We start from the raw sequence: 57,671 nt of genomic DNA, 5'->3' as shown, positions 1-57,671 counted from the left end.
TCAACAATATTTCTTGATTGATGTCTTTGCCTTCATCACACCAGCCCTTAAGTAAGGTCAGTGCTTCTAAGCCATCACAACACTCAATAATGTTCAAACCCAACTGCGACAAGGTGCCTTTGATCTGGTTACGCGCTGTTGAAGAGTCATCAACGATAAGCACATTGCGTCCTATCATCTCCTGAGCTAATTGTTCATCTAAAACGCCTTCAGAGATCGAGACATCGTAATCAATGATCTCAGCCAACACTTTCTCAACATCGATGATCTCGACGATCTTGTGCTGCTCTTCTTCTTGAATATGCGTAATAGCGGTTAGGTAGTTTGCACGGCCTGTTGTCTTTGGCGGCGGCTGGATTTCTGTCCATGTCGTGTTCACGATATTACGAACTTGCCCAACCAAGAAACCTTGTACGGTTCGGTTGTATTCCGTAATAATCAGGTTGCTCTCTTGAGACTCCGCACGAGATGGCGGAAAGCCAATGGCACTGCGTAAATCGATAACAGGCACCGATTCACCACGTAAAGACGCAACACCCGTAATATGATGATGAGAGCCCGGTAAGCGAGTGAGTACTGGCACTTTGAGGACTTCTTTCACTTTAAATACGTTAATCGCAAATAGTTGACGACTATTTAAGCTGAATAACAAGAGTTCCAGACGGTTTTCACCGACCAGTTTGGTTCTCTGATCAACCGAATTTAAAACGCCAGACATACAACACCTTAGTGACAAATAATAACTGTGGCTACAATAGCCTACTTCAATAGGTTAAAGCAAAGCGCCAATGCACAGAATGCTTAAACTAAGTACAACAAATGATGTTATACAAAGCTTAAGTACATGGAAAGGTTCAAGGTAAGGCTACAAGACGAGAAAAAGGGGTTAACCTTCAATAACTTTCATTAACAGTTGGCCATCGTATAAGGCCTGCTTGATGAGCGCAGCACCTGGCATGGTTGCCTGCTTATAAAAACGAGATTCCACCAGCTCTAAGTCTTTATGGTAAACCGATAGACTCTGCTCTTCGATACACTTTTGAATCGCCGGGTATAACACGCTCTTCGCCTGATTGATAACACCACCCACCAAGATTTTCTCTGGGTTGAACAGGTTAATCACAATCGCAATCGCAGAACCTAGATAACGGCCTAACTGTTCAATCACTTCGACAGCCAGCGGATCCCCATTAGCAGCGGCAGCACAGATCTGTTCAATAGTGACGTCTTCAAACACCGTTAGCGTTGATTCTTCACCATTTACCAATCGCTCTTTGACTTGCTCACGGATTGCCTGAGAACTCGCCACCGTTTCTAAACAGCCTCGATTACCACAGTGGCAAAGCTTGCCTTCCTTGTCGATCTGGATATGCCCCAACTCACCGATGTTACCGTGACGTCCTTGCAGAACGCGACCATCAAGAATGATCCCGGCACCTAAACCGTGGTGAATCGAGATAAGAACAGAGTTGTCGTTGTCTTGTGAGTTACCAAACAGCTTTTCTGCTAATGCCCACGCTCGGGTATCATTGGCAATAAAAACTGGCAAACCGGTTTCTTTGTAGATCTCCGGCCCCAACGCTAAGTTTTCAACGTTATAGTGCGGCATCTGCAACACAATACCTTGCTCTGAATTCACCAGACCTGGCAGTGTGATAGCGATACTCGTCACCCTGTCGAGTTGCTCGGCATAGGTTTGGAAGAACTCATCGATTTCATGGAGAAGACGCGCAAGCACATCGTCTTGATCACGTTCATGGATATCAATCTTGGTATCGATAAGCACGTCGCCGCCCAATTCATGGAGCGCGATCGTCAAGTATCCGCGACCAAGACGCATCGACAAAAATTGCCAACCTTCGTTATTGGTTTGCAGACCGACAGCAGGACGCCCACGAGTCGTGGCTTCTTGAACCGTCGTTTCGTGAATAAGGTGAGCTTCAATGAGTTCACGGGTAATTTTAGTAATACTCGCCGGAGCCAACTCACTTTGCTTGGACAGATCGATACGAGAAATAGGACCTTTAAGGTCAATTAGTTTATATACACGACCAGCATTGACCTGTTTGATATGATCAATATGGCCCGGTTGAGCCATGTACATTTTACGCTCCAGAAATCATCAACGAGGTAATTTTTTTACTTTGCGAAGTAATTGTGAAGTCACTTGGTATATCGCCGTGACCAGTATCACGTATATACATGAATCTTTGTGTATCGAGTCAAATAGTTCGAGGAAAATTAACACCCACATCGATAATTTGCGACTTAATTTTCAGAATAAAACATCGCATTTGAGCCCTGAATTCAATAATTAAAGGCAAATCAAGAAATATCCTCCTAGCTCCCAATAAATTATCAATTAATGCATATACTTAATTCAGTCTTTTAAAAGATTACTTGGCCTCACTCTAGGAGTATTCATGACAGCCGAATTAAGAAAAACGAAAATCGTCACAACGCTAGGCCCTTCTACTGATAAAGGTAACGTGCTTGAAGAGATCATCAAAGCCGGTGCCAATATAGTCCGTATGAACTTCTCTCACGGCACCAGCGACGACCATATACAACGCGCAGAAAAAGTCAGAGCAATAGCAAAAAGACACGGTACTCAAATCGCCATTCTCGGAGACTTACAAGGTCCCAAGATTCGTGTGTCGACATTCAAAGATGGCAAAATCCAACTTGCCGTAGGCGACCTGTTCACTCTCGATAGCAGCCTAGGTTTAGGTGAAGGCAATCAAGAAGCCGTTGGCCTTGATTACAAAGAACTGCCTAACGACGTATCCGCCGGCGATATACTGTTGCTTGACGATGGTCGTGTTCAACTCAAAGTAACCAAAGTGGAAGGCTGTCGCGTTCATACCGAAGTCATCATTGGCGGCCCACTCTCAAATAACAAAGGCATCAACAAAAAAGGGGGTGGCCTTTCCGCAGAAGCGCTAACAGAAAAAGACAAGCGCGACATCGTCACCGCCGCACAAATCAAAGTGGATTACCTAGCGGTGTCTTTCCCTCGTAATGGTGAAGACATGCACTATGCTCGTCAGCTTGCACGAGAAGCCGGCTTAGAAGCTCACCTCGTCGCAAAAGTGGAGCGAGCAGAGACAGTAGCTACAGTTGAGAACATGGATGACATCATAATGGCCTCAGATGTGGTCATGGTGGCTCGTGGTGACCTCGGAGTGGAAATTGGCGACCCTGAGTTAGTCGGAGTACAAAAACAGCTTATACGCCGTGCCAGAGCGCTTAACCGAACTGTCATCACCGCAACTCAGATGATGGAATCAATGATTTCTGCGCCAATGCCAACCCGTGCCGAAGTTATGGATGTTGCCAACGCCGTACTCGATGGCACCGATGCTGTGATGCTGTCTGGTGAAACTGCAGCTGGTGACTACCCAGTCGAGACCGTAAAATCGATGGCTGAAGTCTGTATTGGTGCGGAAAAAATGGCAGGCATTAATAACCAATCCAATTACCGTATTGACCGCACCTTTGTTACTGCCGAAGAAACCGTTTCGATGGCGACCATCTACTCTGCAAACCATATGGAAGGCATTAAAGGCGTTGTCACTCTCACCGAGTCAGGCCGCACCGCATTGATGATGTCTCGCCTGAGTGCCGACATGCCGATCTACGCGCTGTCTCGTAACGAAGGAACGCTTAATCGCTGTACCTTATACCGAGGTGTGACACCAATCTACTTCGAGACAGAAGCCGAAGACAGCTTTGACATTGCACTATCTACACTCACTTGCTTGAAAGAGAAAGGACACCTTAAGTTTGGTGACCTAGTGATCGTCACTCAAGGCGACATTATGGATGTAGCAGGGTCAACCAACTGTATGAGAATCTTGCCTGTCACCTAATATTTGACCTTAAGGCGAAACGATTCGCCTAATCTCAAAAACTTAAAAGGGTTATCGAACCAAGTTCAATAACCCTTTTTCATTTCAGAACACGACTCACTAAAATCTGCTTAAACAGCATAACGAGCTCACAGCATGCTAGCTCATCAACTTCGGGAATTAGTTACCCGCAGCAATGGTGGCTAACTGTGGCATATGCGAGTTGCGAGCGTTTTCCGTTGAGGTATAGGTCTCCACAAATCGGTAACCGGCTTCTAAACCCAATTCGTAATCATGCAGTAAATCATCTTTATGACTCATTAATGAGCTCGATTTAAGCGTTTGACTAGGTGCTATCTGAACCACAAACGCGTCGTCTGGTGGCGAATTCAAAAAATCCTGAGTCAATGAGTAGGTCTGATAATGCACCATCAGCATGTCAGCCAACCCTGAATCAAACTTATCTCCGATTAAATGACTTAAGCGATAAATATCATCTGCACCAAATAGCCAGCGACCACCGTTCAGCAGGTCTAAATGCCCACGGTCACGCTTCTGCTCTTTTGAGCGCATAATTTGTTGTTGGAAGAAAGAGGTCCAGTCGGTTTTCCACTGTTCCACTTTCTGTTGCCAATGGCCTTGAACACTGTCGAAAGATTCGCGGAACCACTCCAGTTCTTCTGCAGATATAGGTTTAGGCGCTTTGACTGAAGATCCCTTAACTGGTGCTTCAACCAAATGGGTATTACCTTCCTCCACCACTGGCTCAGTACGAATCACCACAATGGAACGAGCTTGTCTTCGCCACGCTTCCTGAACTGGGATACACGCCGATACACCACCGTCCACATAAGCACTGTCACCAATAAAGACTTCGTCATTGTACAAGCGAGGAATAGCACAGGTCGCAATCATCACCTTGTACCAATCTTCGCCCAATAATGGGAAGTAGTGGTCTCGTAAGTCTTTGGAATCCGTTACAGCCGCATAGAAGTGGCGATCGCCTAGCGTTTGTCGCCCTAAATCCAGATCGAGCTTATATGGGTAAGCCATGATTTGTTCTAGCGCCCATTCTAATCCTAGGTTCTTTCTGTGTCGTATATAGGAAAAGAGATTGAAGAACTCTGGTGAGGTTGTGAGGTCGAGAACAAAAGAACGTCCAAGGCCTTTATCACGGCACAGATAAGCACATAAGTTGAGAGCACCTGCTGAGGTACCAAAAAATTCGTCGAAGGGGTCAAAATTTGAGAGAAGAAAGGCATCCAGCACTCCAGAAGTAAAAATACTTCTCTGTCCGCCACCTTGAGCGACCAGTGCTGTTTTTCCAGCAATAAACTTAGCGTAATAATCCAAGTCTATTGCTGTATCAATATTGGTTATAATCCCACTATTCATTATTCATTATTCATTATTCCCTGAGTATCAAAACTCAGCCTCGCAATAGATGGTATTAACTACCAATCGCAATAAAGCCAAATGAAAGAATGATCATGTAGATAAACACGGTAATTTGTAGGGCATTTTTCAGATTATGGTCCATAGACACCTCTGGCTTATTATTAATTTGTCGAGTCTCTATTTAAGTACTATCAGGTGTGTGAAGTATCTTCAAGAATCGTCGAAATTAGTCGCACAATATTGATGTAACCATCACAATTAGTAAGTGTATGGATAAGGATATACTCATGAATAACAAAGCAAATATGATGGCACTGATTACGCTTCTCTCCGTTTCAAGCGCGTATGCTTCGCCGGAGATCATCATTACACCTATGGTAGGTTATACCGGCGGTGGCAGTGTCGAAGACCAGGACGGTAAAACCTATGACATGAAAGGCTCTGAAAATTACACCTTTGCCATTGAAACGCCACTTGAAAAAGGACGCATCGGCTTCTTCTACTCCAATCAGAGCTCGGAATTAGAAACGCTTAACCTAAGCTCCTCCATCCAATACCTGCACCTTCAAAGCAGCATCTACTACCCTGCTTCGCCTGTGTTGTCGGGTTATCTAGGGCTAGGCCTGGGTGCTTCTTACGTCGATGTAGACTGGGCAAAAGATAAGTATGGATTCTCAACTTCTATCTTTGGTGGCTTAGAGTACAAATTTAGTGACCGACTAGCGTTGAACACACAAGTACGTTGGTTAGGCACGGTTGTCGACAACGATACCTCCGGTGTTTGTAATATCCCAAATAACGGGCAAGAGTGCATCATTCGCTTTGATACCGACTGGATGAACCAATTCCAAGCCAATGTCGGACTGAGTTTTACTTTCTAAGCGGCTCAATGAAGCAAAAATATAAGATCGGCCCAAACTAAAAAACCAGCTAAATGCTGGTTTTTTCATTATTAAAACGGTTTTAGTTCAGGTTAGAACTTATAGGTAACACCTAAAGCGCCGCCCACTTGCAACTCAACACCTTTATACATATCGAGTTCAGGGTGAACTTGAGCGTAAGCATTCCAACCTTCGTAGAAATTCACTTTCACGCCTAACGGCAAGCGTAAGCCAAAGTCGTCATTCCATTCAGCCCAAGCACCAGCACCGACGTACCAGCTCAACGGAGCTTCAGTCTCGAACTGACCACGCTTCAAAATGTAATCAAAGGCAGCGCCGTCATTGCCAATCGTAGCACGGTATTTCTGATCAAATTCCACAACGACACTCAGGTCTTGGTCAATGGCGAGTCCAACTTCCAAAGCTGGAGCTTCAGAAGCTTGAGCAAACGAGGCTCCGCTGCAGCACATAAGGCCGATCAAGTAACGATGTTTCATAATATTCTCAGACTGTACTTAAAAAACGGAAGTCTACTGGAATCTCAGCAAAAGGTGTCATCGCTGGGTAAAAGATAAAAGACACGAAAAATTTGGGAACGACCATCAAATGATCGAGTTGAATGATAAGTACCTGAGTTAATGGAGATTAAGCACAATAGATCTTTCATAGAGCAGAAAACAAAAAAGGAGGCCTTTCGGCCTCCTTTCAATTTATTGAATCAGAGAATTAACCGTTGTTACGGATCCACTCATCCATGTCTGTCTTAAGGTTGTCAGACTTAGTACCGAAGATAGCTTGTACGCCACCCGCTACTACTACAACACCTGCAGCGCCTAGTTTCTTCAGCTTGTCTTGGTCAACAAGAGCTGTATCAGCTACTGCAACACGTAGACGAGTAATACAAGCGTCAAGACCAGTGATGTTCGCTTTGCCACCGAATGCAGCAACTAGCTCACCAGCAAGTTCAGAACCAGTCGCAACTGACTCTTCTTCAGTCTCGTCTTCACGGCCTGGAGTTTTAAGGTCTAGAGCTTTAATCACAGTGCGGAATACGATGTAGTAAATTGCAGCGTAAGCAATACCACATACAACCATTAGGCCCATCTTAGACGCGTGGCCAGATAGAACTAGGAAGTCGATTAGACCGTGTGAGAAAGATGTACCGTGTACAAAACCTAGAGTGTTCGCAAGAACGTATGCAGAACCAGCTAGTAGAGCGTGGATTGCGTACAGTACTGGAGCAACGAATAGGAAAGAGAATTCGATTGGTTCAGTGATACCCGTTAGGAATGAAGTCAACGCAGCAGAAGCCATGATGCCCATTACTTTAGCGCGGTTTTCAGGCTTAGCTGAGTGTGCAATCGCGATTGCAGCAGCAGGTAGACCGAACATCTTGAACATGTAACCACCAGCTAGCTGACCGAAGCCATTGCCCGCTGCACGAGATGCGTCATCAGCAACTAAGTAACAAGTAAGAACACCGTTTTGAGTTTCGCCAGCAGCGTTTACACAAGTACCAGCTTCAAAGAAGAAAGGTACGTTCCAAACGTGGTGAAGACCAAATGGAATTAGAGAACGCTCAACGATACCGTAGATACCAAACGCCACTTGTGGGTTTTGGTGAGCAGCCCAATCAGAGAACGCAGAGATAGCGCCGCCAACTGGTGGCCATACTACAGATAGTAGGATTGCTAGACCAATCGCAGAGAAACCTGTGATGATTGGCACAGCACGCTTACCAGCGAAGAAGCCAAGGTACTCTGGTAGTTGAATACGGAAGAAACGGTTGAATGCCCAAGCAGCAACACCACCGACTAGGATACCACCTAGTACACCAGTATCGATTTTATCAACGCCCATTACACCAGCCATTACGCCAAGTGTAGCAGTCATGATGCCATAACCAACGATAGCAGCTAGACCCGCTACACCATCGTTGTTAGTAAAGCCAAGTGCAACACCTACTGCGAACAGTAGTGCCATTTGACCGAATACTGAACCACCAGCTTGTTCCATTAAGTTTGAAACGATTTCTGGAATGAAAGGAAGATCTGCTGCACCGACACCTAGCAAAATACCCGCAACTGGTAAAACTGATACTGGAAGCATCAGAGACTTACCAACTTTCTGCAGGCTAGCAAAAAGGTTCTTAAACATGTTTATGCTCCTGATAAAGATAAAATAATTATATTGGGTTCTAACGGCACACCCCCGTAGCCTATATGTTAGCACCCTGCGAAAATGTAACCATGTATTGCATTATATTTTCTGCCGCTAAATATATATTGATGGGGAACTAACTTTCTAGTCACTTACGAAATTTAGTTTCAAAACACGTCTTGGATCACATGTCAAATCTAGAAATGCAATGCTTTACAAGTGTTTAATGCATTGAAATATATAAGTATTTTTCAAGAGCCCTATTATTTTACTGGGTAAATAAAATAGGAGCGAATGTTATTTTTAGTAACAAAATTACAAATGTTATAATTAGCGCTCTCAAGTTCAACATAATTCGTAAACATTAAAAAAAAACGTATTTTTGGTGATCAAAAACACAAAAAGGGAGCTTTTGCTCCCTTTTATTTGTTTACTTAGATTTTTATCGCAAAAAAAGTTTTTGGTAATTTTTGGTCGTTTGTTCGGCAACCTCTTTCATCGACACACCTTTTAATTGCCCAATGTAGGCCGCCACTTCGACGACATATGCAGGCTGATTCTGCTTCCCACGATATGGAATGGGCGCCAAATATGGAGAATCTGTCTCGATCAGCAACCTGTCTAGCGGTAGGTTCTTAACAACTTCTTTAAGTTCTGTAGCCTGCTTAAAGGTCACAATGCCTGAAATTGAGATATAGAAACCTAGTTCCATTGCTGCTTCAGCGAATGCTTGATCTTCGGTAAAGCAGTGAATCACACCGCCACACTTCTCAGCTCCGCCATCACGTAAAATAGCTAATGTGTCTTCACGTGCGTTACGAGTGTGAATGATCAAAGGTTTATTCAGCTCAACGGCTAACTCAACATGCTGCTTAAATCGTAGCTGTTGCAGCTCCGCCGTCTCTGGTTGGTAGTGATAATCTAAACCTGTCTCTCCAATCGCCACAACCTTAGGGTTGCTCGCGTATTCACGCATTGTCTCTAGGCTGAAATCACTTTCAACATCGAGAGGGTGAACGCCACAAGAGGCTTTAACGTTATCAAACGGCGAGATCATCTCGAGCATATTTTCAAACGAATCGAGTGTCACACCGACAGAAAGCAATTGGTCTACATTAGCAGCCTTCGCCTTGTTAACCACATCTTCTACGCTGGTGTGTAAATCTTGGTAATCCAGTTTGTCTAAATGACAGTGGGAATCTACGAACATGTTTCCTCGCAAGTGGCTATCAGCCAATTCATTATGAGTAGCTCCGTATTGAGCCCAGGGTGTTGCTTTAACTGCTCAATCAATGTCAGCAGTTTATTCGATGCTGCATAAGCACTTTGATAAGACATCGCCTCACACAGTGCTTTCGCACTCGGAGTGAAAGCCTGATTCGCCAAACCAAAATGCAGCTTCTGTACATCTGACAATAGATGCCAAAGCCAGCCAAGTTGAATCAAAGGGTCTTTGCTAAGCTCTGTAGAGAACTTTAGCATGTCAGGTTGAGTGCCTTTTATCACATTCACAAAGCCATCGAGCGCTTTTGTTGAAGCTTCAACGCCACCTTGCTCAAACATCGCTTTTGCTTTTAAAGGCGCGTTGTCATTGAGTGCTAAAATATACTGCGGTACCGCTTTGCCCACTTCACCATCTAACCACGCTGATGCTGTCTCTAACTGCGGACTAACCACATTGAATTGCTGACAACGGCTAATAATAGTCGGCATTAAGCGATTACTGTTACGAGTAGACAGAATGAAGATGCACTTGCTTGATGGCTCTTCCAGAGTTTTCAATAGTGCGTTGGAAGCCGATTCGTTCATTGCTTCAGCAGGGTTAAGCAAAATAACGCGCAAACCACCTAACTGAGAAGACTCTTGAGCCCAGCGGTTACTGGCACGCACTTGATCAACCGTGATCGACTTACCTTCTTTCTCGGGTGAGATCACATGAAAATCAGGATGACTGCCCGACTTCATTAACTCACAGCTGTGGCAAAACCCGCACGACTCGCTTTCATAGTTCGTGCACATCAATGCGTCGGTAAGTTGGCTAATCAAAGCATCAACGCCGAGCCCTTCCGGTGCATTAACAATCACAGAGTTAGGAAAACGCTCCGCATCGAGACTTTTTTTCCACTCACTCCATACCGGTGTGAGCCAAGAATACACTTCAGCCATGACTACCTACTGTTTGTCGAGCCAAGCAGTTAGCGCGACTTTAATATCAGCGGCTACTTGCTCAATTTCTTGCTGCGCGTTAATCACAAGTACAGAATCATCTTGTTCTGCAATTTCTAGATAGCGCTCACGCGTTCGGTCAAAAAATGAGATGTCCATCTTTTCAATTCTATCAAGCTCACCACGGCCTCTAGCACGCTCTAGCCCTACTCTAGGGTCTAGGTCCAAATATAGCGTTAGATCGGGTTTAAAGCCGCCTAGCGTGGTTGCTTTCAGTGATTCCATAGTCGTGCGCGCGATCTGGCGACCACCACCTTGGTATGCCTGTGAAGACATATCATGACGATCACCCAATACCCATTGACCATTGGCGAGTGCCGGCTTGATGACGTTCTCGACTAATTGAACACGTGCTGCATACATCAACAGCAATTCAGTCATGTCTTGAAGCTTCTCGCCTTCGTGCTCTTCTTTAACCAATGAACGCATCTTTTCAGCTAAGACAGTACCACCCGGCTCGCGAGTATTAACAATATCTTCAACACCCGATGCTTTTAATGTCTCAACGATGGCATTGATTGCTGTGCTTTTGCCAGCGCCTTCAAGGCCTTCAACCACGATAAATTTCGACTGATTCATAATTATTTCTTTATCTGTTTTTTCTTAATTGCTTTAAGTAAGCTCGCACTGCACGGTTATGCTCAGTCAAACTCTTTGAAAATACGTGCCCACCTGTTCCACTCGCAACGAAATACAAGTAGTTGCTCTTCTCTGGATTCAACGCCGCGTTGATAGACGCTTTGCCTGCCATAGCGATAGGTGTCGGTGGCAAGCCACTCATTGTATAGGTGTTGTAAGGCGTTGGCGTGCGTAAGTCTTTCTTACGGATGTTGCCATCGTAGCTGTCACCCATGCCATAGATAACCGTTGGGTCAGTTTGCAAACGCATACGCTTGTTTAGACGGTTAACAAACACAGAAGAAACACGCTCACGTTCTGACGCAACAGCGGTCTCTTTCTCAATGATAGATGCAAGAATTAACGCTTCGTATGGCGATTTAAGAGGCAGCTTATCCGCTCGATTTTCCCACTCTTCATTCACCACGCTCATTAGGTCTCGATGCGCGCGCTTCAACAAATCTAAATCAGTGGTGCCATAGGTGTAGTGATACGTTTCTGCTAAGAAGAGACCTTCTAGCTTTTCGTTTTCAATACCCAACTTTTCAGCGATCTCTTTTTCAGAAACGCCATCCAATGTCTGTTGAATGAATTCGTTGTCTTTTAGCTGAACAAGCCATTCGTCAAAACGACTGCCTTCAACAAAGGTAATAGTAAACTGGTGTTCTTTCCCTTCTACAAGCACCTGTAGCGCTTGCTCTAAGGTTAAACCCGGTTCAAGCAGGAAAGTACCCGCTTTTACGTCTACAAGCTCAGGATGTAACTTACGGATTAATTTCTCGTAAGGAGAAGCCTCAAACAGCCCCTCGTTAATCAACTGGGCTAGAACGCGGTTAAAGCTGCTACCTGAAGCAACAGTCACGACTTGTGGTTTTTCTAATTGAATAACTTGTTTCAGGTTATCTTGCGCTTGGTTGTAAACATAAAAACCAGCAGCACCGGCTGCAATTAAGCACAAGATAATAAAAATAAATAACTTTTTGATCACGAGTTTAGTTGTCCTTGAAGGCTACGAGTAATGGTTCCAATGTTAAATTGGGTATCACTAATACGGGTAACTGGGGCAACCCCTAAAATGGAGTTTGTCATGAAAACCTCATCAGCTTGCATGAGTTGAGATAAGCAGTAGTCACTAATTGTAACGGAAAGTTCAGCCTGATTCAGCGCGGTTAACACTTGCTTACGCATAACCCCCGCGACACCACTTTGAGTGAGTTGAGGTGTGTATATCGACTGACCTTTGCGCCAGAACAGATTGGCCATGGTGGTTTCAATCACATTGCCCGATATATCAAGAACCACGCCATCCACTTCATTAGCTTGATCCATTTCATCTTTCATCAAAATCTGCTCAAGGCGATTATTGTGCTTATGGCCAGCCAGTAGTGGGCTCAAACCTAGCGCTTGATGGCAGATACCGAGTTCAACACCGGAGTCTTGCCACGCTGAATAATGGCTTGGGTAATCAAAGGTACTGATGGTGATTGTCGGCTTGGCGATATTCTTGGTACTGTAGCCACGCCCACCCGCTCCACGACTAACGTGCAGCTTGATCCCTGCTTTTTGATTATGAGGCTTGTTGGCGTTATGGAGCTTCTTTGAACCATCAAGGCTCTTTGTGCCATGAAGAGCGTTATGTTGGATGTGTTGAAGCGCAGTATCGAGCCAAAGACTAACAACATCCCAATCAAGAGCAGAAATGCGTAGCGCTTTAAGGCACTCGTCGACACGGTGCTGATGATCGTGAAGATGTTGTATCTCACCATCACTCACGAGCATTGTCGTAAAACAGCCGTCTCCGTACTGAAACGAGCGATCCAAAATATCGATAGTTTGCTGGCTTTCTCCATCAACCCAAAACATGTTTTTCCCCATAAAAAGAAACGGCTCAATGCTAAAGCATCAAGCCGTTTAAAAACAAGTCTAATTGTGACTATCTACGAGTGTTTACGTCTTTAATAAGATGATTAAATCTTTTTGAAGATCAAACAGCCGTTTGTACCACCGAAACCGAATGAGTTACATGCAGCATATTCCATGTTGCTAACTTCACGCGCAGTGTGAGGTACTAAGTCAATATCTAAGCCTTCTTCAGGATCATCTAGGTTGATTGTTGGTGGAACAATTTGGTCAACCAGAGACATAGCCGTGATGATAGCTTCAGCAGAACCAGCAGCACCTAGAAGGTGGCCTGTCATTGATTTCGTAGAAGAAACCAATACTTGCTTGCTGCCTGCTTCGCCAAGAGCACGCTTGATGCCCTTAACTTCCGCTACGTCACCTGCAGGAGTCGAAGTACCGTGTGCGTTTACATAACCGATTTGTTCACCAGTAATGCCAGCATCACGCATAGCCGCTTCCATTGCTAGTGCGCCACCTGAGCCATCTTCACTTGGAGATGTCATGTGGTAAGCGTCACCCGACATACCGAAGCCAACTAGCTCACAGTAAATCTTAGCGCCACGAGCTTTCGCATGTTCGTACTCTTCAAGAACCATCATGCCTGCACCGTCGCCAAGAACGAAGCCATCACGGCCTTTGTCCCATGGACGAGAAGCTTTTTGAGGCTCATCGTTACGAGTAGAAAGTGCTTTAGCCGCACCAAAACCGCCCATACCTAGTGGAGTTGATGCTTTTTCAGCACCACCCGCTAGCATTGCGTCTGCATCGCCGTATGCAATCATACGAGCCGCGTGACCAATGTTATGTAGGCCAGTCGTACATGCAGTAGAAATCGCGATGTTTGGACCGCGTAGGCCACGCATGATAGACATGTGACCAGCAATCATATTCACGATCGTCGACGGTACGAAGAACGGGCTGATCTTACGAGGGCCTTTTTCAGTTAGAGCTTGGTGACCGGCTTCGATCAAACCAAGACCACCAATACCAGAACCGATAGCAACACCCACACGTGGAGCGTTTTCTTCAGTAATAGTTAGGGCTGAATCATCTAAAGCTTGAATACCTGCTGCGACGCCGTACTGGATGAACAAGTCCATCTTACGAGCATCTTTTTTAGTCATATACTCTTCGCAGTTAAAGTCTTTAACTAGACCTGCAAAACGAGTTGAGAAATTGGTTGCATCAAAATGATCGATATTAACGATACCACTTTGACCAGCTAGCAGGGCTTTCCAAGAAGATTCTACAGTGTTGCCTACCGGTGACAACATACCCATGCCAGTGACAACTACACGACGCTTGGACACGATTTTACACTCCGGGGATTGAGGTGATTTAAGATGAGGATAGATGAGTTAGATAAAACACAGGCGGTCGAGGTGACCGCCTGGGAGAGATTATTACTGAGCGCTAGTTACGTAATCGATAGCTGCTTGAACAGTAGTAATTTTCTCAGCTTCTTCATCTGGGATTTCAGTGTCAAATTCTTCTTCTAGAGCCATTACTAGCTCTACTGTGTCTAGAGAATCTGCACCTAGGTCATCAACGAAAGAAGCTTCGTTTTTAACTTCAGCTTCGTCTACACCTAGCTGTTCAACAATGATTTTCTTTACGCGTTCTTCGAGGTTGCTCATTTTTTCTTTTCCTTTACAGAGTTCGCTTTATGCGATGTTTTCCGTAGTTTATTCAATCTATTGAAAGTTGCAAGGTCAACTTTTCTGGTCAAACCACAATTTTCACGATTTTAACCGAAATTACGTATGATCTTGACTTAAATCATGCACAAATGTTGCACATAATTTACACCATGTACATACCGCCATTGACGTGAAGTGTTTCACCTGTGATATAAGCTGCCGCAGGTGACGCCAAAAATACCACAGCTTCAGCGATTTCGCGAGGGTCACCTAGTCGACCTGCTGGTACATTCGCCAAAGTTGCTGCACGTTGGTCATCATTTAGCGCTTTAGTCATGTCAGTTTCGATGAAACCAGGAGCTACAGTGTTCACTGTAACGCCACGAGACGCAACTTCACGAGCCATTGATTTAGTAAAACCAATTACGCCTGCTTTTGCAGCTGCGTAGTTAGCTTGACCAGCGTTACCCATAGTACCTACTACAGAACCAACGTTTACGATACGGCCTTGACGCTTCTTCATCATGCCACGCAATACGGCTTTAGACATGCGGAAGATAGGCGTTAGGTTAGTATCGATGATGTCATTCCATTCGTCGTCTTTCATACGCATCAGTAGGTTATCACGAGTGATACCTGCGTTGTTAACTAGAATGTCAATCGCACCGAATTCATCGTTGATGGTTTTCAGTGTAGCAGCAATTGAGTCAGTATCCGTTACATTAAGAGCAAGACCTTTACCGTTCTCACCAAGGTACTCGCTGATTGCAGCTGCGCCGCCTTCAGATGTCGCAGTACCGATAACTTTAGCACCACGCTCAACTAAAAGTTCAGCGATTGCACGACCGATGCCACGGCTTGCGCCTGTAACTAGTGCAACTTTGCCTTCTAAATTCATCATAACTTCTCTATTAAGTGGTTATTTACTTAGCAGCTTCTAGTGATGCAGTGTCATTAACTGCAGCAGCTGTCATAGTTTTTACGATTCGTTTTGTTAGACCAGTAAGAACTTTACCAGGGCCTAATTCAAGTAGCTTCTCAACGCCTTGCTCATTCATCGCTTGTACGCCTTCAGTCCAACGAACTGGGCTGTACAGCTGACGAACAAGTGCGTCTTTAATTTTTGCAGGATCTGTTTCAGCGATAACATCAACGTTATTGATAACAGGCAATGCTGGCGTGTTGAACTCTAGAGCTTCTAGAGCCACCGCTAGCTTGTCTGCTGCTGGCTTCATCAGTGCACAGTGAGACGGCACAGAAACAGGTAGCGGAAGTGCACGCTTAGCGCCCGCTTCTTTACAAAGTGCACCAGCACGCTCTACTGCCGCTTTGTTACCCGCGATAACAACTTGGCCAGGAGAGTTAAAGTTAACTGGAGACACAACTTCGTCTTGCGCAGCTTCTTCACACGCTTTAGCAATCGCTTCATCGTCTAGACCGATGATTGCGTACATTGCACCAACACCTGCAGGAACCGCTTCTTGCATCAGTTGACCACGTAGTTCAACCAGCTTGATCGCTTCTTTAAAGTCGATAACGCCGGCACATACAAGAGCAGAATATTCACCTAGGCTGTGACCTGCTAGATTTACAGGTTGCTCTAGGCCAAGCTCTTGCCATACACGCCAAATTGCAACAGACGCTGTTAATAGAGCCGGTTGAGTGCGAAAAGTTTCATTTAGATTTTCTACAGGACCATCTTGAACCAATGCCCATAGATCGTAACCAAGTGCTTCTGAAGCTTCAGCAAATGTCTTTTTAACAACATCATACTGTTCGCCTAGGTCAGCAAGCATACCGATAGCTTGAGAGCCCTGGCCTGGGAATACGATAGCAAATTTGCTCATTGTAATTTTCCTTTAAGCAAAGCAAAAAATTGAATAAGGCACATAAGTTATGTGCCTTGTTTGTTGATTATCGCTTAGGGTTAGAATTTAACTAACGCAGAACCCCAAGTGAAGCCGCCGCCAAATGCTTCAAGTAGAAGCGTTTGACCACGTTTAATTCGCCCGTCGCGAACAGCCTCATCTAGGGCCGTTGGTACGGTAGCTGCCGACGTATTGCCGTGCTTATCAAGAGTAATCACTACTTGATCAAGCGACATCGTCAGCTTTTTAGCGGTTGCCGAGATAATACGGTAGTTCGCTTGGTGTGGAACTAACCAATCAAGCTCTGACTTATCCATATTGTTCGCCGCTAAGGTGTCTTTAACTAGCTTAGAAAGCTGAGTTACCGCCACTTTAAATACTTCGTTGCCCGCCATGTGCAGCCATTTGTCTGCATCACCGCCGCGCTCTGGTACTTCTAGGCTTAGAAGCTCACCGTATTTACCATCAGAGTAAATATGAGTAGACAAAATACCTGGCTCTTCGCTTGCGCCTACAACCACCGCGCCTGCTGCATCACCAAATAGGATGATAGTAGAGCGGTCAGTCGGATCACAGGTTTTTGACAGTGCATCAGCACCAATTACCAAAACGTTCTTACACATGCCAGTCTTGATGTGTTGATCAGCAACAGACAGTGCGTAGACAAAACCAGAACACGCTGCAGCCAAATCAAACGCAGGGCAGCCTTTGATACCAAGCTTGCCTTGTACCTGACATGCCGAAGACGGGAATGTGTGGCTACTGCTGGTTGTCGCAACGATGATTAAATCAATCTCTTCTTTGTCGATACCTGCCATTTCAATGGCATTTTCAGCAGCGTAAAACGCCATATCAGCAACGGTTTCGTTTTCCGCTGAAATACGACGCTCTTTAATACCCGTTCTAGCAACGATCCACTCATCGCTAGTCTCTACCATTTTCTCTAAGTCTGCGTTAGTACGCACCTGAGATGGCAAGTAGCTGCCAGTACCTAAAATTTTGCTATACATGAAGACTAATAATGCCTCTCGAGTAAAACCGCTTCCAAACGATCGCTAATGCGGCTGGGGACTTGTCGTTTGACCTCGTGTACTGCTTCACCAATCGCGTTGACGACTGCAGACACATCAGCACTTCCATGACTTTTAATGACAATGCCGCGCAATCCTAACAAACTTGCGCCGTTATACTGGTCGGGGTTCAAGGTTTTTAATTCAGTAAATAGCTCAGAAAACAGCATTCTGGCTATCCAACCCTTTATTGTTGAAGCCATCATGCGCGTTTTTAGCTTATCAATAAAGAGCTGAGCCGTACCTTCGCACGTTTTTAAGCAGACATTGCCCACAAAACCATCACATACGACGACATCAGCAGCATCTTGAAGTAATTGATTACCTTCAATATAGCCTATGAAGTTCACAGACTGAGTATTAGACAACATTTCAGCGCATCGTTTTACAAGGTCATTGCCTTTAATTTCTTCTGCACCGATATTCAAGATAGCGACACGTGGTGCGCGACCTAAATGTTGTTCCGCTAATGCACTGCCCATTACAGCAAATTGGAAAAGCGAATCTGCATCACTAGACACATTTGCCCCTAAATCAAGCATCCATGTGCGATTTCCTGAGGCAGTAGGCAAAGCTGAAACCAATGCAGGCCTATCAATACCAGGAAGGAGCTTAAGTCGGAAACGGGACAAAGCCATCAATGCGCCAGTGTTGCCACCACTCACACAAGCATCCGCTTGAGAGTCGGCGACCAGATCAATCGCAGCACGCATGGAGCTACCCTGACTGTTACGCAAGGCTAGTGAAGGTTTTTCAGAATTGGAAATGACTCGATCACAATGCTGGATACTCAAACGAGAATCAGGCATTCGACCTAATGAAGATAATTGAGATGTGATCGCGTTTCGATCACCTATTAGAATGACTTTTAGCTCTGGGAAATACGACAGTGCCTGCACGGCGGCAGGCACTGTTACACGAGGACCGAAGTCCCCGCCCATTGCATCAAGCGCAACGGTTAGATTTTGCAAAGGTCAACCTTACTTGTTGATAACCTTTTTGCCGCGGTAGAAACCTTCGGCAGTCACGTTGTGACGTAGGTGAGTTTCACCTGAAGTTGCGTCTACAGAAAGTGCAGCTGTAGTTAGCGCATCGTGTGAACGACGCATGCCACGCATTGAACGTGATTTCTTGCTCTTTTGTACGGCCATTGACCCTACTCCTATGTAAATTCTTAAAGAAGCAATTACTTCTTTAAGCTTTTTAAAACATCAAATGGATTCGGCTTTTTGTCTTCCTCAATTTCTTCAGGAAGTTCACCAAACACCAAGTTATTTGAGTTAACGCTACATTTCGCATCGTCGTGCATTGCTATTTGTGGCAATCCAAGGATGAACTCGTCTTCAACTAATTGAATCAGGTCTAACTCACCGTACTCGTTCAGATCTACCAAATCGTACTCTTCCGGTGCTTCCTCTTCACTTTTCTCACTGTAAACAGGAGTATAAGTAAATTGGACATCGCACTCATGTGCGAAAACCTCATTACAACGTTGACACTCTAAATCGACTTCGACGTTAGCTTTACCAGAGATAACGACTAATCGTTGTTCATCAAGCCCAAATGACATTGAGACTTGCGCGTCACGTTTTACGCCTTCAGTTGCTTCAGTTAAACGCTTCAAAAGACTGACCTGGATGATACCATCCATATCGAGTCGTTTTTGAGCCGTTCTTGCCGGATCAACTGTACGCGGTATTTTTTCCTTTTGCATAGGGCGCGAATCTTATCTTCCAAATCGTGTTTAGTCAAAGGAAATGGCAAAAAAAATGTACTTTCCTGCCTTTCCTATTCAGAGCATTATGAATAGCAGGACAAGTTACGTTATCCTGAGATAAATGCTTCCTTGAATTGTAAATTAAAATGAGAAATTACCAACTAGTTTTAGCCTCTACATCACCATTTAGGCAAGAGATCCTCAAAAAACTACAGTTAAGCTTCATTACAGCCAAGCCAGACTGCGATGAAACGCCGCTTCCAGAAGAGACACCACAACAGTTGGTGATGCGCCTTGCTGAGACCAAAGCTAAGTCTTGTGTTGTGGAGCAACCTAGCTTAGTCATTGGTTCTGATCAGGTTTGCGTAATTGATGGAGAGATCATTGGTAAGCCTCACACTCGAGAAAAAGCGATCGAGCAGTTATCTCGTCAAAGCGGCAAGAGCATTACTTTTTATACTGGGCTTTCGGTTTGGAACAACGAAACCAATGAAGCTGACACGCGTCTCGACACCTTTGTAGTGCATTTCCGCGATTTAACTAAGCAACAGATCATTAGTTATGTTGAGAAAGAGCAGCCTTATTACTGCGCAGGTAGCTTTATGTGTGAAGGGTTAGGCATCGCGTTGTTTAAACAGATGGAAGGGAAAGACCCAAATACTTTGATCGGCTTACCGCTGATCGATCTAGTCGATATGTTAGAAGCGCAAGGAATGGGTGTACTATAACGGATACGCTCTCTTTGTTAGAGATCCCTACTCCTTCCTTCGTCAGTCTAGGGAATGGCGGAACACGCAATTTTATCTAACCAACTAATGATATAGAGCGTGATTTTAAAAAGTCGTCATCCTCAAGAGCGAGGAACGAGCGACTTGGGGATCTTCTACAACAGATGAAAACAAAAAAGGTTGACGATATTCGTCAACCTTTCTCATTTATGGATACTGAAGAACAAATTTAGAGGCACTCTATACCTTCGTATCTCGTATCTCGTATCTCGTATCTCGTATCTCGTATCTCGTATCTCGTATCTTCTTAAAGCTTACGTAAACCAGTTAGGGCTTTCTCTAGCCTTCTTTCCATTGGCGCCGAGATATCCATCTTCTCTTCACTACCTGGGTGTGTGAACTTGATGTTTGCTGCATGTAGGAACAGACGATCAAGACCAACCTTACCCGTGTAAGCGTCAAAACGACGATCACCGTAGCGATCATCCCAAGCAATTGGGTGACCAGTATACTGAGCGTGCACACGAATTTGGTGTGTTCGGCCTGTAATTGGGCTTGCTTGAATCAACGTCGCCTCTTGGAATTTTTCTAAAACCTTAAAACGGGTTTCAGAAGCTTTACCATTCGGGTTAACTCGAACAATGCTGTTCACTTCATTTTTCAACAAAGGTGCGTTGACGACTTTGCAGCTGTTCTTCCATTCGCCCATAACTAAAGCGAAGTAGTATTTTTGAACCGTTTTTTCACGGAACTGTGCTTGAAGGTGTCTTAGCGCCGAGCGCTTCTTAGCAACAAGCAAAATGCCAGACGTATCTCTATCGATACGGTGCACTAATTCAAGAAAACGAGCATCAGGGCGAAGAGCACGTAATGCTTCAATCGCGCCAAATTTTAATCCGCTACCACCATGAACAGCAGTGCCAGACGGTTTGTTAAGAATTAGCATGTGATCATCTTCATAAATGATGCACTGTTCTAATTCTGAAACCTTGTTGAGTTTCGTGCTCGGCACGTTCTCTTCTGTTTTCTCTTCAATAGTAACCGGAGGGATACGAACTAAATCGCCAACTTTTAGTTTGTACTCAGCCTTAATGCGTTTTTTATTTACGCGGACTTCGCCTTTACGCACGATTCGGTAAATCATGCTTTTCGGGATGTTTTTTAATTGGTTGCGTAAGAAGTTATCAATACGCTGACCAGCCATATCTTCGTCAATGTCGACGAATTGGACTTGGGTTCTAATTTCGCTCATTGCGCTATTGTATCACTGTCACTTTTGATAATTGATATTTTCTTAGCCCTATTCCGAACTTATTTATCCCTAATCCTTACCGATCTATCCCAAAATGGTCATTGAAGTTCTATATTTCTTTGATTCTTCGAACAAAAAAGCATCAAGATTCCTGCAAATTAAAATATCAATTGATAAATTATTTATAGACAGTGAGTTAGAGCTATCAAAACCCAAACAAAAACTGTTTTTTTTACAGCATTCCGACAAAGCAGATTGCTGTGTTTACCGACCGCTGCTATAGTTCACAGCTGCTATCAGTGGTTTGACTATTATTTAAACAGTTAACCATTCATAAGCAAGTAAATGAGTAGATAACTCAGATTAGACAGTGCTGCAATCGGCGTAAGACACGGTCAACTGAGTTCCTTATCGCTCTACTCACGTACACTCATGTTGAGTATTCACCGCCACATCGCGGATCATAGGCTAACTCCCTATGATGACTGACGTGCCCCAGAGCATCCCTCTCCAGCCGGGAGGCTGCACCGATAAAGCCATGGGATCTGGCACCATGAGAAACGAAATAAAGCGATAAGAACAATGATGAAAATAAGAAAAGACAATGAGAATTTCTAAATGAAAAGAATGTTAATTAACGCAACTCAAAAAGAAGAGTTGCGTGTCGCTTTGGTTGATGGCCAACGACTGTTCGATCTAGATATCGAAAGTCCAGGTCACGAGTCAAAGAAAGCGAATATCTACAAAGGACGTATTACCCGTATTGAACCAAGCCTAGAAGCGGCATTCGTTGATTACGGCGCAGAACGTCACGGTTTCCTCCCTCTTAAAGAAATTGCCCGCGAATACTTCCCTGAAGGTTATACATACCAAGGCCGTCCTAGCATTAAAGAAGTGCTAAAAGAAGGCCAAGAAGTAATCGTACAAGTAGAGAAAGAAGAACGTGGTAGCAAAGGTGCTGCACTGACAACTTTCATCTCTTTGGCTGGTAGTTACTTAGTTCTTATGCCTAATAACCCTCGTGCTGGCGGTATTTCTCGTCGTATCGAAGGTGATGAACGCACTCAACTGAAAGCAGCATTAAGCACTCTTGAGCTTCCTCAAGGTATGGGCTTAATCGTGCGTACAGCGGGTGTTGGCAAAAGCGCAGAAGAGCTAGAGTGGGACCTGAATGTTCTATTGAACCATTGGGGCGCTATCAAGCAAGCTTCTGATTCAAATGCAGCTCCTTTCCTAATTCACCAAGAGAGTAACGTTATTGTTCGCGCAATTCGTGACTACCTACGTCGTGATATTGGCGAGATTCTAATCGACAGCAATACTATTTTTGAACGTGCACAAGCGCACATTCAATTAATACGCCCAGATTTCATGAATCGCGTTAAGAAATACGATGGTGAAGTGCCACTATTCAGCCATTACCAGATTGAAAGCCAGATCGAATCTGCTTTCCAACGTGAAGTTCGTCTTCCATCTGGTGGTTCTATCGTAATCGACCCAACAGAAGCACTGACTTCTATCGATATCAACTCTGCTCGTGCAACAAAGGGCGGCGATATTGAAGAAACAGCACTTAACACTAACCTAGAAGCTGCCGATGAAATTGCACGTCAATTACGTCTACGTGACCTAGGTGGTCTTGTTGTAATCGACTTTATCGATATGACCCCGGTTCGCCACCAACGCGAAGTAGAAAGCCGTCTACGTGATGCCGTTCGTTTAGATCGCGCACGTGTTCAGATTGGTCGTATTTCTCGCTTTGGTCTTCTAGAGATGTCTCGTCAACGTTTGAGCCCATCACTAGCAGAAGCAAGCCACCACATTTGTCCTCGTTGTACAGGTACTGGTGTTGTTCGTGATAACGAATCTCTAGCACTTTCTGTTCTACGTTTGATTGAAGAAGAAGCTCTAAAAGACAACACAGCACAAGTACTTGCTGTTGTGCCTGTTCCAATCGCTTCTTACCTTCTGAACGAAAAACGTCGCTCAGTAAACCACATCGAGAAGAACCAAGAAGTTAAGATCACTGTTGTTCCTAACTCAGACATGGAAACGCCGCATTTTGAGGTTATCCGTGTTCGTGAAGGTGAAGAGTTCGATCTACTATCTTACTTGCTGCCTAACAAGCTAGAAGCTCTAAAAGAAGCGGAAAGCAAAGAGCCTGCTGAACAGACTATTCGTCCTAAGAAGATCGAAGAACCTGCTCTGAAAGGCTTCGCAGCTCCTGCTCAATCAGCACCAACTCCTGCTCCAGCACCTAAAGCTGTAGAAGAGAAGAAAGCTGAACCAGCAGCGACTCAAGAACCAGGCCTAATTGGTCGTTTCTTCAAAGCTATCGGTAGCTTCTTATTTGGCTCTTCAACTCAAGAAGAGAAAAAAGAAGAAGAGAAGAAAGAAGAAAAACCTAAAAACAATCGTAACAACGGCAACCGTCAACGCCGTGATCGTAACGATAACCGTCGTCGTAACCAACGTGGTGAGCGTGGCGAACAGCGTAACGACCGTGGTGAACGTGGTGACAATCGTAACGAAAACCGTGACAACAAACGCCGCCGTAAGCCAGCTCGTGATGAGAAGCCTGAAGAGCAAAAAGAAGCAGCTCCACAGCAAACTCGTCAGCCTCGCAAGCCTAAGCAAGACCGTCGCAACAAGCCACGTGATGAGCAGAAGCAACGCGAAGAGCAAGCACCATCTAAATTAGCAGAAGAAGGTCTACAGCTAGCAGCAGAAGCACAAGCTGGTAAACCGGAAGCGCCTAAGGCTAAACCTGAAGCGAAAGCAGCTAAGATTAAAGAGCGTCGTCAGCGTCGTAAACTGAACAAGCAAGTTCGTGTTAAAGACCAACAAGCTCAAGCTGAAGATAACGCTTCAAAAGAGCAGGTTGCTGCTAAAGAACTATCTGTTTCAAAAGAACAGTCAGTAGCTCAAGAGCAAAAAGTTGCGGAACAAGTAGAAGCAACTCAAGCGAATGCAGAGCAAACTGAACAGGAAGAGCCGAAACAACGTCGTAACCGTCGTTCTCCACGTCACCTACGTGCAAGTGGTCAACGTCGTCGTCGCGGTCGTGATCGTCGCCCTAACCCATTCCGCCTACGTAAAGGTGGTGTAGCTTCTCCAGAGATGGCTATGGGTAAAGTGATGCCTCGCTTCATTCCAAAACCTCACCACAAGCAGGCAAAGCCTGAAGTGGCTGAAGTTCAAGTAGCAGCTGAAGCTCAAACATCTGTTCAAGAGCAGAATGTTGCTCTAGAGACGGCACCACAAAGCAACGTAGCAATGACTGGCGGCTTCGCATGTCCAGAGCTTGCAATGGGTAAAGTTATCATCCGTCGTGAAGATGCTGCTGTTGAAGCTCAAGTAGCTGAGACTCCTGCTGTAGTTGAAGCTCCTGCAGTCGTTGAAGAAGCACCAGTGGTTGTTGAAACCGCGAAAGTTGAAGCTCCAGTGATTGCAGAAGCGACGAAAGTTGAAGCGCCTGTTGTAGCAGAAGCTGTGCAAGCAGAAGCAACACCAGTTGTTGAAGCTGAAGCGCCTAAAGCTGAAAGTGCAAAAGTTGAAGAAGCACCTGTTGTTAAAGCAGAAGCTCCTAAAGCGGCACCAAAGGCAGCTGTTGCTAAGAAGCAAGCCGGTTCACCAATGACTAAAGCTCCTGGTCCTCAAGAGATCAAAGAGATTGAAGTGATTGCAGCTCCGTTCCGCACTGAACGTTTTGTATCGAAAGGTGCAGGCAGTCAGGCAGCGTCGAACAAAGCTGGCGCGGCGATGACTAAGCCAAACTACTAGTGATTACTGATAGGTAATCGCGAGTAAATAGAATCAAAGGCTGCTTATTAAAGCAGCCTTTTTCATATCTACTAATCGAATAAAAATTAACAGATATATTACTCAAAGTTAGGTTCAACCTTGAACTTAATCACATTTTTGGGTAGCATTCGCGCACTTATCTTTTCGACACTTCGCTATTGCCGCTCTTTTCCATCACTGTTTGGCTACGCAATACACCCGTGTCGGTAAATCCATCTTAAGCATAGCTGAGCAAACATGTTCGAATTCCCACAATTTTCAAAGCACTCTGTAAAGAATGACGTGCTTTCAGGTCTTACAGTAGCCCTGGCTCTGGTACCTGAAGCTGTAGCATTCGCCTTTGTTGCTGGCGTTGACCCAATGGTTGGTCTTTATGCAGCATTCATCGTAGGTTTAATCACTTCTGTCTTTGGCGGCCGTCCAGGTATGATTTCTGGCGCAACCGGCGCAATGGCCGTTGTAATGGTGAGCCTAGTGGCAACCCATGGTGTTCAATACCTATTCGCAGCCGTTATGCTGGCTGGCCTTCTGCAAATTGCAGCAGGTGTATTTAAACTAGGTAAATTTATCCGTATCGTTCCACACCCAGTAATGATTGGTTTCGTGAACGGTTTGGCCATTGTTATCTTCCTAGCTCAACTTGGTCAATTTAAAGCGCCAGACGTAACAGGTGCGTTGACTTGGTTACCAAGCGGTCAAATGACACTAATGCTAGGTCTAGTAGCCCTTACAATGGCTATCATCCACTTCCTACCTAAGCTAACAACAGCAGTACCATCTTCATTAGTTGCTATTGTTACAGTAACGGCTTTGGTTGTGGGTCTTGACCTTGAAACTCGCACTGTTGTCGACTTCCTACGTACAATGTCTGGTGACGAAGCTGCTACGCTAGCGGGCTCTCTTCCAACATTCTCAATTCCTGCTGTTCCGTTTTCTTTAGATACACTACAGATCATCCTGCCTTACGCAATTATCCTTGCGGCTATCGGCCTGATTGAATCTCTGCTGACACTGACAGTACTAGACGAAATGACAAACACTCGTGGTCAATCTAACCGTGAATGTGTTGGTCAAGGTATGGCTAACGTAACGTGTTCTGTATTCGGTGCGATGGGTGGTTGTGCGATGATCGGTCAATCGATGATCAACGTAAACTCAGGTGGTCGTGGTCGTCTTTCAGGTATCGTCGCCGCAGTTGCACTACTGATGTTCATCCTGTTCGGTTCTGCACTGATTGAAATGATTCCTCTAGCAGCACTTGTGGGCGTAATGTTCATGGTTGTTATCGGCACATTTGAATGGGCAACCTTCAAGCTTGCGCGTCGCGTTCCTAAACAAGACTTCTTCGTTATCGTTCTTGTTACCGTAGTAACAGTACTGACTGATCTTGCTGTGGCAGTAGGTGTTGGTGTTGTCGCTTCTGCGCTAATGTTTGCTTGGCAACATGCTAAACACATCTACGCAGATACATCAGTAAACGCTGAAGGCTCAAAAGAGTACAAAGTTAACGGCCCAATCTTCTTTGGTTCAACGGCTAACTTCCTAGAGTTGTTTGACGCATACAACGATCCACAAGATGTAATCGTTGATTTCGCAAACTCACGCGTGACTGACCACTCTGCAATTGAAGCGATCGACACGATTGCTGACCGTTACGCGGCGCTAGGTAAAACACTTCACCTTCGCCACCTAAGCCAAGACTGTGTTGCTATGCTGCACAAAGCAGGTAGCTTAGTTGAAGCGAACGTTGCAGAAGACCCAATCTACAAAGTAATGTCTAAGTAATCTTAGCTGTAGCTTTAAGTTAGATTTAGAGAGGCCGACATTCAATGTCGGCCTTTTTTATACCTATCGGTCAGCCCTTACGCTGATAACAAAACGACGTACATTGTTCCTACACTACATCGAACGCAGTATCGCTTCGCTAGACTCTTCGATTAAATCCAACACCAATTCAAAACCATTTCCCTCACCATAATACGGATCGGGGATCTCTTGATATTGTGACTCTCCAAAGCTCAAAAATAATGCGAGCTTGTATTGGAGGTGAACTGGGCATTGGCTCATTAAGTCGTCTAAATTCGCCCTATCGGCCGCGAGTATCAGGTCAAATTCTTCGAAGTCATTATCTACCACTTTACGAGAAGTAATCCCCTTAAAGCTGTAGCCTCGCTTCTCTCCTGCAGATTTGGATCGCGAGTCTGGCGGGTTGCCTTGATGAAAACCAATCGTCCCCGCAGAGTCGACCACAACATCAATATCCAGCTGTTGCGCTTTCTTCCTTAGCACCGCTTCACCTGTTGGCGAGCGGCAAATATTCCCCATACAAACTACGAGTATCTTTTTCATCCCTAATCACCTGTTCTTCCGATGGTTTTTGCTATCGTTAAGTTAGGCTATGATAGACGCAATCACAACTTAAAAGGATTTGTTATGTCGACTGAAGACAACAAAGAACAACGCCACAAAGCAAGACAACAGAAAGTAAAAGAACAAGTCGATGCACGTGTCGCTGCAGCACAAGAAGTAAAAGGCCTATTGCTGGTCATCACGGGTAACGGTAAAGGTAAATCAACATCCGGTTTTGGTACGATTACACGTGCAGTTGGTCATGGTAAGAAATGCGCCGTTGCTCAGTTTGTTAAAGGTACCTGGGATAACGGCGAAAAAAACGTTCTGCAAAAGCTTGATGTCGAGTTCCAAGTCATGGGCACAGGCTTTACTTGGGAAACTCAGAACAAAGCGCAAGATATTGAAGCTGCGCAGCGTGTATGGAAAGAGTGCCAACGCATGCTGGCTGATGAGTCGATCGATGTGATTCTGTTTGATGAACTGACTTACATGGTTAGCTACGGTTACATCGAACTCGATGAAGTGGTTGAGGCGTTGAATAACCGCCCGAAGATGCAGTCTGTCATCATTACAGGTCGTGGCGCGCACCGTACTCTTACTGAGATAGCAGATACAGTATCTGAAGTTCGCAATGTGAAACACGCTTTTGAATCTGGTGTTAAAGCGCTACAAGGCGTTGACTGGTAATCACCTTCAACCAGAGCTCCCCGACTCGGTCATTCTTCCCTCTCGAGGATGACGACCACTAGGCCGTTACGCTCTTGAACAAAGGACGACGGCCTATCGTCATTCCCTAGAGCGAGGGACGAGTGTCATAGGGAATCTCTCTTGAGTATTATCGAGCCAAAAATAAAAAGCGCCATTCCTACAACAGGAGTGGCGCTTTGTTCATTTTTAAATGAGATGAAGACTAGTTAAACAAACCTTTTAGTAGACCGTTTACTGCGTCTCTTGTTTTCTCATCTTTGATCTTGTCACCGTACTTTTCGTCTAACTTTTCTAAACCACGGTCAATTTCTTTCTGTGCTTTCTGTTTCAATACATCATCAAAAACAAGTGCAAATTTCGGGGCTGCCCACTGACCTGTTACCTTAATTGGGATAGTCACATCTTTCAGGTCGTCGATGCTCTTACCGCCCTGACCTTCAAGTGAACCCACAATTGATGTACGCACAAGGAAGTCGACCGTTTCATTGATGAAGTTTGCTTTACCTTGACCTGTCACACGTAACAGTGGCGACTGTGCTGATAAGTCTTTCGTTGAAACCCAACCTTTATCCACTTTCAGTGTCGCTTTCATTGCACTGAAGTCCGTTTTTTGAGCTTCATTTGTGCTTTCAACTTTCTCGCCTTTGATCTTAGCGTAGTTTTCTCGAATCAGTTGAGCTACGTTGATGCCGTTAACTGCACCATCTTCAAAGTTAATCACGATAGTACCGACTAGGTTCTTCTTGATACCCGTCGGAGTCAGACTCTTACCTTTCACGTTGACATCAATATTACCGGTACCTTCCAGCATATCGTTATCTGCAACATCAACCAGTAACGGCTGTACTTTCACGCCTTTAATTTTCTTCTTAGCCGTGTAAGTCGCCGGTGTTTTACGAGCATCTAGCTTAGCCGTAGCTGAAATAGAGCCTTGGTAAAGATTCGATGTGAATGAAGTTAGCTCTGCGATACCACGGTTAACCGAAAATGCCGTTTTAACATTCTGCATCTTCGCGTTGTTCGCCTTGAACTTATCAATCGTAATGTCACCTTTCACGTCTAACGTTTTCAGAGCCGACAGATCAGGTTCCACTTCTTTAGCAGGAGCTGAACTACCTGAGTTTGACGTTGAGCCACCAGCAGAACCAGAAGGAGCGGTGCTCGCTGTTTCTGTTGTATTGCCTAAGCCTAGGAACTCGTCCAAATCAATATTCGGGCTATGAAGAGAGAAACGAACCTTTGGTATTTCAGATAGGGTTACGTCTGCTTTACCGTCTAATGCAATAGCGTTAACTTGTAGTTTCTCTAACACAAAGCTCAGGTGGCTCTTGTTAAGATCGAAGCTTAAGTCAGACAGCATGTCGACTTTCATTGGAGACTGAGGAAGCGTGTCGCCTTTGAATGTTGAGTTTAACGTTAACTTGTTCAGCGTTACTTTTGAAATCGCGCTATCAACAGTAAGTTCACCGCCACCTTTAAGATCAAGGTCAAGGCCAGCTGCATTACCGATTACAGCGTAAGTCAGTTGGTTTACCTTATCGAACTCAAACGTATTCAAGCCAATTTTTGCTGACTCAATCGACGTCGCTGGATCATTGAACTTAGCGTTTAAGTCGATATTACGAAGTGCGTAACTTGCGAAGCCTTCAGCTAACTTGAACTCTGCGCTACCTTCCGCAGAGAACTTCTGTTGATTGTTTTCACCAGAAGCCGCAAACGTCGCGGTTGTCCATGTATCAACGGCAAACTCAGAAAGATTCAAAGACACATCGTATAGCTTAGTGAATGAACCCGCTTGCTTGTCGTCCATTTCAAACAATGCGTTTGATACAGTTACGCCTGCAAGGTTGATCGTCCAACCCGATGCGTCTGTGGTAGTTTGCTCTTGAGGGGCAGGCGCTGATTCAGAACTTGTGTCTGCTGCAGGCTCAGATTCTTGAGGCGCTGACGCTTGCGTTAGTGCATCAATGTTCTTGCGACCATCTTTAAGCGTTTCTAAATAGAATTCTGCACCATCTAGAGTAATGTTGCCGATCTCTAGTTGGTTGCTAAATAGCGGAGTAACCGAAACATCAACGCCAACCGTATCAACCTTGAATAGGTTCGGTTGGGTGAACCCTTCTGGGTTACGTAATTCAGTTTGACCAAGTTCAAAGCCAATGGATGGGAAAAATTGCCAGCTGATATCACCCTCGATCACGAGCTCTAGGCCGGTGTGTTTTTGAGCTTGTTCGACAATTAATGGCTTAAATTGGTTGGGATTCACTAACAGCACTAGTGCCAGAATTGCTGCAATTACAACAAACACTGGTACAGCTATGAAAATGAGTAGTTTCTTCATCCGCATATTCCTTGCTTAGATTCCAAAAGAAAGTGGCACTATAAAAGTGCCACTGATTCGGTAAAAAATAAAGCTAAGTGAGTCACTTAGGCAAAATTTTATTCGATTAAGACTTCAACAACTTCGCAATGTGCGCTTTTAGCACATCAATCGCAATACGGTTTTTACCACCACGAGGAACGATGATGTCTGCATGTTGTTTTGAAGGCTCGATAAACTGCATGAACATTGGACGTACTGTTTCTTGGTATTGTTTAAGTACAGTGTCCATTGTGCGACCACGCTCTTCTACATCACGCTTAACACGGCGTAGTAGACAGATGTCTAATGGTGTATCCATAAACACACTTGCGTGCATTAGTTTACGAAGACGCGGGTCTGTTAGAAGCAGAATACCCTCTAAAATGATCACTTTCTTTGGAGTAAGTGTAGTCGTTTCAGAAGTACGTGTGTGCTCTGTGTAGCTGTATTCAGGAACTTCTACGGCGTTGCCACTCATTAGCTGCTGTAGATGTTCACATAAAAGATCATGATCTAGTGCATTTGGGTGATCGTAGTTAGTTTTAACACGCTCTTCCATACTCAAGTGGCTTTGGTCGCTGTAATAGCAATCTTCCGTGATAACACCAATTTGATGGTCGCCTACTTTTTCGCGCAATTCATTATAAATTGTACTAGCAATCAGACTTTTTCCTGAAGCTGAAGCGCCAGCGATACCTACGATGACACATTGATTATTATCAGACATTAATTTTGCACCCGATATGGTTTGGTGGTGGGAAGAGATAAACCGCCTGATTATAGGGGCTAAAGCACATAGATTCTAGTCGCCATTTTAGCTAATTGCAGTCAAATTGATGATATCAATGCATTTAATGAATACAATCGTTTGCTTTCAAATAACTTGCCTACAACTATTTGCACAACCCCAATGGCGATCAGCCTAAATCCAACCGCTATTTATCTAATCCAACATGATTAACACAACTTTTGGATTATCTTTCGTTATTCAACCATAGAGAAGTTAATCGCTTCTGGTCTCGCCTTGCCGGTCCAGAACATCTTCGCAGCCACATTCTCTGCAAGCTCTAAGTAGTGACGTGTATGTTCACTATCTGGACGACGAATCACCGTCGGGCAACCTGCATCGATATCTTCTCGCACATCAATATGAAGAGGGATCTGTGCCAAAATATCGAGGTAAAACTCTTCTGACATAGCTTCGGCACCACCAACGCCAAAGATATGCTCTTTCTCACCACAGTGACTACAAATATGATAGCTCATGTTTTCAACTAAGCCTGCGACTGGCACACTCACCTTATCAAACATCGCTACGCCTTTACGTGCATCCGCTAGCGCCAAATCTTGAGGAGTGGTCACCACTACAGCCCCGGTCACTGGGATCTGTTGCGATAACGTCAGCTGAATATCGCCCGTGCCCGGTGGCATATCAATAACTAGATAATCCAACTCTGGCCATACGGTTTCGTTAACAAGCTGACCTAAAGCCTTGGCCGCCATTGGACCGCGCCAAATCGCAGCGTCATCTTTCGACACAAGATAACCGATAGAGTGAGTGAAAATACCGTGTGCTTCGATTGGCATCATCCACTTATTGTTTTGCACTTCTGGCTTCGAATCTAACTGTCCTAGCATCATGGGAACCGATGGGCCGTAGATGTCAGCATCCAATAAACCGACTTTTGAACCTGACTTAGATAAAGCCAGCGCAAGGTTAACTGAAGTCGTTGATTTGCCCACCCCGCCCTTGGCAGAAGTGACAGCAATAATATTCTTCACGCCTTTAAGTGGCGTTGATACCGTCGTTTCAAGTGCCGATGGCTTGACCTTCACTTCAAATTGAAAAGCACTCACAAGCTTTTGTTCAATCTGAGCGTTAATCCAATTTTCCAGGTCAATAGCAAGCTGATTCGCTGCGAAAGGCAAAGTAATAACAAACGATCCACGAGGGTCAACAGAGACAATGTTTTGGTGTAGCGCCCACTCTGGGATGAGGATTGGTGACTCGAACTCATTCAACCATGAACAGAAATCTTGCTTAGAAGTAAAGTTACGCATTGGGACTCCTTTTTTTATTTATGCTATCACCCACGAGATGAAGACTGAACCCCTAAAAAACTAGGGGAATCCTTAGTCTGATACCTTGGCGTATCACACGTTATAAAGTAGTATTACCTCTCAAATTTATACCTATCAAAAAAGCGAATTATTAAGTATGGCAACTGATCCAAGACAACTTTTGGTAACTTGTGCGCTTCCGTACGCTAACGGCTCTATTCACCTTGGCCATATGCTTGAGCATATCCAAGCTGATATCTGGGTTCGATACCAGCGTCTACGTGGCAACACTGTAAACTTCATCTGTGCTGACGATGCTCACGGCACGCCAATTATGCTTAAAGCTCAACAGATGGGTATCACGCCAGAAGAGATGATCGCTGCTGTTAGTGAAGAGCACCAAAAAGACTTCGCTGGCTTTGATATCAGCTTTGATAACTACCACAGCACACACAGCGACGAGAACCGTGAACTGGCTTCTCACATCTACCTAGAACTTAAAAAGAACGGTTTCATTTCTAGCCGTACTATTTCTCAGCTTTTCGACCCTGAGAAAGAGATGTTCTTACCAGACCGTTTCGTAAAAGGTACTTGCCCTAAGTGTAAGTCAGAAGACCAGTATGGTGATAACTGTGATAACTGTGGTGAGACATACAGCCCAACTGAGCTAATCGATCCTAAGTCTGCAGTTTCTGGCGCAACTCCAGTAATGAAAGACTCTGAGCACTTCTTCTTCGATCTACCTCAGTTTGAAAGCATGCTAAAAGAGTGGACACGTTCTGGCTCGCTGCAAGCTGAGACAGCAAACAAAATGCAAGAGTGGTTCGAGTCTGGTCTACAACAGTGGGACATCTCTCGTGATGCACCATACTTTGGCTTCGAGATCCCAGGCGAAAAAGACAAGTTCTTCTACGTATGGCTAGATGCACCAATCGGCTACATGGGCTCATTCAAGAACCTATGTGACAAGCGCGACGATCTAGACTTTAACGAGTACTGGAAGAAAGACAGCACCGCTGAGCTTTACCACTTCATCGGTAAAGACATCGTTTACTTCCACAGCCTATTCTGGCCAGCAATGCTAGACGGCGCAGGTTTCCGTAAGCCAAACAACGTATTCGTACACGGCTACGTGACTGTAAACGGCGCGAAGATGTCTAAGTCTAAAGGTACTTTCATTAAAGCAAGTACGTACCTAAATCACCTAGACCCTGAATGTCTACGTTACTACTACGCTGCGAAACTAAACAGCCGCATCGATGACTTAGATCTTAACCTTGAAGACTTCACTCAACGTGTAAACGCTGACGTAGTAAACAAGATTGTTAACCTAGCTTCTCGTAACGCTGGCTTCATTACTAAGCGTTTTGAAGGCAAGCTAGCTGCTGAATTTGCAGAGCCTGAGCTATACAACGAATTCGTTGCTGCTGCTGAGCGTATCGGTGAACTATACGAAACTCGTGAATTCAGCCGTGCTATCCGTGAAATCACAGCACTAGCAGATAAAGCGAACCAGTACATCGACGAAAAAGCACCTTGGGTTCTTGCAAAAGAAGAAGGTAAAGAGAAAGAGCTTCAAGAAGTTTCTTCTGTTGGTATCAACCTATTCCGCGTCCTAATGGCTTACCTGAAACCAGTGATGCCTGAACTTGCGGCTCGCACTGAAGCTTTCCTAAACGAAGAACTAACGTGGGAAGGTGTTGCTACTCCGCTAACTGATCACGAGATCACTAAGTTCAAAGCGCTATTTAGCCGTATTGATCCTAAGAAAGTGGAAGCGATGATTGAGTCTTCTAAAGAAGACGCAGCAGCAGAAATGGCAGCTAAAGAGAAAGCAGAAGCTGAGAAAGAAAAAGCAAGCCAAACAGAGCTAGACAAAGAACCAATCGCTGAAGAGATTGAATTTGACGCGTTCGCAGCCGTTGATATGCGTATTGCTCGTATCATCTCTTGTGAAGAAGTGCCAAAAGCGAACAAACTACTGAAGTTCCAACTGGACATCGGTGGTGAGACTCGCCAAGTCTTCTCTGGCATCAAGTCAGCATACAAACCTGAAGAGCTAGAAGGCAAGCTAACTGTTATGGTTGCAAACCTAAAACCTCGTAAGATGAAGTTTGGTATGTCTGAAGGCATGATCCTAGCAGCGGGCCCTGGCGGCAGCGACCTATGGATCCTTGAGCCACACGAAGGTGCTCAACCTGGTATGCGTGTAATGTAATTCTGGCGTCTGTCAGATAAAGCATTCATTGCCAAATCCCTGATGTAACTTAACTTGAAAGAGTTAATAGCATCGGGGATTTTTTATATCTACCGAAAATCGGCGTTCTCTGTTAGAGTCGCCGTCAACTATGCTAAGTAAAGTATGACAAGGTTATCGGCAGCAATACGCCGTTTAAAGCCGCTTTACTCTCTAAACCTTTTAGGACACCTCTGTGACTAACAACGAAATTTTGCGTCGTATTCAACACGCACTAAACCTTAAAAACGCACAAATCATCAAAGCTATCGAGCAAGCGGATGTGACTGTTGCCCACGACCAAGTGATTAACTGGCTAAAAGCGGATAACGATAAGTCATGCTCTAAGATGAAAGACAAAGAGTTAGCGGTATTCCTAAATGGTTTCATTAACCTTAAGCGCGGCAAAAAAGAAGGCGAGCAACCTAAACCTGAAGTTGCACTGACGAACAACATGATCTTCATGAAGCTTCGTATCGCATTAAACATGAAAGCAGAAGATGTTTTGGACGTACTAGAAGTGGTTGGCATTAGCTTGAGCAAGTACGAAATCGGCGCTTACTTCCGCAAGCCAGAAAACAAAAACTACAAAGTGTGTGAAGACCAACTACTTTGCGATTTTCTAAACGGTGTGCAATTTACCAACCGTCCAGACTCAGAAGAGTTTGCGGGTTAAGTTACTACTCCTAGATAAATTTTAAGTTGCTACACATAGATAAATTACTCGTCATAGGTAAGTAACTGACCCACTGATAATTTTCTAGTAACGACAGATAAATAAAAAGCGGCGAGATAATTGAATTATCTCGCCGCTTTTTCGTTTTCTTTACGTCACTGACTAAACAGGAACAACAATAGTAAACCTATGCCTTAGCTGTCGTCTTCAGTGAAGTTCGTCGGCAATGTCGTTTTCATTTCATTCCAAACTTGTGCACTTGCGATACCGTAGTTACGAATCACTAATGGCAAAGTTTCGCGCTCGCCACTTTCACAGATAATGAACAACTCTTTATAAAAGTCCATCGCTAAACGTCGTGCTTCTGGGTTAGAGAAGTAGTAGCTACCGATACGGTCATAAAGTTTACGCACACCGTTAAAGATCAGGCCGTAAATCTGGTTGCCTGAGTGGAATGCCAAACGTTGGAAAAGCATGTAATCATAGAAGTTGAAAGTCTTCGCGATTAAGATCGTCTGACGTTTCACTTCATCTTTTTCTGAATCTTCTTTTACCGCTTGTTTGATCTTGTCAGCGTATGGCGACGATTCTAGGAACTCATCCCAAGTTGGTGCCGCAAGTAGCGCTTCACAAGATTCAATCACGTTACTGATAGTACGCTCTGAAGCTTCTTTGTTTGCTTTGAATGCATAACGCATAAAGATCGGGCTGATATTAGTACGAGCAGCAAGCAGGTCTTCTACCATTTTGCTTGCGTTATCAACGTCCAACGTCATTAGCGTATCAAGGATATGAAGACCTGAGGTTTCCATAAACTGGTTAACTTTAGTTGGTTTGCCATGTTGGATTGTCAACCAACCATCACGAGCAAGACGTTGTAGTACTTCACGAAGCGTAGTACGTGTAACACCAATCAGCTCAGAAAGCTCACGCTCTGCGGGCAAGATAGAACCTGGAGGGAAACGGCCATTCCAAATACTTTCAATGATATACTTCTCTGCAAATCCTGCCGGGCTCTTCGCCTTAATGACCATCTACACTTCAATCCAATTTAATTATTCTGTTCTAATTTACTCATCATACCACTAGTTCACACCTAGCGGAAACACCCTCAAAAATTTTACTCACCCTAAACACCGTTAGAGTTATAACTCTAAAGTTCAGCACACGTTTGCACCTCAGGTTTGTAAAGCAAGCGACTCTAAACCACCATTTAAACAAACCGTTAACACAACAATTTTTCTTTAAAATCAATGGGATTGGTCATATTTTTAAAGCTATTAATTTGCAATATTAAGTTGTAATAATCATATATAAGCCGTCGTTATTCTGTAATTTTCAATCATTTCGCTGAAATATTGATTCTAGTCGGTTTTTATCACATTTTAAGTGGTATGCTTGCGCTACTTTGATCGCGTTTCTCAACAAAAAAGAGGTATTTTTAGGGCTACAGGGCTTTTCCTGTTGACTAAATGTTATCTAAGAGTAAAGTTGCGCTCAAAAATAAGCAGTGCTTGAGTTTCTAAGGGAGTGACTTGGCAAGACCACAGAACATTACATGGAATGTAGTTTTTCTAAGTCACTGTTAGTCATAGTTTTTAACAATTTCTATAGCTCGATTCTCAAAATGTTGTATTGCTTGTCTATTCATAATCAACATAAAAGAGTATTAACATGCCGATGTCTCTCGGAAACGCTTTTATCAAGAACTTCCTTGGTAAAGCTCCTGATTGGTATAAACTTGCCATCATTTCCTTTTTAATCATCAACCCGTTTGTTTTCTTCCTAGTTGACCCATTTGTTGCGGGCTGGCTATTGGTGGTTGAGTTTATTTTCACTCTAGCTATGGCTCTCAAATGCTACCCACTTCAACCGGGTGGTCTATTAGCTATTCAAGCAGTCGCCATTGGCATGACCAAACCAGAAATGGTTTATCACGAGCTGCAAGCAAACCTTCCTGTATTACTCTTGCTCGTATTCATGGTTGCTGGCATTTACTTCATGAAAGAACTGCTTTTGTTCATTTTCACGAAGATCTTGCTTGGCATCCAATCTAAAATTTTACTCTCCGTTGCCTTCTGTGTTGCTGCCGCTTTCTTATCAGCATTCCTAGATGCACTAACAGTAATCGCCGTAGTTATTAGCGTTGCGGTCGGCTTCTACTCTATCTACCACAAGGTTGCATCAGGCAAGGGCACAACGTCTTCGCACGATCATACTCATGATGAAGAGATCTCAGAGCTAACTCGTGATGACCTAGAAAACTACCGTGCTTTCCTACGTTCACTGCTAATGCACGCTGGTGTGGGTACAGCACTGGGTGGTGTAATGACCATGGTAGGAGAACCACAAAACTTGGTAATTGCTAAGCAAGCAGGTTGGGAGTTCGGTGAATTTATCATCCGTATGCTGCCAGTAACACTACCTGTTTTCTTCTGCGGTATTTTAACTTGTGCACTTGTCGAGAAATTCAAAGTGTTTGGTTACGGTGCTCAACTACCAATGAATGTTCGCCAAATCTTAGTTGAGTTTGACAACAAAGAACGTGCAAACCGCACAAAGCAAGACGTAGCAAAACTATGGGTTCAAAGTGCAATCGCAGTTTGGCTTATCGTCGGCCTTGCACTTCACGTTGCTGAAGTAGGTTTGATTGGCCTTTCAGTGATCATCTTGGCAACGGCATTTACTGGCGTTATCGAAGAGCACTCAATGGGTAAAGCCTTTGAAGAAGCACTGCCATTTACCGCACTTCTTGCCGTCTTTTTCGCGGTTGTTGCTGTAATCATCGACCAAGCTCTATTTAAGCCAGTAATCGATGCTGTACTTCACGTTGAAGATAAAGGCGCACAGCTCGCACTCTTCTATGTTGCCAACGGTATCTTGTCGATGGTTTCAGATAACGTATTCGTAGGTACGGTTTACATCAACGAAGTGAAAACTGCACTGGTTGAAGGCATTATCACTCGTGACCAGTTTGACCTACTTGCTGTTGCTATCAACACTGGTACTAACCTACCTTCTGTTGCTACACCAAATGGCCAAGCTGCATTCCTATTCCTATTAACATCAGCACTTGCTCCGTTAATTCGATTGTCTTACGGTCGCATGGTTATCATGGCGCTGCCATACACCATCGTATTGGCACTGGTTGGCCTAGCAGGCATTGTGTTCATCGTAGAGCCAATGACAGCATGGTTCTACGATGCTGGTTGGATCATTCAACGCACTGGTGAAGTCGTCGCTCCAGTTATCTCTGGTGGTCACTAAGCTAAACACTGTGTCGCAAACCACAATAACTATAACTAACTAATCAAAAATATTAGTTGATTAGGAAACTTATCCAAGATAAAAAGCTCTGAGTAATCAGGGCTTTTTTATTTTATAGACGGGATTAAATTCGTGAACTTTTTTGCAATGCTTAAAGACTTCTCTAAGGGACGTTTATCTTGGCTTTTACTGCTGGCTTTTATTGTCTTTTTTGAGGCATGCGCTCTCTTCTTCCAACACGTGATGATGCTTGGCCCTTGCGTAATGTGTATCTATGAGCGCGTTGCTATGCTCGCTATCGGTGTTGCCGCCATGATTGGTGCGATTGCCCCGAATAACCCAATATCACGCTGGTTAGGCCTTGCTAGCTGGGGATTTGGCGCATACAAAGGTTTGATGCTTGCTTTAGAGCACGTCGATTACCAGTTCAATCCGTCCCCTTTCGCAACCTGCGACTTATTCGTAACCTTCCCTAGCTGGGCGCCTTTAAACCAATGGGCTCCGTGGATGTTTGAGGCTTACGGCGATTGCAGCAAGGTTGTGTGGCAGTTCTTCGATCTTTCTATGCCTCAGTGGCTAGTAATTATCTTTGCAGGTAACTTGGTTGCTTTCGGTTTTGTGGTTATTTCTCAATTCGTTAAATCAAAGAATGACTAACAATTAACTCATCATGTCCAGAAACGAAAAAGTCGACCCAAAGGTCGACTTTTTATTGCTTAAACTTTTTATCACTTAAGAAAGTCTGTTACTCACTCAAGCTAAGTTGCTCAACAAGCCGTGACTAGCTGTTTTTACCGCAGCATTGTTTAAACTTCTTGCCGCTTTCACAAGGGCAAAGGTCGTTTCGACCAATGTCTTTAAACGGGTTCACGCTCTGGGACTTATTGCCCAACATAGCTTCATCCGCTGCCATTGCCACTTCTGAGATCATCAGATCGACTTGACCCACTAAATCGGCAAGCGATGGTGGGTTAGTAAGCCCTGCAGCGATCATTTGTTGTTGAGTTTGCTCTTCATCAATCGCAAGCATCAAGGTGGTTAAGAGCGCTTGCAACATGCGCAGAGTACCATCCGCGACTGTTACGCTCTGCCACTGCTCTTCCACTGTTGGCCAAACCATCATGAAGCCTTCAGAAAAATCGGCGAACTGTTCGTTAAAGTCACCTTCAACCAATACGTCTGTCAGTAGGTATTCATTACGCTGAATCAAATTGTGCTGGCGGTTAATCTGTTCTGTCACCGTTGTTACCAGCTCTTTACCCGCTTCAGGCGCAACGATAGCCAGCCACTCTTCTGGATCGAGTGGCTTGGTAGCCAAGTTAGAGGCAAGGATTGCACCTTCCATAAACTGCGGAGTAATGTCTGTGATTGATTCTGGTAGGCTTAATAATTGATATGTCATGAAAGCTCTGGATATTGGGCATTTTCGATATTATAACGCCATCCTCCCCAAGATGTCGCTATTAAGAGACGAAACCAACATTAAGACAGGCAAACCACACTCATAGTGACAATCCTGTAAGCACACCGTACAATCACGCCTCGAATTTTTCGGTTCACTCAGTTTCGGTAAAGCAGCATGCGCGTAATACTTGGCCCTATGGAGGGCGTTCTAGACCACCTAATGCGTGAAATTCTCACAGAGATTAATGATTACGATCTCTGTGTGACAGAGTTTGTGCGCGTCGTAGATCAACTTCTTCCCCCGCATGTGTTCCACCGTATTTGCCCTGAGCTACATCAAGGCTCTCAGACCATGGCTGGTGTGCCAATCCATCTCCAACTTCTAGGGCAGCACCCAAATTGGATGGCCGAGAATGCTTTTCAAGCTGCTAGCTTAGGCGCGAAAGGGATCGATCTTAATTTTGGTTGCCCAGCAAAAGCGGTCAACAAAAGTAATGGTGGCGCTTCATTGCTAAAAGAGCCAGAGCTCATCTATCAAGTGGTGAACGCCTGTCGAGAAGCGGTACCGGCACACATTCCTGTGTCCGCAAAGATTCGATTAGGTTGGGAGCATCCGGAAGAGTGCTTTGAAATCGTCGATGCCATCGAACAAGCCAAAGCTGACGAACTCACCGTGCATGCAAGAACCAAAGTTGGCGGCTATAAAGCCAGCGAAATCAAATGGGACTTCATCAATCAAATAAGAGAAAAAACATCTCTGCCGTTGATTGCTAATGGGGAGATCTGGAACTATCAAGATGGTCAAGATTGCATAGAAGCAACAGGCGTCGATTCATTAATGGTCTGCCGTGGTGCTTTCAATATTCCAAACCTTGGTAACGTCGTTAAGCACAACCACCAGAAAATGCCGTGGGATAAAGTCATTGAACTTTTGCTGCGCTATTCAGAGTTTCAAATTAAAGGGGACAAAGGCATGTACTACCCCAATAGAGTGAAGCAGTGGTTTGTTTATCTAAGTAAAGGCTACCCTGAAGCGAACGAACTGTTTAAAGAAATTCGTACTTTCAAAAAGGCGCCACCGATTGTAGAACGCCTTCAGCGTTATCAAGAAGAACGCCGCCAACCTGTTTAAGATTATGTTTAGGGTTAAATACCCAACGCTACAAACGTGTTTACCGGTGCAAATAAGCTTTGCTTGGTAGACACGTTCGCTCTTCCCTCTTTCATTTTCATACAAAGCATCGATTCAATAACGTGGTTAAAATTTAAGACGGTCTTTGCCCGTCGTCTTAGCCACGTACAGCTTTTCATCGGCGTACTTAAATATCTCATCGAAGTTAAGTTTACTTTGCTCAGTTTCAACAATGCAGACACCGCCAGACACCGTAAATCCATTTGGAATAATGTCGGCTGAAGTGGAACAAATCGCATTCTTCACTCGCTCTAATGTTCTCATCAAAGTTTCACGATCTTCGCCTTTCATATAAACGACAAACTCTTCACCGCCAAACCGTGCTGCAACGTCACTGCTTCGAATACTGTTGCTGATCTGACGCGACATATAACGAATCACATCATCCCCCTTATCGTGGCCGTAGGTGTCGTTAATTGACTTAAAATCATCAATATCGAAGACGGTTAATGCAAACAGTTGATCGTGCTCTACACTGCGCCAGAACGCTTCTAAGCCACGACGATTCAATAACCCTGTCATAGGGTCTTTGGCTGCGAGATCTTTGAAGTAACCACGTTCAATATTGGAATTGACGTAGAAGAAGATGGTTACTGAGAACAGATACACAATGATGGCAACAATAAGGCTGTCTTTCTCGTAGACGAAAAAGTGCTCAACCTCTTTCGCGATGTCTAATTTGTAATACATCGCATGGTGAGACGAGACACCATCCAGTTTGATCTCGTGATAAAAAGCCGCAGAATCTACCGGAGTCGCTAAAGTGGTATCAATGATATCGATCCGACCTGCAAGATGCTCATTCGAGTTTGCGAGCAGCTTGTCAGCATTAATATCCACCGACAGCATCCCTTGGTGAACGCCTTTATGGAATACAGGGATCGTCATACTGATTATACGGTCAAGGGAATCAAAACGATAACCAGGGCCTGAAAGGGTAAGTTGGTCAGGGTTGTTGGCTGTTTTCTGCCAATAAGGACGACTCTTTATGGTCGAGAGTAACTCTTTGCTCAGCCCTTTGGCAAAACCTTCAGGTGAAGAGATCACATAGCCGCTCGTATCAATAAAGTGCACGCCGGCATGGTATTCATCAAGCTGGGATAAAAATGAAAGAATAGGAGCTAACGCTATTTTTTCTGACGCGCTCTTATAACTATCACTGCTTTCAGAACAAAGAGACTCTTGACCAATTAGCATATAGTCGATATCGACAGAGGGAATGTCTGAGGTTTTACCGTCGGCAAGTAGCAATACATCAATAGGCCAGATTTGGCAAAGACCATCCACAACATGTTTGTTGTGATCAAGAAAGAGAGGGTTTCCTGATTTATAATAGTTGGAGAAGCTGTAGTCTAGGGCTGTCGCCACTTTTGTGGTTCTTTTGAACACATCTTCAATACGATGAAACTCACTACTGATATCTTTTTCTACCGCGTCAAAATGATTCTTTCCTATTAGGCCAAGTAACATCGCGGCGATCACAGCGGGAAACCCGAAAACAAAGGTTAGGCTAAAGTGCCTATTTACTTTCATATAATGTGCTCTTAGCGTTCAGCTATTTTCATTTTCCCCATTAATATTATTACATTAATCGGCAATTCGCTCGACGTAAAATAATGTAAATTGATATTAACGACACACCTAACGGTCAAATAACCGCTTACAAATGAATAAAATAGAGAAGCGCCAACATATAGAGCAGGTGAGTTTGTTATCTGAGCCCATTTCAATGCTGTTAATAATATGACTTATGGCCTATTAGCTCACCTAACACCAAACTCAATTCACCGGCTAATGACCGCACGCTCAATCACAGATTGAGGCACTGTCACGCCAAGCTCACGAGCAGCATCTAGGTTGACCACCAGCTGAGAGCTCTGCGCAGTTTTGACACTCAACTTCCCGGGCTTCTGTCCTTCCAGAATGGCTGCGACATAATCCGCGGTCTGAACCCCAACATCATAATAATCTAGACCTAAACCAGCAATCGCTCCCTTTCCGACATAAGATGTGGCGCCTGCGACGACTGGCGTATCTGCATGGTTAGCCGCTTTGATAAGACCCTCCATGCCGCTTGCAACCGTATTATCGGTCAAGGCATAGATAACATCGGACTTCTTAGCAATGGATTCTGCTTTTGCTTCGACATCGTCAACAGTCAGCGCTTTTTCGGTGTGAAGTGTATAACCGAAATCTCGAGTTGCCTTTCTCAATAACCCAACTAACGCAACGGCATTTGCTTCTGCTGGGTTGTAAACTACACCGATTGAATTAGCTTCAGGGAGCAGTTCTTTGATTAATGACACATGCTGAGTGATCGGAGATAAGTCAGAAAGCCCCGTGACATTACGCCCCGGCTTTTCTAATTGTTTAACGAGCCTAGCGCCGATAGGATCCGTAACCGCGGTAAACACGATAGGAATCGAGCGAGTCGCCGACACTAAGGCTTGTGAAGTCGGTGTCGCGATACCAACAAGTACATGTGGATTTTCACTGACGAGCTCTCTGGCAATCTTGGCTGCCTGAGCCGGGTTACCATTCGCCATTTCATAGGAGAATTCTAAGTTCTTACCGGGTTCATAACCATTGGCTCTCAATCCTTCAAGAAGCCCTAAACGTGTCGCATTCAGATCTGGATGGTCAACAACTTGTGAAACCGACACTTTGGCAACGTTTGCCATTGCATTGCCAGTCCATAGCAACATCAAGCAACTTAAAACCGCTGCCAATACCTTTCTTACAGAACTCATTATCGCTCCCTGAATCAAGCTCTACCCGTCATTACTCGCTCAAAGAGAACAACATCAAAATCACTATTGACATTATTACCAGTAACCATTGATAACTTGAAGTGATATTTAACAAAAATACAACAAGCCTCGAATTATGTGAGAAAGGTTATATTGACTTCGGAGGAAGGTAAGAAACCAAGTGAATAAGGACAGGTAAGCTAAACGGAAAGTAAGCGAGGTAACAAAAAGAGGAGCAAATCTGAGAACAAGCTATAGAAGATGAATAGTTGTTCTCAGACAAGAGGGAGAGCTGGGATTCTTTAGAACCAACGCTCCATTGAGGATTTATCTAACTGACGAAAGGCACGATTTAAAATGATTGCCAATTCTTTATAGCGAGGGCGCGGCTTCATAGGCTCTAACGCAAAACCCGTTTCAGTGATCTTTTCATGCAGTTCGCGGTACCACGATACTAGCGCCGGCGGAAGTTGTGTATTTGAGCGATTGCCCAACCACCACATACCTTGTAGCGGCAAGCTGATCGCAAACAAAGCCATAACCACAGCCTGTGGCATCGCTTGGTAATTATTAAAGACCATTTGTGTAAGAACACTGATAGCGGCAATCGCAGGCATCACTTTCACGCCAAAACGGGTCGCTTTAATAATGCGTTGTTCTGGGAAGATCGCGTTTAACTCTTTTCGGACGGGCCAGAGATCCATGTACTTTTGGCCATCTTTTAAACTACTAGCTAAACCAACTCTATTGCTCATATGAGTCTCCCATTAAAAAAAAGTTGAAATCATCAACTAAAAACACAAAAATTTGACGAAAAATAATATTCTTTCAAATTTTTTTGTTATATTTGCACAATATCGCTATTATTTGCAGACCTCAATCTCATTGTTGCCCTTATTTACAATTTAAGCAACTTTGAGAAGACTTCTGCAAGGAATGCACAAGCCTCTTTTTGATAAAGGGCGCTTTCACTTTATACGGAAATTAACGTTTTTTTGACCAAGGTTAGTACGCAAGCCTATGTGCTTCGACTATTCTTGAGATTAATTTTCATCCTTAACTGATTTCGATCAGAAAAATAAACAGGTAGTCATTAATGTCTAAGCTAGTTTTAGTTTTAAACTGTGGTAGTTCTTCTCTTAAATTCGCTGTTGTTGATGCAGAAACAGGTGCAGAGCACCTAACTGGTCTTGCTGAGTGTCTAGGTCTTCCAGAAGCTCGTATGAAGTGGAAACTTGATGGCAAGCATGAAGCACAACTAGGCGCGGGCGCAGCTCACGTAGAAGCACTATCTTTCATGGTAGAAACTATTCTTGCTTCTAAGCCTGAGCTTAAAGCTAACCTTGGCGCTATCGGTCACCGTATCGTACACGGTGGCGAGCAGTTCACTTCTTCTGCACTTATCACTGATGAAGTTCTTAAGGGTATTCAAGACGCTGCGACTTTCGCACCTCTTCACAACCCTGCTCACCTTATCGGTATCGAAGCGGCTCAACAGAACTTCCCTGGTCTACAAAACGTTGCTGTTTTTGACACTGCGTTCCACCAAACAATGCCTTCTGAGTCTTACCTATACGCTCTACCGTACAACCTGTACAAAGAGCACGGCATCCGTCGTTACGGCATGCACGGTACTTCTCACCTATTCATCACTCGTGAAGTTGCAGGCCTACTAAACAAGCCAGTTGAAGAAGTTAACATCATCAACTGTCACCTAGGTAACGGCGCTTCTGTATGTGCAATCAAGAACGGTAAATCTGTAGACACTTCTATGGGTCTTACTCCTCTTGAAGGTCTTGTAATGGGTACTCGTTGTGGTGACCTAGACCCTGCAATCATCTTCCACCTACACGACGCACTTGGCTACTCTGTTGAAGAAATCAACAACATGCTAACTAAAGAGTCTGGTCTTGCTGGTCTAACTGAAGTGACTTCTGACTGTCGTTTCGTTGAAGACAACTACGGTGAGAAAGAAGAAGCAACTCGTGCAATGGACGTGTTCTGTCACCGTCTAGCTAAGTACGTTGCTGGTTACACTGCAACTCTAGAAGGTCGTCTAGACGCAATCACTTTCACTGGCGGTATCGGCGAGAACTCTGGCCCAATCCGTGAAATGGTTCTTAACCGCCTAGGCATCTTCGGCATCGAAGTTGACGGTGAAGCTAACCTTAAAGCTCGTTTCGGCGGCGAAGGTACTATCACTACAGCTAACAGCCGTATCCCTGCAATGGTTATCTCTACTAACGAAGAGCTAGTAATTGCTGAAGACACTGCGAAACTAGCAGGTCTTTAATTGATTTTCCTGACTAGCTTCACTCGAAGCTAGTCAGTTTTTCATATCAAGAAAATGGGGCTCAACTTCTATTCCTACCCCAATTTTAATATCGGTGGGAATAGCAGTTGAGCTTTTTTTATTTCCAATAGTTAAAGGTGTTCGTCAATGTCCCGTACTATTATGCTTATCCCTACAAGCGCTGGTGTTGGTCTTACTAGTGTTAGCATGGGTGTTCTTCGCGCTATGGAGCGTAAAGGCGTAAGTGTTTCTTTCTACAAGCCAATCGCTCAGCCTCGTAGCGGTGGTAACCAACCAGATCTAACGTCTACTATCATCAGCGCAAACAGCGACATTAAGATTGGTGAGCCAATCGCAATGACTAAAGCTGAAGCTTTGATCGGTAGTGAAAAAATGGACGAGCTTCTTGAGTCAGTTGTTGAGCAATACAACAAGATCAACAAAGACGCAGAAGTAACGCTAATCGAAGGTCTAGTACCTACTCGTAAGCACCCATTTGCTAACCAAGTGAACGCGGAAATCGCAAAAACACTTGGCGCGGAGATCGTATTCGTTGCGACTCCTGGTACTGACAACCCTACGCAGCTTAAAGAGCGTATCGAAGTAGCATGTTCTAACTTCGGCGGTACTAAGAACAAAAACATCAAAGGCGTAATCATCAACAAGCTTAACGCTCCTGTTGATGAAGCTGGCCGTACTCGCCCTGACCTATCTGAAATCTTTGATGATGCAGACAGCGCTCAGCAAGCGAACCTTGAAGTAATGCAAATCTTCAACTCTAGCCCTATCCGTGTTCTTGGCTGCGTGCCATGGAGCATCGATCTAATCGCAACTCGTGCGGTTGATATGGCTAAGCACCTTAACGCTGAAATCGTTAACGAAGGTGAAATCTCAACTCGTCGTATTAAGAGCATCACTTTCTGTGCACGTTCTCTACCGCACATGATTGAGCACTTCAAACCAGGCTCACTGCTAGTAACTTCTGCAGACCGTCCTGACGTTATCGTTGCTGCGGCTCTTGCTGCGAAAAACGGTGTTGAGATTGGCGCAATCCTGCTTACTGGCGGTTACGACATTCCAGAAAGCATTGCTAACCTTTGTGCACCAGCATTCGCTTCAGGTCTACCGATCTTCAAGGCTCAAGGTAACACTTGGCAGACATCTCTAAACCTACAGAGCTTCAACCTAGAAGTTCCTGCAGACGATAAAGAGCGTATCGAGTTCGTTAACGATCACGTTGCAAGCCACATTGATGGCCCTTGGATTGATTCTCTATCTGAAGGTACTCAAGGCATCCGTCGTCTAAGCCCACCAGCATTCCGTTACCAGCTAACTGAATTTGCTCGTAAAGCGGCTAAGCGCATCGTTCTTCCTGAAGGTGATGAGCCACGTACAGTTAAAGCTGCGGCTATCTGTGCTGAGCGCGGTATCGCAACGTGTGTACTTCTAGGTAACCCTGAAGAAATCCGTCGCGTTGCAGCACAGCAAGGTGTTGAGCTTGGCGCTGGCGTTGAGATCATCGATTCTGCATCAGTTCGCGAAAACTACGTAGCTCGTCTAGTAGAACTTCGTGGCGCTAAAGGTATGACTGAAGTTGTTGCTCGTGAGAAGCTAGAAGATTCAGTATTCCTAGGTACTATGATGCTTGAAGCTGGCGAAGTTGACGGCCTAGTTTCTGGTGCTGTTCACACAACGGCGAACACTATCGTTCCTCCGTTCCAGATCATCAAGACTGCTCCTGATGCTTCTATCGTATCTTCGATCTTCTTCATGCTTCTGCCTGATCAAGTTCTTGTATACGGTGACTGTGCGATCAACCCAGATCCAACAGCTGAACAGCTTGCTGAAATCGCTATCCAATCTGCAGATTCTGCTGCGGCATTCGGTATCGACCCACGCGTTGCTATGATCTCTTACTCTACTGGTGAATCTGGTAAGGGTGCAGACGTAGATAAAGTACGTGAAGCGACGAAGCTTGCTCAAGAGAAACGTCCAGATCTAGTGATCGACGGTCCTCTACAGTACGATGCTGCTATCATGGAAAACGTTGCTGCTTCTAAAGCACCGAACTCTCCAGTAGCTGGTAAAGCGACTGTATTCGTATTCCCAGACCTAAACACTGGTAACACGACTTACAAAGCGGTACAACGTTCAGCAGATCTAGTATCTATCGGTCCAATGCTTCAAGGTATGCGCAAGCCAGTAAATGACTTGTCTCGTGGCGCTCTAGTAGACGACATCGTTTACACAGTAGCTCTAACGGCTATCCAAGCAGACCAAGCTGCACAAGCTGAAGAAAAAGTAGTTAACTAATTTTCTTTTTCAGAAAGCAAAAACCCTAGATGTTTATCTAGGGTTTTTTTACGCCTGAAGAAAAGCGGATTAATTAATGATTCTAACCACGTCCGTGAGGCGAATCTAAATCCAGATCAGGCCCTTTAGGCACCACTTGAGTCGGGTTGATACCAGTGTGGCTGTAATAGTAGTGGCGCTTGATGTGGTAGAAATCCGTAGTCTCTTTAATACCCTCTATTTGATAGAGCTCTTTTAGATAACCTTGGATATGTTTGTAATCCGCAATTCGTTGCTTGTTACACTTGAAGTGACCCACATAAACCGCATCAAATCGAACCAGAGTGGTAAACAAGCGCCAATCCGCTTCTGTAATCTCGTTCCCCGCCAAATAGCGATGTTCGCTAAGGTGCGCATCTACTTTGTCTAAGGCTTCAAACAAGGCGTCATACGCTTCTTCGTAGGCTTCTTGTGTTGTCGCAAAGCCGGTTCGGTATACGCCGTTGTTGATGTTTGGGTAGATATAATCATTCCACTCTTCAATCTTCTTGGACAACTCCCACGGGTAGTAATCATCGGTGTTACCCGTTAGCTCGTTAAACTCTGAGTTAAACATGCGAATGATTTCAGACGACTCGTTACTCACAATGGTGTTGGTTTTCTTATCCCATAAAACAGGAACCGTGACTCGACCTGAATAGTCCGGTTTGCCTTGGGTGTAGATTTGGTGCATGCGGGTATGGCCAAATAGAGGTTCAGGTAACCCCATTTGCCAACCTTCACTCATCATGTCTGGGCAAACAACCGTCACGTCAATGTGATCGGTTAGGTCTTTCAGCTCGCGGAAGATAAGGGTTCGGTGCGCCCAAGGGCAAGCTAACGATACGTATAAGTGATAACGGCCGCTTTCCGGCTCAAACTGCGCGCCCGGTTTGTTCTCTATCCAGTGACGAAAGCCCGCATCTTCACGAACAAACTTACCACCGCTTTCTTTGGTGTCGTACCACACATCGTGCCAAACACCTTCAACTAACTTCCCCATATCCAAACCTCTGTGATGCTAACTTTTCTCTAGTATAAAAAAAGCCAACTTTTTCAAAACTAGAAGAAGTTGGCTTAGTTGTTCGAATTATTTGATGAAGCTGTTGAGCAAAATATAGGAACTAGGTCTGCAGTACAAAAAAAGCGCGACTCTAAAAACTAGTCGCGCTTAAGCCTGTCACAGGCTGAACCGTTTTAAATTGGCCCTAGACTTGTACGTGCAAGCAAGATACTGCGTGCACATCATCGCCTTGAATCGTTGGCTTAGTTTGCGCACACGCTTCTGTCGCTTGTGGACAACGAGTACGGAAAACACATCCTGATGGTGGGTTGATTGGCGATGGTAGGTCACCTTCCAACATCTGAATGGTTTTGCTGCGCTCTAAGCGTGGGTCTGGAATTGGAACTGCAGACATCAACGCCTTGGTGTACGGGTGCTTTGGATCAGAGAATAGTGCATCTGACTCACCCAGCTCAACCGCATTACCTAGGTACATTACCAATACACGGTCTGAGATGTGCTTAACCACTGACAAATCGTGCGCGATAAATACCAGCGAAAGACCTAGCTCTTTTTGCAGTTCTTTCAAAAGGTTAACAACTTGAGCTTGGATAGATACATCCAGTGCAGAAACAGGTTCATCACAGATGATCATCTTAGGTTTCAAGATAAGCGCACGTGCAATACCAATACGCTGACACTGACCACCAGAGAATTCATGAGGGTAACGGTTGATTACGTTGGGTAGTAGACCAACCTTTGCCATCATCTCTTTAACTCTGTCCTTCACTTCTTGTTTAGAAAGTTCAGGGAAGAAAGTCTCTAGAGGCTCAGCAATAATATCGCCTACTGACATACGTGGGTTAAGCGATGCTAGCGGGTCTTGGAAGATCATCTGAATCTCTTTACGAGTCTCACGACGCTTCACTTCCTGCATCTTAGTTAGGTCTTGACCTAACCACATCACTTGACCTTCAGTCGCTTCAACCAAGCCGATAATCGCACGGGCAAAAGTTGATTTACCACAACCAGACTCACCCACTACGCCTAGTGTTTCGCCTTCGTAAAGGTGAACATCAACCCCATCAACCGCTTTAAGGTTTGATGGTTTTGCCCAAGGCCAAGCAGACTTAGCTGCAATGCTAAAGTGAACTTTCAGGTCTTTAATATCTAATAGTAATTCTTTACTCATTTTGTCCAAGTCTCCCAGTCTGAAAAACAAGCACGCTGACGGTCTTTAGCAAATGGCTGCAAAATCGGTGCTTCTTGCTTACAACGGTCCATTACACGGTGACAACGGTCTTGGTAAGGACAACCTGTTGGTAGGCGAAGTAAGTTAGGTGGGTTACCTGGAATCGTCGGTAGAATTTCACCTTCGGTATCCAAACGAGGAATCGCTTTAAGCAGGCCTTCCGCGTATGGGTGGCTTGGCTCGTAGAAGATTTCATCAACCGTGCCGTACTCCATTGTACGACCCGCGTACATCACAAGTACTTTGTCACATGAGCCAGCAACAACACCCAAGTCATGGGTGATCATGATGATTGCCGTATTGAACTCATCTTTAAGTTCGTTCAGCAATTCCATGATTTGCGCTTGAATGGTTACATCCAGTGCCGTTGTTGGTTCATCAGCGATAAGTAATTTAGGACGACACAGCAGTGCCATTGCGATCATCACACGCTGACGCATACCGCCAGAAAATTCGTGTGGGTACATGGTGATACGCTTACGTGCTTCAGGGATTTTAACCGCTTCAAGCATGCGTACTGATTCTTCAAACGCCTCTGCTTTACCCATGCCTTTGTGCAGCATAAGTACTTCCATCAACTGATCACTTACTTTCATGTAAGGGTTCAGTGACGTCATTGGATCTTGGAAGATCATTGCGATCTGTTCAGCACGAACCTTGTTCAGCGCTTTTTCAGGCAGGTTGAGGATTTCATTGCCTTCAAACTTTGCACTGCCTGAGATGATGCCGTTTTTAGCCAGCAGCCCCATCAGTGCAAATACCGTTTGTGATTTACCTGAACCCGACTCACCAACAATACCCAGCGTTTCGCCTTGGTTAAGTGAGAAGTTCAAGTCGTTTACTGCGGTTACGATACCATCTTGCGTGGTAAATTCGACGCGCAGATCTTTGACATCTAATAAGCTCATTATTGCTTCCTTAATCTTTTATAGCTTTTAATTGCTATTTCGTTATCTGTCTTTTGGATCAAGCGCGTCGCGCAGACCATCACCTACGTAGTTAAAGCAGAACAGCGTAACTACCATGAATGCCGCAGGGAATGTCAATTGCCAGATTGCAACTTCCATTGTTTGCGAACCTTCTTGAAGCAATGCGCCCCAGCTTGTCATAGGCTCTTGAACACCAAGACCAAGGAAAGATAAGAATGATTCTGTAAGGATCATGCTTGGAATAAGCAGCGTAGAATAAACCGCTACGATACCCAGTACGTTCGGTACGATGTGACGTGTAATGATCTTCCATTTGCTTACACCACATACGTGTGCGGCTTCAATGAACTCTTTACTACGCAAGCTCAGCGTTTGACCACGTACAATACGCGCCATATCTAGCCAAGCAATCGCACCAATAGCAACGAAGATTAGGATGATGTTACGACCAAAGAACGTTACCAGGACGATTACTAGGAACATAAATGGTACCGCGTACAAGATCTCTAGGATACGCATCATCACTCGGTCAGTACGACCGCCGATGAAACCTGAAGCTGCACCGTAAAGCGTACCAATCAGTACCGCTACGAATGCGCCCATCACACCAACCATCAATGAGATACGACCACCGATAAGAGTACGAACGTACAAATCACGGCCTAAGCTATCAGTACCAAACCAGTGGTCCGCGCTTGGCGCTGCATGCATTGCGTACCAGTCAGTATCATCATAAGTGTACTGAGCAAGCATCGGTAAGAAGATAACCGCCAGTACCATAAGCGTAAGAATAAACAGGCTTACCATTGCCGCTTTGTTTCGCATAAAACGAATGCGGGCATCCTGCCACAAACTGCGACCTTCAATCTCTAAACTCTCAGAGAACTTTTCGATCGCTTCTAAATTTTCTTTTTTCTTCAACATAACCATGCGTCCCTGTTAGTAGCGAATTTTCGGGTCAATTAGCGCTAGCAAAATATCAACGATTGCGTTGAACAAGATGAATAGGAAACCAATCAAGATGGTTACACCCATTACTAGCGAGTAGTCACGGTTAAACGCGGCGTTAACAAACAGCTTGCCGATACCTGGTAGGCCGAAGATGGTTTCAACAACAACAGAACCTGTAATGATACCTACAAACGCAGGTCCCATATAAGAAACGACAGGCAGCAGTGCTGGCTTCAGTGCATGTTTTAGAACGATGTAACGGTAACTTAGGCCTTTTGCACGAGCAGTTCGGATAAAGTTACTGTTTAGCGTTTCAATCATGCTACCGCGAGTAATACGAGCAAATGTGGCTACGTAAAGAAGAGACATCGCGATAACTGGCAGGACGATGTACATATAAGTACCGCCGTGCCAACCACCTGCTGGGAATATGTTCCAGTGCAGAGAGAACAGGTAAATAAGCGCTGGAGCCAACACGAAGGATGGCATTACTACCCCGAGCATAGCGGTCGACATTATGGTGTAGTCAATCCAGGTGTTGTGCTTCAAGGCGGCAATCGTCCCGACCGATACTCCCATAATCAGGGTAAAGATAAAGGCAATAAAACCTACCTTCGCAGATACTGGAAGTGCGACTGCGATCAGCTCATTTACGGTGTAATCTTGATATTTGAATGATGGACCAAAGTCACCTTGAACGATGTTAGTCAAGTACGTGGTGTACTGTTCAAATACAGGTTTATCTAAGCCGTATTTAGCTTCGATGTTAGCCATAACTTCTGGCGGTAATGGGCGTTCGCTCGAAAACGGGTTACCCGGTGCAAAACGCATGAGAAAGAAAGATATAGTGATCAACACCAACATGGTTGGAATCGCTTCGAATATCCTTTTCATAATGAATTTAAGCATAAACTCACTCTTTTCAGTCTGTGACAATTAAAAATTAAATAGACACTGCGTGCGATTTCTCGCACACAGGTCTAAGTTAGTTATATTTTATTTTTATAGGAGGTTATTTTGCTTTGATATAAAGATCTTTTGAATAGATCTTATCTTCGGCGTTACCTTCTGGGTAACCACCTAGCTGAGGTGATACAAGACGTGTTGTAACGTACTGGTAGACTGGAGCAATTGGCATGTCTTTAGCTAGCAATTTTTCTGCTTCGATATATAGCTTAGTACGCTCTTCTTCTGAAGTAGAGCTTAGTGCTTTATCGATAATCTTGTCATAGTCTGCGCTCTTATAGTGCTGACCAGCAGTTGTATTTTGGCTAACCATCAATGTTAGGAATGAAGATGCTTCATTGTAGTCACCACACCAACCTGCACGAGCAACGTCAAAGTTACCAGTATCTTTACTGTCTAGGTATGATTTCCACTCTTGGTTTTCGAGTTTCGCGTTAATACCAAGCTCTTTCTTCCACATTGATGCGATTGCTACAGCAAGCTTCTTGTGATTTTCAGACGTGTTGTAAAGCAGGTTGAATTCAAGTGGGTTGCTCTTCGTGTAGCCCGCTTCTTCAAGAAGACGCTTCGCTTCAGCAATACGCTCTTTTTGAGAAAGTTGACCATACTCTGGAGTTACCGGGTCAAAACCAGCAGTAATTTCAGGAGTCAAGAAGTAAGCTGGTTTTTGGCCTTGACCAAGAATCGCTTTCGTCACGATGTCACGGTCCATCGCATAAGACATTGCTTTACGAACACGTACATCGTCGAAAGGTGCTTTCTGTGCATTAAATTGGTAGTAATAAGTACACAGGTTACCCTTAATGTTTACATCTTCTGGGTACTCTTTCTGTAAGCGACGGAAGTGCTCGTTAGGCACTTCGTATGTGAAGTCTAGTTCGCCAGAAAGGAAGCGGTTCATTTCCGCAACTTGGTTCTCAATTGGTAGGAATGTTACTTTGTTAAGAACTGTATGTTCGTTATCCCAGTAATTTTCGTTACGTACTAGTTCAAGACGCTCGTTAACTACCCATTGATTTGGAACAAATGCACCATTACCAACAAAGTTTTCAGGCTTAGTCCACTGGTCACCGAATTTTTCAACAGTTGCTTTATGTACTGGCTTCACTGTTGTGTGACCCATCATCATTACGAAATATGGGACAGCTGTATCTAATGTCACTTCTAACGTGTAGTCATCTAAAGCTTTAACGCCTAGTTCACTCTTGTCTTTCTTACCCGCGACGATATCTTTCGCATTCGCCATCTTGGTATATTCCATATACCAAGCGTATGGAGAAGCAGTTAAAGGATCAACGGCACGTTGGAAGCTGTAAACGAAGTCATTCGCCGTTACAGGATCGCCATTAGACCATTTAGCGTCTTTACGCAGGTGGAAAGTAAATGTTTTGTTGTCTGTCGTTTCCCAGCTTTCAGCTACTCCTGGGATAGTATTGCCGTCGCCATCTTGGTTCACTAAACCTTCTAGAAGGTCACGAATTACGTGAGATTCTGGTACACCTTGAGATTTGTGAGGGTCGAGTGTTGCTACTTCAGTACCGTTACCGCGAACCAGTTCCTGAACTTTTGCTAGTTCAGTGCCTGCTGGAACTTCAGCAGCGATAGAAAGAGTAGAAGTGGCAGCCACTGCCAAACCAGCACCTAGAAGAAGGGCCTGAGTGATTTTATTCTTGTACATTTAATAAACTCCAAGTTTTCCGTATTGCATCCATGACTTCTTTGCTTGGTTCACTGAACGGCAGTGATTTAGATTTATTTAGCTCAAATTTTAAGCATAAAAATCTAAAACCTTACAAAGATTGAGGCACACACTATCAACCATTGAAGTAATTTGCCATAAACAAGTCGCAAAAAATCGGATAATTCTCCGAATTACTCAAGGTAACAGTGTAAATCTCTAATAAAAACCTAATGAATAGTGAGTTACACATAGGGATTAATTAAAAAACAGCCTTTAGTGTTGATGTATCTGTATTGATACTTTTTTTTAGCATCTTATGCTAGAACACTGAGCGCAAATTAACATTAATGCCACATGAAATCTAATTGCACATCACATATCCCCTAAATAGACTCCACTATTTGTGAGGATTATCACTTTATACAAAACAGCATAATGCACTGCACCAAAACAGATTTAGCAATGCACCAAGACAGACAAAATCACGCTCCGAATTTATATGCAACTTGAATGACTAACCATTTATTAATACACCATTTATTTATAAATGACTTTGTAGCACGCACAAAAAAACCGACTTTAATAGTCGGCTTTTAATATTCGTTCTGAAGGTGAGTAACCTTGGGTGATTATTTTTCCCAACGCTCTGCAGCTTTCGCGTCTGAGTCTCGAGAGTCAACCCAACGAGTTGCTTCAGTGGTGCGTTCCTTCTTCCAAAACGGCGCTTTGGTTTTCAGAAAGTCCATAACAAACTCACACGCTTCGAAGGCAGCGCCACGATGCGCACTGGAGACACCAACGTAAACAATCTGGTCACCGATATCTAGGTCACCCACGCGGTGAATCACTCGCATCTTTTGGATTGGCCAGCGTGCCTCAGCTTGATCACAGATCTCGCTCAGTGATTTTTCTGTCATACCCGGATAGTGCTCCAGAGACAAACCAATCACATTGTCGCCAAGGTTCATGTCGCGAACTTTACCAACGAACGTCACAATCGCTCCGGCAGCTGTACCTTGAGCCAAGTAGTCGTATTCGTCGCCTACCGAGAAGTCCTCAGCTGTCACTAATACTCTTGGATCCATGCTTAGCCTCCAGTCACTGGTGGGAAGAAAGCCACTTCGTCGCCGTCTTTCACTTCAGCTGTCAGAGGTACGATTGATTGGTTAAGTGCAGCCAGAAGCTTCCCCTCTTCCAATGCGATATCCCATTTGCCTTCTTGTGTCACAAGATGACTACGAATCGCTTCAATCGTCTTAAATTGTGCATCAACTTCAACGCTGTCCACACCAACAAGTTCACGAGTTTGAGCAAAGAAAAGTACTGTAATCATGACTCCACCTTAAAGTGACCAGATTTACCACCAGTCTTCTCTAGCAGGCGCACGTTTTCGATAACAATGTCTTTCTGAACAGCTTTACACATATCGTAAATCGTTAACGCAGCCACAGAAGCAGCCGTTAGCGCTTCCATCTCTACGCCCGTCTTACCCGCAAGCTTACAAACAGATTCGATGCGAACCTTGTTTTCAGACTCGATAGCTTCAAGCTGCACTTCTACTTTAGTTAATAGCAGAGGGTGACACAGGGGAATCAGATCCCACGTCTTCTTCGCCGCTTGAATACCCGCAATACGTGCCGTTGCGAAAACATCACCTTTATGGTGGCTACCAGAGACAATCAGCTCTAGCGTTTCTGCCGACATTTGAACGAAGGCTTCCGCTCTCGCTTCACGTACTGTTTCCGCTTTAGCCGATACATCGACCATGTTTGCTTCGCCAGACGCGTTAATGTGTGTAAATTGGCTCATACTCAAACCGCCTTATACAGAAAGGTGTGGCATGAAGTTACAAGGACGGTGGCTAGCATCCATCTGTTGCTTGATGATCTTAGTCCAACCGGTGCGGCAAGCGCCTGTAGAACCTGGCATCGCAAAGATAACCGTGTGGTTAGCAAAGCCCGCAATCGCACGAGATTGAATTGTCGATGTACCGATCTCTTCGTAAGACACTTGACGGAATAGCTCACCAAAGCCTTCTACTTCTTTGTCGAACAGTGGCTTAAGTGCTTCTGGCGTGCTATCACGAGAAGTGAAACCAGTACCACCCGTGATCATGATAGCTTGTACGCTTTCATCAGCGAT

The 57,671-nt window shown here is 44.6% G+C and carries 52 protein-coding genes (2 of these 52 only partly in view); 13 read left to right on the top strand and 39 right to left on the bottom strand.

Annotation, left to right across the window (positions count from 1 at the left end):
• Positions 1 to 718, bottom strand: partial view of a chemotaxis protein CheV gene (locus AB6D93_RS00795; RefSeq protein WP_017062139.1) — the 5' portion only. Its footprint begins 224 nt before the window's first position; the window shows 718 of its 942 coding nt (coding positions 1-718); its start codon is at positions 716 to 718; the stop codon falls past the left edge of the window.
• Positions 719 to 886: 168 nt separating this feature from the next.
• A complete protein-coding gene (locus AB6D93_RS00790; protein WP_017062140.1) occupies positions 887 to 2,104 on the bottom strand; it encodes an ROK family protein in 1,218 nt (405 codons plus the stop codon).
• Between the two features lie 319 nt (positions 2,105 to 2,423).
• On the opposite strand from AB6D93_RS00790, the gene pyk reads away from it, so the two are divergent.
• Positions 2,424 to 3,872, top strand: coding sequence for a pyruvate kinase (gene pyk, locus AB6D93_RS00785; protein WP_017062141.1), 1,449 nt, complete (start codon positions 2,424 to 2,426; stop codon positions 3,870 to 3,872).
• Between the two features lie 159 nt (positions 3,873 to 4,031).
• Here the strand turns inward: pyk and AB6D93_RS00780 are convergent, their stop codons facing one another.
• Together AB6D93_RS00780 and AB6D93_RS00775 are read right to left on the bottom strand one after the other, a co-directional pair.
• Positions 4,032 to 5,246 carry a patatin family protein gene (locus AB6D93_RS00780; protein ID WP_017063485.1) on the bottom strand — a complete coding sequence of 405 codons (1,215 nt, stop codon included), beginning with the start codon at positions 5,244 to 5,246 and terminating at the stop codon, positions 4,032 to 4,034.
• Between the two features lie 55 nt (positions 5,247 to 5,301).
• Positions 5,302 to 5,391, bottom strand: a complete 90-nt coding sequence (locus tag AB6D93_RS00775; RefSeq protein WP_100214626.1) for a YnhF family membrane protein — start codon at positions 5,389 to 5,391, stop codon at positions 5,302 to 5,304.
• A gap of 145 nt (positions 5,392 to 5,536) precedes the next feature.
• Between AB6D93_RS00775 and AB6D93_RS00770 the strand changes: the two genes are divergently transcribed.
• Positions 5,537 to 6,130, top strand: a complete 594-nt coding sequence (locus tag AB6D93_RS00770; protein ID WP_017067207.1) for an outer membrane beta-barrel protein — start codon at positions 5,537 to 5,539, stop codon at positions 6,128 to 6,130.
• A 92-nt stretch (positions 6,131 to 6,222) separates the two neighbouring features.
• Here the strand turns inward: AB6D93_RS00770 and AB6D93_RS00765 are convergent, their stop codons facing one another.
• From AB6D93_RS00765 to yceD, 15 genes are all read right to left on the bottom strand, one after another.
• Positions 6,223 to 6,627: a hypothetical protein gene (locus AB6D93_RS00765; RefSeq protein ID WP_017062144.1), complete on the bottom strand. Its 405-nt coding sequence runs from the start codon at positions 6,625 to 6,627 to the stop codon at positions 6,223 to 6,225.
• A 229-nt stretch (positions 6,628 to 6,856) separates the two neighbouring features.
• Positions 6,857 to 8,287: a PTS glucose transporter subunit IIBC gene (gene ptsG / locus AB6D93_RS00760; protein ID WP_102332502.1), complete on the bottom strand. Its 1,431-nt coding sequence runs from the start codon at positions 8,285 to 8,287 to the stop codon at positions 6,857 to 6,859.
• Positions 8,288 to 8,732: 445 nt separating this feature from the next.
• Positions 8,733 to 9,500, bottom strand: a complete 768-nt coding sequence (locus tag AB6D93_RS00755) for a TatD family hydrolase (RefSeq protein ID WP_017067206.1) — start codon at positions 9,498 to 9,500, stop codon at positions 8,733 to 8,735.
• The gene (locus AB6D93_RS00750) at positions 9,491 to 10,456 is read right to left on the bottom strand and encodes a DNA polymerase III subunit delta' (protein WP_017062147.1); all 966 of its coding nucleotides are present in this window, start codon (positions 10,454 to 10,456) and stop codon (positions 9,491 to 9,493) included. Before AB6D93_RS00750 ends, AB6D93_RS00755 begins: the two co-directional genes overlap by 10 nt.
• Before the next feature lie 6 nt (positions 10,457 to 10,462).
• Positions 10,463 to 11,095 carry a dTMP kinase gene (gene tmk, locus AB6D93_RS00745; protein ID WP_017062148.1) on the bottom strand — a complete coding sequence of 211 codons (633 nt, stop codon included), beginning with the start codon at positions 11,093 to 11,095 and terminating at the stop codon, positions 10,463 to 10,465.
• 10 nt (positions 11,096 to 11,105) lie between these two features.
• Positions 11,106 to 12,122, bottom strand: coding sequence for an endolytic transglycosylase MltG (mltG, locus tag AB6D93_RS00740; protein WP_017062149.1), 1,017 nt, complete (start codon positions 12,120 to 12,122; stop codon positions 11,106 to 11,108).
• A complete protein-coding gene (gene pabC / locus AB6D93_RS00735) occupies positions 12,119 to 12,997 on the bottom strand; it encodes an aminodeoxychorismate lyase (RefSeq protein WP_017062150.1) in 879 nt (292 codons plus the stop codon). Before pabC ends, mltG begins: the two co-directional genes overlap by 4 nt.
• Before the next feature lie 104 nt (positions 12,998 to 13,101).
• On the bottom strand, positions 13,102 to 14,346 hold the full coding sequence (fabF, locus tag AB6D93_RS00730) for a beta-ketoacyl-ACP synthase II (RefSeq protein ID WP_010437291.1): 1,245 nt from the start codon (positions 14,344 to 14,346) through the stop codon (positions 13,102 to 13,104).
• Positions 14,347 to 14,439: 93 nt separating this feature from the next.
• Positions 14,440 to 14,673 carry an acyl carrier protein gene (acpP, locus tag AB6D93_RS00725; RefSeq protein WP_004737381.1) on the bottom strand — a complete coding sequence of 78 codons (234 nt, stop codon included), beginning with the start codon at positions 14,671 to 14,673 and terminating at the stop codon, positions 14,440 to 14,442.
• Positions 14,674 to 14,839: 166 nt separating this feature from the next.
• Positions 14,840 to 15,574 carry a 3-oxoacyl-ACP reductase FabG gene (gene fabG / locus AB6D93_RS00720; RefSeq protein WP_029235138.1) on the bottom strand — a complete coding sequence of 245 codons (735 nt, stop codon included), beginning with the start codon at positions 15,572 to 15,574 and terminating at the stop codon, positions 14,840 to 14,842.
• 25 nt (positions 15,575 to 15,599) lie between these two features.
• The gene (gene fabD / locus AB6D93_RS00715) at positions 15,600 to 16,523 is read right to left on the bottom strand and encodes an ACP S-malonyltransferase (RefSeq protein ID WP_017063479.1); all 924 of its coding nucleotides are present in this window, start codon (positions 16,521 to 16,523) and stop codon (positions 15,600 to 15,602) included.
• An 80-nt stretch (positions 16,524 to 16,603) separates the two neighbouring features.
• Entirely contained in the window at positions 16,604 to 17,554 is a 951-nt protein-coding gene (locus AB6D93_RS00710; RefSeq protein WP_017054985.1) for a beta-ketoacyl-ACP synthase III, read from the bottom strand.
• Positions 17,555 to 17,559: 5 nt separating this feature from the next.
• The gene (gene plsX / locus AB6D93_RS00705) at positions 17,560 to 18,585 is read right to left on the bottom strand and encodes a phosphate acyltransferase PlsX (RefSeq protein WP_061033778.1); all 1,026 of its coding nucleotides are present in this window, start codon (positions 18,583 to 18,585) and stop codon (positions 17,560 to 17,562) included.
• Between the two features lie 9 nt (positions 18,586 to 18,594).
• Positions 18,595 to 18,765: a 50S ribosomal protein L32 gene (gene rpmF, locus AB6D93_RS00700; RefSeq protein WP_004737376.1), complete on the bottom strand. Its 171-nt coding sequence runs from the start codon at positions 18,763 to 18,765 to the stop codon at positions 18,595 to 18,597.
• Positions 18,766 to 18,800: 35 nt separating this feature from the next.
• Positions 18,801 to 19,328: a 23S rRNA accumulation protein YceD gene (gene yceD, locus AB6D93_RS00695; protein ID WP_017062153.1), complete on the bottom strand. Its 528-nt coding sequence runs from the start codon at positions 19,326 to 19,328 to the stop codon at positions 18,801 to 18,803.
• Between the two features lie 149 nt (positions 19,329 to 19,477).
• Here yceD and AB6D93_RS00690 point away from each other — a divergent pair, with 149 nt between their 5' ends.
• Positions 19,478 to 20,059, top strand: coding sequence for a nucleoside triphosphate pyrophosphatase (locus tag AB6D93_RS00690; RefSeq protein ID WP_017067204.1), 582 nt, complete (start codon positions 19,478 to 19,480; stop codon positions 20,057 to 20,059).
• A 307-nt stretch (positions 20,060 to 20,366) separates the two neighbouring features.
• Here AB6D93_RS00690 and rluC read toward each other — a convergent pair whose 3' ends face one another.
• Positions 20,367 to 21,311, bottom strand: coding sequence for a 23S rRNA pseudouridine(955/2504/2580) synthase RluC (rluC, locus tag AB6D93_RS00685; protein ID WP_102332503.1), 945 nt, complete (start codon positions 21,309 to 21,311; stop codon positions 20,367 to 20,369).
• Positions 21,312 to 21,929: 618 nt separating this feature from the next.
• Here rluC and rne point away from each other — a divergent pair.
• Complete coding sequence (gene rne, locus AB6D93_RS00680; protein WP_102332504.1) at positions 21,930 to 25,094, top strand: ribonuclease E; 3,165 nt, start codon at positions 21,930 to 21,932, stop codon at positions 25,092 to 25,094.
• A 258-nt stretch (positions 25,095 to 25,352) separates the two neighbouring features.
• Complete coding sequence (locus AB6D93_RS00675) at positions 25,353 to 26,900, top strand: SulP family inorganic anion transporter (RefSeq protein ID WP_017062156.1); 1,548 nt, start codon at positions 25,353 to 25,355, stop codon at positions 26,898 to 26,900.
• Between the two features lie 114 nt (positions 26,901 to 27,014).
• On the opposite strand, the gene AB6D93_RS00670 is transcribed toward AB6D93_RS00675, so the two are convergent.
• On the bottom strand, positions 27,015 to 27,464 hold the full coding sequence (locus tag AB6D93_RS00670; protein ID WP_017067202.1) for a low molecular weight protein-tyrosine-phosphatase: 450 nt from the start codon (positions 27,462 to 27,464) through the stop codon (positions 27,015 to 27,017).
• Between the two features lie 84 nt (positions 27,465 to 27,548).
• Between AB6D93_RS00670 and cobO the strand changes: the two genes are divergently transcribed.
• Positions 27,549 to 28,154, top strand: coding sequence for a cob(I)yrinic acid a,c-diamide adenosyltransferase (gene cobO, locus AB6D93_RS00665; RefSeq protein WP_017062158.1), 606 nt, complete (start codon positions 27,549 to 27,551; stop codon positions 28,152 to 28,154).
• Between the two features lie 223 nt (positions 28,155 to 28,377).
• Here cobO and AB6D93_RS00660 read toward each other — a convergent pair whose 3' ends face one another.
• From AB6D93_RS00660 to apbC, 3 genes are all read right to left on the bottom strand, one after another.
• Positions 28,378 to 30,516: an AsmA family protein gene (locus AB6D93_RS00660; protein WP_102332505.1), complete on the bottom strand. Its 2,139-nt coding sequence runs from the start codon at positions 30,514 to 30,516 to the stop codon at positions 28,378 to 28,380.
• Between the two features lie 106 nt (positions 30,517 to 30,622).
• Entirely contained in the window at positions 30,623 to 31,264 is a 642-nt protein-coding gene (udk, locus tag AB6D93_RS00655; RefSeq protein WP_004734002.1) for a uridine kinase, read from the bottom strand.
• Between the two features lie 257 nt (positions 31,265 to 31,521).
• Positions 31,522 to 32,598, bottom strand: coding sequence for an iron-sulfur cluster carrier protein ApbC (gene apbC, locus AB6D93_RS00650; RefSeq protein ID WP_102332506.1), 1,077 nt, complete (start codon positions 32,596 to 32,598; stop codon positions 31,522 to 31,524).
• Positions 32,599 to 32,755: 157 nt separating this feature from the next.
• Between apbC and metG the strand changes: the two genes are divergently transcribed.
• Positions 32,756 to 34,816, top strand: a complete 2,061-nt coding sequence (metG, locus tag AB6D93_RS00645; RefSeq protein ID WP_102332507.1) for a methionine--tRNA ligase — start codon at positions 32,756 to 32,758, stop codon at positions 34,814 to 34,816.
• A gap of 214 nt (positions 34,817 to 35,030) precedes the next feature.
• Positions 35,031 to 35,510, top strand: coding sequence for a DUF1456 family protein (locus tag AB6D93_RS00640; protein WP_102332508.1), 480 nt, complete (start codon positions 35,031 to 35,033; stop codon positions 35,508 to 35,510).
• 194 nt (positions 35,511 to 35,704) lie between these two features.
• Here the strand turns inward: AB6D93_RS00640 and fadR are convergent, their stop codons facing one another.
• A complete protein-coding gene (gene fadR / locus AB6D93_RS00635; protein ID WP_102332509.1) occupies positions 35,705 to 36,544 on the bottom strand; it encodes a fatty acid metabolism transcriptional regulator FadR in 840 nt (279 codons plus the stop codon).
• A gap of 640 nt (positions 36,545 to 37,184) precedes the next feature.
• Between fadR and nhaB the strand changes: the two genes are divergently transcribed.
• Both nhaB and dsbB read left to right on the top strand, forming a co-directional pair.
• Positions 37,185 to 38,777, top strand: a complete 1,593-nt coding sequence (gene nhaB / locus AB6D93_RS00630; RefSeq protein WP_102332510.1) for a Na(+)/H(+) antiporter NhaB — start codon at positions 37,185 to 37,187, stop codon at positions 38,775 to 38,777.
• Positions 38,778 to 38,909: 132 nt separating this feature from the next.
• Positions 38,910 to 39,434 (top strand): disulfide bond formation protein DsbB, encoded by a 525-nt coding sequence (gene dsbB / locus AB6D93_RS00625; protein ID WP_017063472.1) that lies wholly within the window; start codon positions 38,910 to 38,912, stop codon positions 39,432 to 39,434.
• A 124-nt stretch (positions 39,435 to 39,558) separates the two neighbouring features.
• On the opposite strand, the gene AB6D93_RS00620 is transcribed toward dsbB, so the two are convergent.
• Positions 39,559 to 40,179 carry an SEC-C metal-binding domain-containing protein gene (locus tag AB6D93_RS00620; protein WP_102332511.1) on the bottom strand — a complete coding sequence of 207 codons (621 nt, stop codon included), beginning with the start codon at positions 40,177 to 40,179 and terminating at the stop codon, positions 39,559 to 39,561.
• Positions 40,180 to 40,356: 177 nt separating this feature from the next.
• Between AB6D93_RS00620 and dusC the strand changes: the two genes are divergently transcribed.
• Complete coding sequence (gene dusC, locus AB6D93_RS00615) at positions 40,357 to 41,313, top strand: tRNA dihydrouridine(16) synthase DusC (protein WP_017069187.1); 957 nt, start codon at positions 40,357 to 40,359, stop codon at positions 41,311 to 41,313.
• Between the two features lie 126 nt (positions 41,314 to 41,439).
• Here dusC and AB6D93_RS00610 read toward each other — a convergent pair whose 3' ends face one another.
• The 3 genes from AB6D93_RS00610 to yfbV form a co-directional block, all read right to left on the bottom strand.
• Positions 41,440 to 42,906, bottom strand: a complete 1,467-nt coding sequence (locus AB6D93_RS00610; RefSeq protein WP_017069188.1) for a sensor domain-containing diguanylate cyclase — start codon at positions 42,904 to 42,906, stop codon at positions 41,440 to 41,442.
• 251 nt (positions 42,907 to 43,157) lie between these two features.
• Positions 43,158 to 44,123: an ABC transporter substrate-binding protein gene (locus tag AB6D93_RS00605; protein ID WP_017062167.1), complete on the bottom strand. Its 966-nt coding sequence runs from the start codon at positions 44,121 to 44,123 to the stop codon at positions 43,158 to 43,160.
• 302 nt (positions 44,124 to 44,425) lie between these two features.
• Positions 44,426 to 44,878: a terminus macrodomain insulation protein YfbV gene (gene yfbV / locus AB6D93_RS00600; protein ID WP_017062168.1), complete on the bottom strand. Its 453-nt coding sequence runs from the start codon at positions 44,876 to 44,878 to the stop codon at positions 44,426 to 44,428.
• A 341-nt stretch (positions 44,879 to 45,219) separates the two neighbouring features.
• Between yfbV and AB6D93_RS00595 the strand changes: the two genes are divergently transcribed.
• Both AB6D93_RS00595 and pta read left to right on the top strand, forming a co-directional pair.
• On the top strand, positions 45,220 to 46,416 hold the full coding sequence (locus tag AB6D93_RS00595) for an acetate kinase (RefSeq protein WP_017062169.1): 1,197 nt from the start codon (positions 45,220 to 45,222) through the stop codon (positions 46,414 to 46,416).
• Positions 46,417 to 46,563: 147 nt separating this feature from the next.
• Positions 46,564 to 48,729: a phosphate acetyltransferase gene (gene pta, locus AB6D93_RS00590; RefSeq protein ID WP_017062170.1), complete on the top strand. Its 2,166-nt coding sequence runs from the start codon at positions 46,564 to 46,566 to the stop codon at positions 48,727 to 48,729.
• 82 nt (positions 48,730 to 48,811) lie between these two features.
• Here pta and AB6D93_RS00585 read toward each other — a convergent pair whose 3' ends face one another.
• The 10 genes from AB6D93_RS00585 to moaB all read right to left on the bottom strand — a co-directional run.
• On the bottom strand, positions 48,812 to 49,750 hold the full coding sequence (locus tag AB6D93_RS00585; RefSeq protein ID WP_102332512.1) for a glutathione S-transferase family protein: 939 nt from the start codon (positions 49,748 to 49,750) through the stop codon (positions 48,812 to 48,814).
• Between the two features lie 205 nt (positions 49,751 to 49,955).
• Positions 49,956 to 50,942 carry a murein tripeptide/oligopeptide ABC transporter ATP binding protein OppF gene (gene oppF / locus AB6D93_RS00580; RefSeq protein WP_017062172.1) on the bottom strand — a complete coding sequence of 329 codons (987 nt, stop codon included), beginning with the start codon at positions 50,940 to 50,942 and terminating at the stop codon, positions 49,956 to 49,958.
• Positions 50,939 to 51,910, bottom strand: coding sequence for an ABC transporter ATP-binding protein (locus AB6D93_RS00575; protein ID WP_012603544.1), 972 nt, complete (start codon positions 51,908 to 51,910; stop codon positions 50,939 to 50,941). The genes oppF and AB6D93_RS00575 overlap by 4 nt, the downstream gene beginning before the upstream one ends.
• Positions 51,911 to 51,952: 42 nt before the next feature.
• Complete coding sequence (gene oppC / locus AB6D93_RS00570) at positions 51,953 to 52,855, bottom strand: oligopeptide ABC transporter permease OppC (protein WP_019823598.1); 903 nt, start codon at positions 52,853 to 52,855, stop codon at positions 51,953 to 51,955.
• A 15-nt stretch (positions 52,856 to 52,870) separates the two neighbouring features.
• A complete protein-coding gene (gene oppB, locus AB6D93_RS00565) occupies positions 52,871 to 53,791 on the bottom strand; it encodes an oligopeptide ABC transporter permease OppB (protein ID WP_017067676.1) in 921 nt (306 codons plus the stop codon).
• 103 nt (positions 53,792 to 53,894) lie between these two features.
• On the bottom strand, positions 53,895 to 55,526 hold the full coding sequence (locus AB6D93_RS00560; protein WP_016767672.1) for an ABC transporter substrate-binding protein: 1,632 nt from the start codon (positions 55,524 to 55,526) through the stop codon (positions 53,895 to 53,897).
• A gap of 632 nt (positions 55,527 to 56,158) precedes the next feature.
• Positions 56,159 to 56,614 (bottom strand): molybdopterin synthase catalytic subunit MoaE, encoded by a 456-nt coding sequence (gene moaE, locus AB6D93_RS00555; protein WP_102332513.1) that lies wholly within the window; start codon positions 56,612 to 56,614, stop codon positions 56,159 to 56,161.
• Between the two features lie 2 nt (positions 56,615 to 56,616).
• Positions 56,617 to 56,862, bottom strand: a complete 246-nt coding sequence (gene moaD / locus AB6D93_RS00550) for a molybdopterin synthase sulfur carrier subunit (RefSeq protein ID WP_017063465.1) — start codon at positions 56,860 to 56,862, stop codon at positions 56,617 to 56,619.
• Positions 56,859 to 57,338 carry a cyclic pyranopterin monophosphate synthase MoaC gene (gene moaC / locus AB6D93_RS00545; RefSeq protein ID WP_004734026.1) on the bottom strand — a complete coding sequence of 160 codons (480 nt, stop codon included), beginning with the start codon at positions 57,336 to 57,338 and terminating at the stop codon, positions 56,859 to 56,861. Before moaC ends, moaD begins: the two co-directional genes overlap by 4 nt.
• Before the next feature lie 12 nt (positions 57,339 to 57,350).
• Positions 57,351 to 57,671, bottom strand: partial view of a molybdenum cofactor biosynthesis protein B gene (moaB, locus tag AB6D93_RS00540; RefSeq protein ID WP_004734027.1) — the 3' portion only. It continues 192 nt past the right edge of the window; the window shows 321 of its 513 coding nt (coding positions 193-513); its start codon lies beyond the right edge, outside the window — the gene reads right to left on this strand; its stop codon occupies positions 57,351 to 57,353.

The sequence above is a fragment of the Vibrio sp. 10N.247.310.23 genome (assembly GCF_041467155.1).
GTDB classification, from domain to species: Bacteria; Pseudomonadota; Gammaproteobacteria; order Enterobacterales; family Vibrionaceae; genus Vibrio; species Vibrio crassostreae_C.
Note: the sequence above shows the minus strand (reverse complement) of the source record. Positions and strands in the feature narration are given on the sequence as shown.

Coding starts and splice junctions, on each gene's coding strand:
- acpP (WP_004737381.1), bottom strand. CDS start 14,673: ATGAGCAACCTCGAAGAACGCGTAAAGAAAATCATTGTTGAACAGCTA.
- oppB (WP_017067676.1), bottom strand. CDS start 53,791: ATGCTTAAATTCATTATGAAAAGGATATTCGAAGCGATTCCAACCATG.
- AB6D93_RS00765 (WP_017062144.1), bottom strand. CDS start 6,627: ATGAAACATCGTTACTTGATCGGCCTTATGTGCTGCAGCGGAGCCTCG.
- AB6D93_RS00560 (WP_016767672.1), bottom strand. CDS start 55,526: ATGTACAAGAATAAAATCACTCAGGCCCTTCTTCTAGGTGCTGGTTTG.
- nhaB (WP_102332510.1), top strand. CDS start 37,185: ATGCCGATGTCTCTCGGAAACGCTTTTATCAAGAACTTCCTTGGTAAA.
- dusC (WP_017069187.1), top strand. CDS start 40,357: ATGCGCGTAATACTTGGCCCTATGGAGGGCGTTCTAGACCACCTAATG.
- AB6D93_RS00710 (WP_017054985.1), bottom strand. CDS start 17,554: ATGTATAGCAAAATTTTAGGTACTGGCAGCTACTTGCCATCTCAGGTG.
- AB6D93_RS00610 (WP_017069188.1), bottom strand. CDS start 42,906: ATGAAAGTAAATAGGCACTTTAGCCTAACCTTTGTTTTCGGGTTTCCC.
- rluC (WP_102332503.1), bottom strand. CDS start 21,311: ATGAGCGAAATTAGAACCCAAGTCCAATTCGTCGACATTGACGAAGAT.
- AB6D93_RS00605 (WP_017062167.1), bottom strand. CDS start 44,123: ATGAGTTCTGTAAGAAAGGTATTGGCAGCGGTTTTAAGTTGCTTGATG.
- AB6D93_RS00780 (WP_017063485.1), bottom strand. CDS start 5,246: ATGAATAGTGGGATTATAACCAATATTGATACAGCAATAGACTTGGAT.
- yfbV (WP_017062168.1), bottom strand. CDS start 44,878: ATGAGCAATAGAGTTGGTTTAGCTAGTAGTTTAAAAGATGGCCAAAAG.
- AB6D93_RS00585 (WP_102332512.1), bottom strand. CDS start 49,750: ATGGGGAAGTTAGTTGAAGGTGTTTGGCACGATGTGTGGTACGACACC.
- AB6D93_RS00770 (WP_017067207.1), top strand. CDS start 5,537: ATGAATAACAAAGCAAATATGATGGCACTGATTACGCTTCTCTCCGTT.
- AB6D93_RS00595 (WP_017062169.1), top strand. CDS start 45,220: ATGTCTAAGCTAGTTTTAGTTTTAAACTGTGGTAGTTCTTCTCTTAAA.
- pta (WP_017062170.1), top strand. CDS start 46,564: ATGTCCCGTACTATTATGCTTATCCCTACAAGCGCTGGTGTTGGTCTT.
- AB6D93_RS00670 (WP_017067202.1), bottom strand. CDS start 27,464: ATGAAAAAGATACTCGTAGTTTGTATGGGGAATATTTGCCGCTCGCCA.
- AB6D93_RS00660 (WP_102332505.1), bottom strand. CDS start 30,516: ATGAAGAAACTACTCATTTTCATAGCTGTACCAGTGTTTGTTGTAATT.
- fadR (WP_102332509.1), bottom strand. CDS start 36,544: ATGGTCATTAAGGCGAAGAGCCCGGCAGGATTTGCAGAGAAGTATATC.
- pabC (WP_017062150.1), bottom strand. CDS start 12,997: ATGTTTTGGGTTGATGGAGAAAGCCAGCAAACTATCGATATTTTGGAT.
- yceD (WP_017062153.1), bottom strand. CDS start 19,328: ATGCAAAAGGAAAAAATACCGCGTACAGTTGATCCGGCAAGAACGGCT.
- AB6D93_RS00620 (WP_102332511.1), bottom strand. CDS start 40,179: ATGACATATCAATTATTAAGCCTACCAGAATCAATCACAGACATTACT.
- rpmF (WP_004737376.1), bottom strand. CDS start 18,765: ATGGCCGTACAAAAGAGCAAGAAATCACGTTCAATGCGTGGCATGCGT.
- rne (WP_102332504.1), top strand. CDS start 21,930: ATGAAAAGAATGTTAATTAACGCAACTCAAAAAGAAGAGTTGCGTGTC.
- tmk (WP_017062148.1), bottom strand. CDS start 11,095: ATGAATCAGTCGAAATTTATCGTGGTTGAAGGCCTTGAAGGCGCTGGC.
- AB6D93_RS00790 (WP_017062140.1), bottom strand. CDS start 2,104: ATGTACATGGCTCAACCGGGCCATATTGATCATATCAAACAGGTCAAT.
- AB6D93_RS00675 (WP_017062156.1), top strand. CDS start 25,353: ATGTTCGAATTCCCACAATTTTCAAAGCACTCTGTAAAGAATGACGTG.
- moaC (WP_004734026.1), bottom strand. CDS start 57,338: ATGAGCCAATTTACACACATTAACGCGTCTGGCGAAGCAAACATGGTC.
- oppC (WP_019823598.1), bottom strand. CDS start 52,855: ATGTTGAAGAAAAAAGAAAATTTAGAAGCGATCGAAAAGTTCTCTGAG.
- fabG (WP_029235138.1), bottom strand. CDS start 15,574: ATGAATTTAGAAGGCAAAGTTGCACTAGTTACAGGCGCAAGCCGTGGC.
- pyk (WP_017062141.1), top strand. CDS start 2,424: ATGACAGCCGAATTAAGAAAAACGAAAATCGTCACAACGCTAGGCCCT.
- cobO (WP_017062158.1), top strand. CDS start 27,549: ATGTCGACTGAAGACAACAAAGAACAACGCCACAAAGCAAGACAACAG.
- AB6D93_RS00750 (WP_017062147.1), bottom strand. CDS start 10,456: ATGGCTGAAGTGTATTCTTGGCTCACACCGGTATGGAGTGAGTGGAAA.
- AB6D93_RS00775 (WP_100214626.1), bottom strand. CDS start 5,391: ATGGACCATAATCTGAAAAATGCCCTACAAATTACCGTGTTTATCTAC.
- moaE (WP_102332513.1), bottom strand. CDS start 56,614: ATGGATCCAAGAGTATTAGTGACAGCTGAGGACTTCTCGGTAGGCGAC.
- ptsG (WP_102332502.1), bottom strand. CDS start 8,287: ATGTTTAAGAACCTTTTTGCTAGCCTGCAGAAAGTTGGTAAGTCTCTG.
- AB6D93_RS00690 (WP_017067204.1), top strand. CDS start 19,478: ATGAGAAATTACCAACTAGTTTTAGCCTCTACATCACCATTTAGGCAA.
- udk (WP_004734002.1), bottom strand. CDS start 31,264: ATGTCTGATAATAATCAATGTGTCATCGTAGGTATCGCTGGCGCTTCA.
- AB6D93_RS00755 (WP_017067206.1), bottom strand. CDS start 9,500: ATGTTCGTAGATTCCCACTGTCATTTAGACAAACTGGATTACCAAGAT.
- oppF (WP_017062172.1), bottom strand. CDS start 50,942: ATGAGTAAAGAATTACTATTAGATATTAAAGACCTGAAAGTTCACTTT.
- apbC (WP_102332506.1), bottom strand. CDS start 32,598: ATGCGTAACTTTACTTCTAAGCAAGATTTCTGTTCATGGTTGAATGAG.
- moaD (WP_017063465.1), bottom strand. CDS start 56,862: ATGATTACAGTACTTTTCTTTGCTCAAACTCGTGAACTTGTTGGTGTG.
- metG (WP_102332507.1), top strand. CDS start 32,756: ATGGCAACTGATCCAAGACAACTTTTGGTAACTTGTGCGCTTCCGTAC.
- AB6D93_RS00575 (WP_012603544.1), bottom strand. CDS start 51,910: ATGAGCTTATTAGATGTCAAAGATCTGCGCGTCGAATTTACCACGCAA.
- fabD (WP_017063479.1), bottom strand. CDS start 16,523: ATGAGCAAATTTGCTATCGTATTCCCAGGCCAGGGCTCTCAAGCTATC.